Genomic DNA, 55,354 nt, shown 5'->3' on the forward strand with positions numbered 1-55,354 from the left:
CAATCCACAGCGTCGCCGATCTCGGCCGCCTGCCGAATGCGCTGCCCACCTTCAGCTTCCCGGGCGTACCGCTGACATGGGCAACGCTCAGCATCATCGCGCCCTATGCACTGGCGATGGCAGCGGTCGGGCTGCTGGAGTCCATGATGACCGCCAGCGTCGTCGACGACCTGACGGAGACCACCAGTTCCAAGGCCCGCGAATGCACAGGGCTTGGCCTCGCCAACGTGGCTGCCGGCCTGTTCGGCGGCATCGCCGGCTGCGGCATGATCGGCCAGACCGTCGGCAATGTGCGCTATGGCGGCCGCGGCCGGCTGTCGACGCTGGTGGCCGGTGTCTTCCTGCTAATCGTCATGGTGCCACTGCGGCCATGGGTTGCGCAGGTACCCGTCGCCGCCCTCGTGGCGATCATGATCATGGTGTCGATCAGCACCTTCTCCTGGGGCTCGATCCGTGACCTTGCCCGCCATCCAAAGGTCTCGGGCATCGTCATGCTGGCCACCGTCGCGGTGACGGTGGCGACCCATGATCTGGCCATAGGCGTGGGGGTCGGTGTGCTGCTCAGCGGCGTGTTCTTCGCCTTCAAGGTAACCCGGTTGATGGAGGTGCAGATCAGCCATGACGCTACGACGGACACCCGGATCTACACTGTATCCGGTCAGATCTTCTTCGCCAGCGCCGACATCTTTGCCGATCACTTCGACCTGCGCGACACTGTCCGCACCGTCCGCATCGACCTGACCGCGGCTCACCTTTGGGACATCACCTCCGTTGCCGCGCTCGATGAAGTCGTCGGCAAGATGCGGCGGCACGGTATAGCGGTCGAGATAATCGGCCTGAACCAGGCGAGCGCCGTACTAGTGGATCGCCACGCGCCGCTGGTGCGAGACACCACTGCATCATCTGGATGAGTTCACTTTCTCGATCCTCTAGATGCTCACGGTCCTAACCCAATGCTACAGCGAGCCTGCAGGTTCTCGATGACGGCGGCAACATGATTGCGGAAATTTCGCTGAACCGGCCGATGCATTGAACACAAATGATCGTTGTGGTCTGCCCCGTGACGCCCTCCCCGCCATCGGGTAAATGGGATATGGCCTCTTCCGAACTCAGTGGCTTACTTGGAATCTGTGAGTGGCGATGACGAACCCGCGAATAGCCATAGCGTGTTTAATTCTCGTGGTTCTGATGGCAGCCTTTTTCGTGGCCGACGTGCACACCTCTTGCAAACAAGAGCATGGGCCCGACTATAAGTGCTTTCCGGGCGGGCGCCGCCTGGTTCGCTAGGTTCGGGCTCAACCACCCAACGAGATACCGACCATGTCGTTATGCATTGCATGCCATCTTACCAGCCCTCGGTAAGGTCTCCCGAGTGCTATCAATAGCGTACGAGACCGCGTGGGCCACCTCAGCGTAGATGGAATAGGAACGCGCCACTGTGCTCTTACTTCTCGCAATCTATTGCGTCCCTTCGGTAGCCGTCTTGTCAGCGGTCGCTGTGGTCATCGGGGTGTTCGGCAATGCTCGCTGGGTGAATGTCTATTACGTGCTCGTAGGACCAGGGCTCTTGGCAATCTGGGTCTACGATCGAGTAACTCGCGGGCCCGACAACAGCCCGCTAGGAGCGCTTGGGTATTTGATGTTTTATTCCTGGTGCCTCGGCTACGTGATTTCCTTCGGAATCTTCCGAATGACGCTTTCTTGGTATCGTGCGCGTGTGGCCGCCAGATCGGGCCACTCCCTAGTTTCCGAGCCCCGCACTTCCGAATAACGATCAGTTAGGAGCGCGCTCGACAACTTCGACGATCGCGTGAGGAAGGACCTGAGGCGTGGCCTTTGTCCAACGGATGGCCTCGGCGGGATTTGCTGTCATCAGATCGAAGTGCCAAACCAGTGGCTCCTTGCCCGATGGCATTGGTGTGGTGACGCGAACCGTGGTCGTCTGCATTCCAGTCTCCGAATCTGTTGATACGCAGACTTTAGCGTTGCATTTGCGAATCAGGAATACATCCATGGCCCATGACGCCACGTTGGACACGCGCATTGGTGCATGAAGTTACAGTACGAGCGCCCATAGTGGCGCGATCCTGACCAATCCCCGTGACGCCCTCACCGTCGCCGGGTAAAATGGCGAGCATGAAAGCAGACGGTCGGTTGGCAGTCTTTTGTCTCGTGTGTCTCGCTATTTTGATAGCGGGCATCATGGTGGAGAAATATTGGGATTGTCGCCTCAGGACCAAGCTTTCCGAAAATGAGTGCTTGTTCACGCCGGCTCCGTATACCGTGCCCTAATCAAGGTCGTTGCTGTAGAGAAAGCTGCTATACTTTATCCAGGAAATGTACTTGTGAACTATGTAGAGCCTCAAATAGATCCTGCAGCCAGTCCGCTATCCGTGAACGCTCTTCTGGCGACATCGCTCTTGAAAAGGTGAGATCACTATGAGCGCTGTCATCTACCAGAGGCGTAAAATGTACATTCGTGTCTAAAGTGTCTTCAAACGTGCTCCGTGCTCTGTCAACACGTGCGTACATTACGCCGCCGAAGGTTTTCGTGCCTCCCGGCCCGGAATGTTTTGCGCAATAAGCTAACGCGTCGGCTTCAATTTTCGCCGTATCGCCTGCGAGCGAGCGCAATCTGCCGGACATCTCGAGGGCCCATGGCCTATTCAAATCAGGTTCCGGCGCGGATATTGCCGTACCCTTGAAAGCGCTGTGATGGACTCGGCCACGGACCAAATGGGCTTCCTGAGTTGCAACTCTAAACCACACGTCTCCGCCGTCGGCGGCATCCCCGTCCGACAGAGGCATTTGCTAACCGCCCACCATCTCAAATAAGTCTTCCATTCTTTGGGCTAAGTTCTCGTCAGACGTTCTGCCCTCAGTATGGTCATAGTTGCCATCGCTATACTTTCGGTAGGCACGCCATATGGTCTGCGGCCCGACATCAATAAACAGTTTACGGAGGTGGCCTGTTTCGTGGATCCACTCGAATCCGATTGTGCCGTCGGCAGCGGGGGCAACGTCGGGCTTCTCTGCAGCGCGAGGGAGGGCGGCCAAAAGAGTCCGGGCGGCCAATAAAGTATCGGAGCAAATTGCACTTGCTCCTTGGCCATCCCAATTAGAAACGGAAAACCGAGCGTACTCTGAAAACGGATCTATACGAACATTATGATCCCCCAACAAAGAGGACGCCCATACGACCTCAAATTGTTGAGCAATGCTCTGCTGAGAGGTTGCACTAGCCAGATGCAAGGTCGTATTCACGCGGTGAAAGTTGGTTTCAGCCCAAGTCATCGCGAAATCGTCAGACGCTGAGCTGCAATCAGTAAAGAGGATGCGTGGAGCCATCGCGAGATTAGGTCTGAATCCTAGCGCCAGTGCTAAATTCACGGAAGGAAACTGGCCGTGACCGGTGAAGTGGGTAACCGGCACAACGTGCTTACAGACGAGATGGCTCTCAAGTTTTGAGCTGAACCATTTTAATCCACCGGTCGAGACTTCGGGTTCGAGGAGCACAGTACAGAGCTCACGCGCCAAAGAGCCTCTCGCGTTATTGAGCGAGACAGGCAACGCAAAATCTTCTGGAACCGTCTCGACTTCGTCGAATGCGTGAAGGTGCATGGCGTTCATGGGCGCTCGCCGCTGCTGGCATTCTGGTTCGCCAGCGCTAAAAGTTCTTCAAATATAGGCAATATCTGCGGTTTTTCAATCGGCTCCTTTCTATCTGCAGATGTATTGTTGTCAATCTCCAGACTCGCGACATTTACTGTCGAAACAGGCCCCCCAGCCAGCCCTTGGTTAGAGGTCTGAAGAAGGCCAGATGTGATGCTCAAGGAGCTCCATGCGGTGATGCGATTGATCTCTAAACCTGGATCAACCTTGCTTTGTTCGGGCCAGTTTATCCGAAACTGCAGCTCACGCATTTTACCAGGATCAACGGTGACCGACTTCAGCATAGTGGCAAGAATGCCGTAGCTAGCCTCCTTGCTGTCTGCTTCAGCGACTATGTGCGCTCCGAAGGCAATTCGGGTAAATCGCTCAGGCATCTGTTCAGTGAAAGCCGCCACCATCTTTGCAAAAAGCTGCGATGACTCGGGCCATTTCCCAATCGTGGGAAAGCGCATGGCCGAGGCCACCTCCGGCGTTATATTCGGATTGCCGGTCAATATTACGTCGATTCTGTTCAAATTAAACGTCAGGGCGAGCAGACCGCCCATTAGTTCACCAGAATACTGTCGCCCCCCCGGCACGCCCGGCAACGCTATGCGATTTTCTGCTTCACTTTGCCCAGTCAGGCGGGTCCAGGCCGCTTCTGTGGGGGCAAGAATGGCGTCTGAAAATAAGGACAGACGCAGCTGGAGCGCTGACCAGTCGTCGAGAACCATTCTAATCGCCTCGCTTCACCCTAACTGCCAACCATGCCATTTCCTGACAGCAAATGGCAAATATCGGATGAATTGGATTTCGAGCAGCTGAGTTGATCATACGCGGCGTATGGCATATGCGTTCAATCTTCCACCGTCCGCTGCCAGTCCTGATAAGCGACCGGCTGAGACCGCCAAATAGTCAACCGCCGCTCAGCTTCATCGGCTTGTGCAGTCGTCTGAGCGTCTCGAAGCAGATGAGATATTTTCCATCCCTCGATGTTTCCATGCCTACTGGTCGATGATCGCCGCAGATCACCGGCAACGCGGCTGAGCCTAATCTTTCGGTTTATGTCGATTTGATTTGAGGCATTCATTGTTCGCCGCTCCGATGTCGGCACACAACAACGGCGTAAACGCCCGAGGGTTGCATATTATAATTTAACTCTACTAAAAATAGTGACTTCGCGCTAGCGACTGTTTCCTAGGCCGGAAGTTCAACCTCAGCGGACTCGACTTTTGTTCTTCTTATGTTCTAATTGAGGGCATGAGTGACAGACCCGCAAGCTGGCGCATGCCGACGCCCAAACAGATGGAAAAGCTGGCTTCCAGGCCGAGCCGCGTACCCGAGCCGCCTATTCCGGTGCCCGGGCCTGCGGACGATCTGCCGGAGGCGTATTGGGATTCCATCGTCCGGGATCCGCGCGGTCAGATCCGCACCGGCGTTCCCATCCAGCAACGTCGCCTCTCGGAAATTCCCCGGCACGTCTTGCGCGTGACCTGCCGGCGCTGCGACCGGATCGTGGAGATCCAGACAGTAGATGCCGTGCGCCTCTACGGAGTCCATGCAGTCTGGAAAGATGTCGGCATGAAGCTGCTCGACAACGGCTGCCAAGAACGCTCAGGACGCCTTGAGGAAGACGGCTGCTGGCCGTCATTTGAGACGACATAACATTTTTGATTTTCCTTTTTGACCGTCGCGCCTGGATGCCCATATGGCTCCGAAATATCATCCCACGCCTCTCTCAGGCGGCGACCGGAAAGCTCTGAATAAGGAGCTCCGAAAAGCGCGCGGCATGACCGCCATCCTGGCCACCCAGTCCGACGAGATGCGATCCAAAGGTGACGCCCTGATCAGGCAGGCCGACCGACTTCTCTGCGAAAGCTGGAACGAACGGATGTGGGCGGATGGCGAACCGATTGACCCCTCTCCTACAGTCGATCAGGCCATCAACGGCGGCTTCCCCTGGCTGGAGATTGAATGCTCCAGGTGCAAGACGCCAAACAACATCGACCTCTCTGCGCTACGCTGTCCGCCAACCACCTTCGTGCACGATCTCGCCAGCAAGCTAAGATGCGAGAAATGCAGAAAGGCTGGGAGGCGGCCGTCCGCGACGCTGCAACAGCTAGGCGAGCGACCGCGGCAATTGCGAACGGACACCTGATAATGTGCAATCTCTACTCGATGACGAAGAACCAGGACGCCATCCGCCGGCTTCAATTTCGACGTCGACAGCACCGGCAACCTCCAGTCGATGCCAGGTATTTTCCCAGATTATCCGGCTCCGATCGTGCGTAACGGCTCCCGGGCCACGGAACTGACGCTAGCCCGATGGGGGATGCCGTCCTCACAGTTCGCTCATATGCAGGCCACGAAGAAGCGGGCAGCGAAGCTTGAAGAAAAGGGCAAGCAGTTCGACTTCAAGGAGCTCCTGCGGATGGAGCCCGACAGCGGCACGACCAACATTCGCAACCTCGACAGCAAGCATTGGAAGCGCTGGTTAGGCGTCGAGTCGCGTTGCTTGGTGCCGTTCACGTCCTTCAGCGAGTTCAACAAAACTGAGGGCGGTGACATCTGGTTTGCGTTCGACGAGATTAGACCTCTGGCATTTTTTGCGGGAATCTGGACGAACTGGACGTCGGTTCGGAAGGTCAAAGAAGGCGAGACAACGAACGACATCTTTGCCTTCCTGACCACCGAGCCGAATGCCGAAGTCGGCACAATCCACCCGAAAACGATGCCCGTTATCCTGACAACCCCTGAAGAGCTGCAAGCCTGGATGACGGCCCCCGCCGACGAGGCGATGAAGCTTCAGCGCCCCCTACCGGATGGCGCGCTGAAAATCGTCGGTCGCGGCAAGAAGAAAGACGAAGCGCCTACCCTATGAGCAAGCCGTTCGAGAAGCACGTCAAAGACCGCCCCTACTCCACCGCAGAAGCCGCCGCAGCAAGACTGCTCGAGATCGCCAAGACGCTCCGTATTGATGACGGCCTCATGCCGATCGGGGAATGGAACTCGACCTTTATATGGAACGACAGGGCGAGCGTCGCGGAATACACGCTTGGCCGCGACAAGCTCATAGCCGATGGCATTATCAAAATGCACGAGTGCGGCGGGTTCTTTATGTGGAAGAGTACCGATCACGGGATACTCTCTGAACCATGAAAAAGCCTCTCAGCCCTCGCAGTGCAAAGAAAGTCGACGTCGTCATTGGCCGACGTATCCGTGAAGCTCGCGTCGCAAAGAAGCTGAGCCAAGCTGACCTTGGGCAGGCGGCTGGCGTCTCATTCCAGCAGATCCAAAAATACGAGAAGGCCGCGAACCGGATCAGCGCCAGTACGCTGTTCGCAATCTGTCAGGCACTCGAAACCCCAATTGAAGGCATGTTCTCGGAGCCAGCTACCGCTCGCAAGAGGTAGGAACAAATCAGACTCTCGACGCTTGAATCCGCCATTCAGTTGCGGAGTCGCGTTGTGTCCTGGTCGACCCGATTTTCCGAGCCCATTGCCCTGCCCGCTGGCGGTACCTTGGCCACGCTGCAGGACGCCGGCGAATACATCACCCGGCTGCCAAAGCAGACGCACGACGCACCACCATGGCAGAACGCGATGCACGTCTTGATTCAAGCCGCCGAGTACGACGGGCCGATCGAGTTCGCACGAATCGGCATGCTGCAAGCGCTCTTTCCCAAAGGCACTCCGGTCTACGATAGCAGCCGGAAAGATCCACATTGGGGACGCCGCAAGCCGGCGCACGAGCGATGAAACCCAAAGATCACGACAATCGCAAAAATCCTCGCCGAGGACAGCGCTTGTCGGATGGATTCGTGCGCGAGACGCACACCCTTCCGCTGGAGGCAGCCAGAGCCAAGGCCCGTGAAATCCTGCGCCGCTACCCTGTCGGCGGCTATTCCACGGAAGTCGAACACTTTCGCGAGCTCGATGACGGCCGGATCGAATTTACGATGCGCAGGCTGCCGTCAGCAGATTGATTTCCCACAAATAGAAAAGCTCCGGCCACCATCGTCGGCGCCGGGTAAGCGGATCCGCCGCGGCTGATCGCCCCTGCCTACCAGACTTAATCATCTGGCGTGGTTTTGTCGTTGCGCCAATCGGTGTTTGCCGTGTCGTCGTAGCCGCTTCGACTGCTATAAAACATCAGGGCCATCAGGCCGCATCCAATGACGAGCGAGAAAACGGTCCCGAGCGCCAAGGCAATCCACCCATGGATCGACATCTCAGCGTCCTCGGCCGACGTCCACGCCATCATGGACCACACGATTGCGAAAACCAGCATGGCAAACAGAACCATTAGGACGATGGCCTGACCAAAGTTGACTCTCCGGGAGGATTTTTGCTTGTGCATTGCACCCTGCCTGTTCGCACCGAACCAGTCCTACAACTAATAATGAATGGGAAAGCAAAAAGCCCGGCCACCTTTCGGCAGCCGTGCTGACTTCTAATACGACTGTTTCGCCAGCTACTGCCAACGCTCGTCGGGCAAGTCGAGATCGAGGACGTCGACATTGCTGATCACAATGCCGGCGTCGTCATAATCTCCAGCGTCGAACTTGCGCTGCGCCGCGACATAGAATGCGTCGGCATGATCCGAGAAATACTTCGTGACTTTCGCGAAAGGATTCGTTTTCACGCGATCGTCGAGCACCTCCCGACGGATGTAACAGCGGATTGCACGACCTGCGCCAGTCTTCATGGCGAATGCCAGACCGTGGGAATCCGGCAACAGCGAACCGTTGGGCACGGGCTGAAGCGGATCTAGTATTTCATTGCTGAGAAGCTTGGCGAGTTCATCATCGAAATACTTGATCGGCGTCCACCGCGCCTCAGCATGCCGATGGATATCGACCAAAACTCCGCGGGGGATTGGGTCTTCGCCACTGACCCAGCGGCGCATCGACCTAGGCGAGACGCCAATTGCAGCACATAAAGGTGCCTGCCAATCGAGACCGTGAATTTCTTCACCAAGCTGGCGGATAAGCACAGCTTGGTGCGAAATGGGGGTGTTGGGTGGTTTTGTCATTGAAGAGAGCCTCCTTGCCCTAGTTCTAATCGGGCGGGGCCATCCCCGGACCGATCCATATCATATAGAGGCGCTCCGGCGCGGCACAAGGCCGTCGGCGAATTTGTGTTTGGAACAAGTGCCTGTCTCGCCACCAGCTATCCGGGCTCAATCCCGGATGCGGTCATTCCACGGTGACACGCGCCAGCCCTCCCATGCCGATCGTGCTCGCCGCGGCGTGGCTGAGATCGATGCAGCGCCCCTTGATGAACGGCCCACGGTCATTGATGCGAACCTGCACCGACCGGCCATTAGCCTTGTTCGTGACCGTGACGTGGCTGCCGAAGCGCCTGGTCTTGTGCGCGGCCGTCAGGGCGTAGGTGTTGAACCGTTCGCCGGAAGCCGTCCGGCGGCCGTGGTAGCCGTCCCCCACGTCATACTGGCTGGCGATGCAGCTTATCCGACAGCCACGAACACACCGCCGCTGGAACTGCGCCCAAAAGAATGGCCATCACACTTGACCAAAACGCCGAAAGTCCACCTAGGAAGACGAGAACCAGTAAGGAAGCCAGACCTCCCACTGCTGTTGTTTTCAAAGGGTGGAGAGGTTGCTTCGACAGTACCTGGTCTACCCACGCCATCAACAACGCCGGGACGATTGCGATGGGGTACGATGAAATCACCCACGCCAACCACTCCTCGCTCGCAGGAATGCCTTTCGAGACCAAGTCGGGGCTTTGGAAGACGAGCATCCCAATCGGCGGGAACAGCAGCGCAAAGATGATAAACCGGTTCATGGGTGTTGGTCTGCCTTGGAGCGGCTTATGTTCAAAGCGTCGAACTTCTCTTGAGCCAGGCGCGCGGCTTCCGCTTCCGGTTTTCCCTCCTTCAGGAAACCCAGATAGAGCGCATCGAGCTTGGCGGCTTTCCTCCCTGGTCAGGGTGACGTTGATCGAGACCACCCCATCGAGAAAGTCCTGGGCAGAGGCTGGTGAGATGAGAAATGCGCACAGCAAAACGCACGCCGAGAACAGGCGGATCATTGAATTTCCTTTGATTGTGATGCTAGAGGTCGATGGTCGGCGTGCCCCCAGAAGCCACGTTTAGGCTAAGCCCGGCGCTCATGGATTCGGTTGAGCGTCGGGCCATTTCCCTTCAGGCATGGGTGGCTGGTAGCCGGCTTTCGAGCAGCCGGTCGAGGCGCGTGGTGATGCCCTTCAGATCCTCGCGCAGATTGTCGAACTGGGCCTCGTGACGGCCGACCAGTTCCTTGAGATCGTCGTGGTTCACGAATTCCTTCTCGGCGTAGACTTTGAAGTCCGAGAGGCTCGTCTGCATGGTGTCAATCTTCAGATTGGCCTGAACGCCGCGGAGCCCCGCAGCGCTGGCTTCTGTTTTTGCTTCAGTGATCTGGCGTTGAATGCTCATCCAGAATGTAGCGAATCCGATTGAGCACATCACCACACCTGCGGCGGCGCCGACGGCGGCCCATGCGAGGCCATTTTCCATTCCCGTGCCCACTACGTTGCCGACCGCGTCCGACAGACTGTGACCTGGTCCCGAAGGCGCTTGTAGTCTCCGATGAACTGCTTGAGGGCCGACCCTGCAGGCAACGCCTGATACTCAGCCAGCGCCCGCTCTTGGGTTTTTGCATCGTACTGCATGATGGTCGGGCAAACGATCTTGACGACAACGTCAGAACTTCCCGGATCGCAGGCTGTCAGCAACACTGTCGTCGGAAGGACGAGGAACAGCTTCCATCGCATCTTTGGTCTCAGCCGTTTCCACGTTGATTCTGTTGGTGGCCTGCGCAGCGCCGGCCTCCCGGAGTGCCTGATTGGCTTGGTACGAGTTCCAGCCGTCCAGCAGCATCTTGGCGAGAGCGCCGAACAGAAGCCCGACGCCCTCCTTTGCGGTCCATGCCGCGACGATCGAGAGCATGGCTTAGGTGCCGGAAGGGGCTGCGGTGCTCGGCGTCACCGGTTTGGCCACGTCGATTGCCACGGCCTGAGCCTGCGCGACCGCCGGCTCCTTCGGCAGCATGTCGATGATGCGCTGCTGGATAGATGCCGGCGTGATGCCAAAGAACTTCAAGGCATCGGGGATCGCGGCCAGAGCCTTGTTCGCTGCGTCGGCGAGAGCAGCGTTCTGGACTTCGACCTTGATGCCATCCAGCTTGACGGCGCCCATTGCGATCAAGCTGGAGGCCTGCCGCTGAACGAATGCCGTGATCGCCTCACGATGTTTGGCCTCGATATCGATGTTGAACTTGTTTTTGACGACGATTGCGACCCAGCCGAACAAGCCGGCGATCAGGGCCGTCACGACGCCGTTGACGATTTCCTGCAGGCTACCGTTGATTGCTGACCGATGTCGATCGAGGCAGCGAAAGCGGCCGGCGCGGCCACGACAAAGAGGGCAGCCGCCAGGGCCGCCAGAACGAAGCGTTTCATAGTTCCACCTTTGAGGGTTTCAATTTGCTCGGAGGCCGCCGAGCGCGGTACGGACTGCGCCAGAGTTCAGAAGAAAAAGTCGATGCGCAGAAAACTTGAACTGGCGATTATCGCCATTTACGGAGCCGTGTTGGTCACCGGGATATCGGTCGAGGCCATCGCATCGATCGCCAAATAAACCCAGACCCAAACAGATCATGCGCCACGCGTCGCGCGGCAGAATTCTCTGGCTTCGGACCCCGCCTTGACGGCCTGCCCGGTTGCACCCATCTTGCGGCCAGCCGTCGGCAGCGGGACGCCGGCGGGCCAGCGGAGCGCCTTGATGGGCCGGGATTTCGGGATCTTAGTAACGTTGACGCTGTCGGACTGATTGCCGCCGCGGCAGTAGTAAAAATTCACGTCTTCGGATTCATACAGAGTGACGTGGCCGCCACCGGTGCGGCTGTAAACCATCACGGCGCCGGGCGTCGAGACTTTGAGGCGCTGGCCCCAAGTCGCCCACGCGAGCGCTGAGAGCGGCGTGCTGGCCGGCTTGATGCCATTCACCGCCATGACGTAGCCGATGCCAAGGCCGCACCAGGCGATGCTGTCATGGTTGTACCAACCGACGTTCCCCTTTAGGTTCGGATAGCGCCGCACGATCTCGTGGGCCATCTCGATGATGAAGGGGTTGTCCTTCGAAGACGGGGCTTCCTTCGTGCCGGTGATGGCGCGCATAGTCGAAAGCCAAGGCGCCACCTTCAGGACCGACGGCGGCGGGGCAATCTTGTCGAGAGCCTGAGCCGTTGGAGCATCGACGACGCCATCCGGCCGCAGCCGGTGGCTGGCCTCGAAGGCTTTGAGAGCTGTCTGGGTGATGGTTCCAAAGCCGCCATCGGCCTCAAGGTCGTATCCCGCATTGTGCAAAGCGAGCTGAACGGCAGTCACGGCCGGTCCCGTTGCGCCCATGCGCAAGGGTCCGCCCGCCACAAGGGCAGCGATGGTCATGATTGATCTCCAAATTATGGGAAATATTTAGAAATTGTGTCGCACAAGCGTCTCGATCACTGGTTGTTACATCGACAGCGCGAATGCTATGTTGCCGCTCTACCGAAGCGGGAGAACGGAAATGACCCACGAGAAGCAAGCCGCATCGGCTTTTGGCGTGACGGCGCTCGTGGCTTTCGTTGCGGCGGCCAACTTCTTGCTGCACTCACCGACCGCATCAGCAGATGATGCCCACATCGAATGGCGGAAGCGGACAATCACGTCGCAATCGGCCCAGCTCGGCACTAAGGACTACTACATGGTCACCGGCGGCAGCCTTCCGGCCGAAGCATACTTTCCCCGGGAGATTTGCGGCATTCGAGGGCTAAACGCTGCGGTCTACAAGGCGTCGGAACAGGACCTCCGCAGCCTACTTCGGTCTCTGGAGTCAAAACCGTTGCTGCTGGTGGTCGTTGGCGATATGAAAATCGACATCGACCAGGTTCCCGTCGTTCGAATCGAAGATTCCACCGATCTCCAGCAACTGGCTAGTGAGATCAACGTCGCAGCATCACGACGCTTCAACCGCGCGGGTTGCAACACAAGTTAGAGTGCAGCCCACGCAATGAAGAAGTTCGCATTTGCCTCTAGCCTGCTGGCAGGCATGGTAACCATCGCTGCACTCGTCTGGCACTTTGATCAGACCCGCCAATTTTCGAAACGATTAGACGAGCAGACGGAAGCAATCCGCGACCTCAGGGTCCAGTGGCAGTTGTCCGACCCGTCCAACAGCGACAATCGCCATAGCGACATCCGAATATTCGGTATCAAAAGCAATCTGCTGCAGACCGAGAACCAAGTTCTCTTTATCGGCGACAGCATAACCGAAGCTGCCAGGCTTCCTTTGGAGATATGCGGTCATCCGATCGTCAATGGCGGCATTGGAGGCGCATCTTCGTTTGCCTACGATCGCCTGGTTGCCTCAATGTTCGAAGGTCGCCGTTTTCCACTTGTTGTGGTCGCGATCGGGACTAACGACTCCCTCGTCAACTCTCTGCCACCACCAGCGCTCTCCAAGTCCTACGTGTCACTGCTCGACAACATCTCCAAGCTGACATCCCGCGTTGTCGTCGTCGGCTTGCCGCCCATCGATACCAACCGATCTCTCGCGCGTTTCTTCAGCGCTGACCTAGCCACCAGCAATAACGAAATCATTCGGAACATCGCTTCGCAGCGCAACTTGCCATTCGTCGACCTGCGCGGAGCCATGGACGGTGTCAAACAGAGTGTCACCATCGACGGCGTCCATTTGAATGCGGCCGGTTTCAAACTGTGGGAACAAGCTGTATTTCCCGCAGTTCGACAGGTAGCCTGCGAAGCTGGCTCTAAGCCGCCCGGCTAGGCCGCATCGGCGTATTGTCGTTCGCAGCAGGATAGAGATCGCGCTTCAACACGAAGGCGAACGGTGACCCACTCAAGCGTGCGCGAATTAGTTACCATCGAGAGGGCAACCGTGCCTTACGCAGAGTACGGCACGAGTGCAGGCTTTGCCTTATCGTCCGTGCTACGCGCTTTGAGATTTGCATGCCGCCATCTCTCGATCGGACGCTCCACGAGAACAACGAGGATTGCGGCAAGAGCGATGGAAGCGACCACCCCCAACATCCCTGGCCACGATTTGAAAGGCGCGGGTATTAAGGCTGCGACGAACATGGTCGGCCAGTGAACTAAGTATAGTGGGAAAGACATATCCGCTAAAAACTGATCAAACTTCCAATCTTTTGTCAGATCAAAAATGGCTGGAAGCACGGCAGCAAACATAGCGAGAAATGCGAAGCGATGGTCGCTGAGATATGCGGGGAAGTAGAGCCCCAGACCGCCGATCAATAATACGTAAAGGGCAAGACCAATACGACGATCAAAGCGACGGGCAGCAGATATCCTGTAGGCGACAGCGCCCAGCAGAAATGTTCCAAGTTCGAATGGGAAAAACCGATAGCTCCAAGGATCTGCGGATGTCCCCAATTGATACCAAGCGAAGCGCGCTGAAAAAGTTGCAAGTGCGATTCCCACTATCCATTGAAGCCTCAACCTTAGAACAAATGGCGCGATTACGTAGAACCAAAGCTCCAATTCCAAGGACCATGCTGGAGCGATAAGCAGGAGGCGCCAAACAGCCAACGGCGACGAGCCGAAACTGTCCGTCAAATAAAGGACGCCATCCGGAGATGCGCCCAGCCACAGCAGTACACTCGATCCGATCAAGGAGACGTTTGCGACGAGATGCAGAGTGATCATCTGCCACGACACATAGAGATCACGAGGAACAAAGCCCGGCCAATGCCCGCTGACGGCGAGAACGAGCAGCGCCGAAATCACAATCAGCGCCAGAATGGCCCAATACGTCAGGAAGATCCTCGCGACCCGGTTCTCATAAAACAAGCGGATGCTACCGGCCTGCTTCGAGTATTTCTGATCCCAGACTCGGGCGATCAGAAACCCTGAAATGACGAAGAAACCTTGAACAGCGATTACCGGGCCGACACCCGAATAGAACGGATTTGTACCGGTGTGCGACACGACGACCGCCAGCGCCAGAAGAAACCTTAACGCCCCCACCCTGCTTCCTCCGGTTGTGTTTCCGGATACTATCGCGCTATCTTGCCGACACAATTGACTTTCACGCAACCTAAGGGGGATTTTCGAACGGGTGAATTCGGTGGCGATTTCGACACTCGAACAGTCGGGAAACACCGCCGTCAAGCATGTATTGCAGGTGCAATGCCCCCGCATCGTCGGGATGCTTGTCGGGGACCATCGTGAGGTGGATCAGTGGGATACGGCACAGCCGCTACCATTCACGGCTAAATCAGACTCCTAAGCCCGACGGAGATTGACCCCGAAGGGCGGCAAACCAAAGTCCGAAGAACGAGGGCTCACCAGGGGGATCCAATTGTCCGCGACCGAAAGCCTAATAGGCACAAGACGAGACATCTTTCGATGTCCAGAATGCGGGTCCCCGACCTTGTTAGACGGAGGCTCCAATCCGGACGACACGGGCATAACTTGCGAGAGGTTTAGCTGCGAGAACTGTCACGCAGTTTGCGTAGAACTAACGGTCGATGGATTTCCTGTCTTTGCGCTAAACTCGTGAGTTGGATGCAAGGGCCTTATAACTCTTAGACCACTTTCTCACTTACTTTTCCCCGGGACCGCCAGATCTAAGTCCTCTTTCAACCTCTTAAGGAGCAAAGCATAGGCCTCCTTGTCGCGAACAAGATCGAGCGGCAATTTCTCAAACCTCGCAATCATTTCACCTCGTAACGAAATCATTGCAGCCTCGTTTTGCTTCGATATCTGCAGCGTCAAATCTTTGAGCTGCGCCTGCATGGCCGACAACTGGTCATTAACGAGGCTATTTGTTTGTTGCTGCATCCGAAGGGCGTCGAGACGGAATGCGATGAGCTCAGCCGCGGATCTGGCGTCTGCTTCAGTAGGAGCTGAGTCGGTTCGGTAAATTACGCAGTTGACGCCCGGAGGAATACCCGGCCCGAGGACGCACCACTGATACTTGTACTCTCCCGCGGGCGACGTACTTAAGCTATAGGGCGAACCCTGCGTCCAACCATCAACAGCCCCGATGACAGTCAAGAGCGCTGCGAGAACCATCGTCTTCATTTATGCCTCATTATTGATATCTTCATTTTCCGAGGTTTTTCGCGCTTCGGGCAATGAGCAGCGCGAGCGTTTCCCGCTGGTTGAGCGGCAGCTTCGTGAATATAGTGTAGTCAATAACTCGATCCACTAACTGCGCACGCCTGCGCAGCAGGCTAATCATTCTTGGCGGGAACACGAGCTGACCTTCGATGAAGGCTTCCACCCCACGAAGAGGAACTTGGACTTTCTTATCACCGGTTCCCACAAGCGTTACGAGAACCTTCTGGGTGTCATGCTCCGCGACGAACTCCATCGAACCAGAGAACAGTCCTTCGAGAAGCCACGTCGGATTGACTTTCGATGACAGCGCGTAATCCAAGGCGGCGCGGTATGCGTGTCGCGAAGGCGCACTCTTTTTTCCGTCTTGATCCAGCACATTCCATCTATCATGCAAAAGTAGCGTGGCAACGTTCGCGGCCAGGTAGCCATTTGATGCCAAAAGCGATCGAGTTCTTTCAATACGTTGCACTCGAAGGCTTTCCTCTGCGTCGTTCTTGCCCGGGCCTTCGTTCAAAATATCTACAACTGCTCGAGCGGTCACGTCTCCGTATAACACCGAGTAGGTCGTCATGGCAGCATCAACGATCGTGAGCGCATCGCGCGTCATTTGAGCGCCGGCTCCCGACAACCTCCCTGAAGACTTCAAGACCTCGCTCGGTGGTATAAATTGATTATTCGTCTGATCGAGTATATCGGCGCCCCGCGCGTTCACTAATATCCAATCAGATATAATCAATGCTGTGTCCGCGAGCATTGCAGTCGATAGGATTCTGTTTGCCGCGTTTTCCGGCCCGTCGGCGCTGAAACATACCGATCTCTGCAACCTCTCAAGAACGTACCCGTTCGATCCGCACGGCTCCTTCTTATCCGGAATTTTTTCGACCCGATCATTGGTCTCTCTAACAGTTGGAGCCGGTAACGTCATCAACTGCAACGCATACGACCAAGGCACCTTTCTGCGCTCGAGAAATTCGCTCAGGATGTCAACCGTCGGGCCGTGCACTCCTGTCAAGAATGCTTCCAGGGCACTTTTCGGGTGATATTTACCTGACGCGGATTCAGCGGGGATAAGGTCCGGCTTATAGTAGTCGACCGCATTTCGAACATCGAAAAAGTTGCCGAATATCTGTTGGGCAGCCATGCTGCTACCGGCGTTTCGCGTTTGATCCCGACACGATCTAATGGAGTTTCCCTCGGCCTGTGCAAGCGCATATATCCCATTCATGCTTTGAAAATCGCCCGAGCTAAAGTCAAAACGAGCAGCCTCGGTCGCGACACGAAGATGGACCGCGTGACAAGGCGCCCATGCAGACCACGCCGTCATTCGCGCGGTATCACTGACTCGTTTTAGTTCGAACTCAATTTTCGCGAGACGCTCCTCTAGCGCATCGTATTGGCGCTGCATCTGTTCCGACAGCTGAACAATAGCATCCATCAGCTTCTGCTGATTGGAGATGATCACCTCCAGCTGCGCGTTGATGCGTGCGAACTGCCGATCTAAATATCCTCTCAGAGCATCGAACCGCGCCTGCTCGGGGTCCGCCCGTGTAGCGAAAAGCCCCGTGACGGCGGCGGCCGCTCCAAGATAGTTACCCGCCGCAAAGTTGGAAAATGCATCGAAGGCAACACTTCCTACCTTCGCCGCATCGTCTAAACCGGGAACATCGATCCCCAAGTTTGAGGCAATCGTCGCAGCGTTGGCTAAGCCAGCGACCGTAGTCTGGAATCCAGCCTTAAATTTATCGACTTTTGCTTCGGCCTTGAACCGTGCAAGCAGATCAGTTTTAAGCTTTGCAGCTTCACATTCAACGGTGGCTTCAGCACACGAAAAACGCTCACGTAGAAAGCCAGCTTCTAGCGATTGAACTTTCATTTCTGCCGGCATTCGATCAAAAACGAAATCGGCGATGATACCTTGGTCGCGCTCCTGTGCTTTCATCCGCGTGTCAAGATTTACGACCGACGTCTTTAGCTCGTTGACTGCACCACCTAGTGAAGTCAACGTTTCTTCGTGGGCCTTCAAAGTCTTTGTCGTCTCGACAGCAAATTTTGCGTAGCTTCTAGTAAGTTTCTCCAACCTAACCTGCACCTTGTCGATTCGCTTAGAGTCTTTGGCCACCAAGTCTAAGGTGGCCAAACTTGTATTCCTGATGCCTTCGATGACCAAATCCTTAGCCATCTGCTTTCCCGCCGGATCGTCGGGAAACATCCCCTCCAGCTCGTTAAAGATCTTGGTGGAATTATTGAGCGCTTTCGCGATCTCAGCCGGCGACTTAACACGAAGTTGTTCATACTTCACGCCGCCGATTTTGATCAACTCTGGCTTCTTCGAGGCGAGATAGCCCTCCAACTCTTTGTTCATCTGCTTTGCGGCACTGTCGAAGTACATATCTGTGCCGACTTGCACCGCGCCTCGCACAATCAAGGCGGGCACAGCACCGACACCGGAGTAGACCGCAATCGCTGCAGAGCCATCCAAGAGAAACTCCGCTGTGGCTCGGTCTTGATCGAGCATACCTTCTTGAAGCGCTCTTTCGCGCTTATAGCCAATCAAGGCAGCAGCGAGAGCCTCATGCTGCTCCGTCGCTGAACCTTCAGGCTTGGGAAATTCGATATCCGAGGACTTTCCGATCGCCTTGATGGACGATCCGCTGAGTTTAACTGCGGCCTCCGCCATTGCTTTAGTAAAATCCTTGTCTGCCTCTTTATCCCTGGCCGACGACGCAGAGACGCCTAGTATAGCAACTGCACCAAACCCAATTGAGAGAACGGCTCTGTGCATGCTCATCTTTTTGCTTTGCCTTTAAAAGCTTCGTCTACGTCAGCGGTTAGCCTGCTCTTCAGCAATTTGTATGCCTGCTCGTCCTTCACGAGCTCCACAGGCAAAGCCGCGATGCGCCCGAGCAACTGTCGATGGAGCTCCTTAACCGTTGCCTCAGATTTGTTCTGCTGCTCTAGAAGCTGATCCAATCGCTTGTTAGTCGCACTAACCATCTCCTCTAGGTTCTTGCGGTCATCGTTTGTCAGTATTCTTGCACTTGCTTGATATGGCGGCGGCCCGAATCTGAATGAAATGTTCGGAGGACTGTGTTCCCGGAAAGACCCGTCGGGATTACTTGCGTACTCTGTTCTGGCGTGAATGGTAACGAATGACACGCTAGCTCCGGTAGACGAGCCCCTCACAGTCGAGCCGGAACCGTTCCAGGTCGTGGTTAGATCGATCTCTGCCGAGGCGTCTTGGCAGAGAGCATCGTTGGTGAGCAAAAGCGAAACAAGGGCGGTGCACAATGCGCGTTGAAACATCTTCCCCCCAAAAAAAGCAAAGTATGCTCTCAGCTTGCATACAACCTGAGAATGTTTCAACGAGAATCTCGCGATGGCCCTTGGTCTATCCCGCATCTCGTAAGATCTGACGTCTAAAGTGTAGTGGCCGCGAGCGGAACAACCACCTCAACCATCACCTCCAACACCTTCGTGACAATTGTTTTCATAGTCATCCCGCTCCATGTTGAAGCGGGGCAGTGCAGATCCCGGCTACGCTCATTTCCGGTCGACTACCATCGCGCAGTCCCGAGAAACACGGATCGGTCGAGGCGACTGTGGATCGTCCGCAGGCTGCAGCGCTCCCGTTCAGCCATCCGCCAGATCGGCCCGTCTTGAGCCCACGACACCATCCAGCGCACACCGCCATGGTTGTTGCCGAGCCAGAGCAGCCAGTCCGCCACGATCTCGGCCTGGACGATCTCTCGCGCCGTCGGGATGAACCGGATTGTCGCTTCCGTGTAGCCATAGGTCAGCGCTGCGTCGTTGACCGCCCGGTTCCAGACTTGCCCCTGGTTTTGACACCTCATCTCGGAATCACCTAGTGCATCCAGGAATGATCGCCCGCTTGATCACGGTCTTGAGAGCTGCGTGGAAGGCTGCCGCGGTTGAATCGATCATGACAAAGCTCCCCAGCGGAACGATCCCTCGCTGCCGCTGTTCTCTGGGAAAACGCAGTGGAGCAATCGATGAAAGTCACGCTTTCGAAAGAAGAGCTTGAGCGCGAAGCGCTCGCTGAAATACGCGGTCGCGCCGGATGCGAGACCGTGAAGGCGGTAGACGTTGAGTACTGCGACTTGCGAGCCGATACGAACTGGACGATGTTTGCCTTCTCCGAAGGCGACCCGGACGCGCTTCATCGCGCGTTGGAAGCAACGCTGGAGAAACTTCGGCACCGATATGAATTGCGTGCCCCGGAGTGATCCCCTACAGGAAATCAGACTCCCAACCGGTCCTGACGTCTGATCTCCATGCCCAAAAAGAAAATGACCGCCGACGAGCTAATCTGGCTCTTTCACGAGAAGCTTGCACGCTCCAACTTTCCCAATGCTGGGATTGCGATTATCCCGATCGGCGGCGGCAACTGGTCCGCGCTGACGAACGCTACCGAACGCCGACGCCATCCGGATCTCTCGAAAACCGTGGAACGCATCGAAAAGCAGCTCCGCGGGCGCTACCTCCTTAAAGAGGTTTGATCGGCCCTTACCGGGAACTAAGCCCGCAATCGCCTGTTTTATGGTCTCATCGACCAAGGCTACATCTTGAACCAAACTAACCACTTTGACTTTCCTACGCTGCCAAATGCCCAAGTCCCCGAGCGCGCTCGAATGAGCGACGACCAAAGCCTCATCAAAGCCCGTTACTGCAGATCGATCCTGAAGGTCGCTGCAATAAGCACCGATCAGGAAGCCCGAGGACTGCTGGAAAGTCTCGCGACCGAGCAACCAACACCGAACGCCTCTGCGGCTATGGCTGAGGCCGAACGCGCTGCTTTGTCCGCGATCCGCGAGCTTGCGGGATCTCAACACGGCAGAAGCAAGTCCCAGAGCTCCAGCGAGTGGATGCGAGCGGCGCGCGCCATCCAGTTATGGCTCAACGCTCATGACGAGTAGATTTCAGTGGCTGAGAGGCGTCCCTCTCCACAGGCATTCGAACGTTAGCGTCACCCGGATCGACTGGACACCGGCGAGGAAGCTAACGGACTTCCGCTAATTTCCAAGAGTCAGGGCTCGTCGACCTCGCGGCGTCACCCCGTTTGGATCGCCCAGCATTTCATTGGCCACCATGAGTAGGATTTCTGCTTTCTTTTGGGTTAGTGGGTAGAAGTCCCTTCCCATACCATCCCACGCTGCCTGAAGTGCGCTAACAGCTTCCGCGATCAGGAATAAGTTCATGTGTTCTTTTCCTAGAGCCAACAAGGCGCGTCCGAGGTTGTATTGAGCGAGAGTCCAATCCGCCGGATATTTGAACCGAGACAATTCCTCCAAACTCGCCGAGCAACATTTGAGCGCCACAGCTAGAGCGGACTCATCTTTCTCGATCTCTCCAAGCGATCTAGTCGCATTACCGCCGACACTCTGACAGTGCGACCAGTTCCGTGGCCCCTCCGCTCGAATAAACTCGCTCTCAGTCTCGCGACAGATCTCCGCCGCGTCTCGAAGCAAAGCTGCATCTCTCGTCAGTTCACCGAGCGCCCTCTTCACGTCAGCCAAGCCAACTCGGCATTCGGCTCTATGTAGGGGAGCTCTATCTCCTTGAAGTTCTGCGAGAGCATTTTCGCTTGCGACTAGAGCCTTACTCAAAATCTGCGGGTCCCCTTCGAGCTCGCCCCATACACGCAAAGCTTCACTGCGATTCCCCTCGATGATTGCCCAACGAACTGGATCGCTATCACGCGACAGCTTTGCTAAGGCCGCTTCGAATTTTTGGACCGCTTCTTTCAATTCTTGCGAACTCTCACGACGCTCGCCTAAAACCATAAGAGCTTTTCCGAGATTGTTCTGTGTGATGGCCCAACCTACGGGAAACTCTTCCGGCCCGCGCACCTCTTGGGAATGCGCATACGCGTCGATAGCTTCCTCAAACTGAGCAATACCTATCGAAAAACTGCCCAGTTCGAATAGCGCGCTTCCCAGATTACTGTGAATTTTCCCCCACACCTCTGGGGATTCTGTTCTCCTCCACTCCTGCAGCGATTGACGATACGCGTGCACAGCAAGCTCAAGGAGAGGCACGCTCCCTCGACGCACTCCTAACTCGCAAAGAGTGTTTCCCTTGTTCATCTGAGTGGTGCCCCATCCCTTCGGGTATGACGCTTGCGGGCATATTGAAAGGGCTTCGTCGTAAATTCGAATCGATTCTTTCAATCTTTCGGAATTGACCTCTCGATGTCCGAGCGCAAGAAGAGCCATACCCAGGTCGTTCATAGCATCGACCTTTTCGTTCGTGCTGGAAGCGGCGTCGATAGCAAACCGAGCCAACTCGACCGATACCAGAAGATCAAAATTCAAGCCTTTGTCGACCCCACGCTCGTACCACTCGTCCTGTCGTGCGCGTAGCTCGGAGAAACGTTCCAACCGGCTTTCCCCATGTTCGAGCTCCATACGCTTTAGAATGCGGTGCGCAGCTGACATTTCGTCACGCCGAAGAATGTCTTGTCGCAAACCTGCTTCAATAAGTTGCAACGCGTTCGGAAGTACGCTCTTGCGCTTTTCTTCTTGAGCGCAAAGCCACTCATCAAGCGCAGTCGTCGCTACTTGCGCAGCAGCGTCAAAGTCACCAACTGCAGATTTCTCCGCAATCGCAACTAGTGCCGCATCGACTTGCTGATCATTACTTTTCGATTGTTGGGCTTCATTGGCGACAGCTGCTACGACTGTGTCGACGGCTCTCTCTAACTCACGCAGCGCCTGGTCAAAGCTTGTTACGCTCGAATTGATCTTTTGAGCGAGTTTCAGCACCACGTTTCGCTCAATTCCAGCGCTTTCCGCTGCCGCCAGCTCTCCACGTTGATCCAGAGCTGCCATTAATTTCTCAACGACTGCGTTGGAGAGTTTTTCAGAGTCGAAAGGCTGAACCGAGCCGGTATTAGACCGGCGTTGGATAAAGTCCTTCACAAGCACATATGTGTCGTGTTCGCGATCAGGGGGGCGGCAAATAGTCCAATGATCTCCATTTACTTCCGACGGGCGACCTTCAACTCCCGGATCCGCGTTATCAGGCTTGACGACCATTCCGAATATTGAGGTTGGCATCGACTCATACAGCACTAGATGCTGAATACCCCTTTCCCGGGACCAATTCCTGTACCAATGATTGAGGTCTCTTAGGTTTGGATCGTTCCTCGCAAGGCAAGAAGTTGCCGCTGATGGTCGGACGAAGATGCGTAGCTTGTCTGCCCAAGATGCAAGGTCCGCACCAGAATGGGGCGTAGCTATAAAGGCGACTTTCTCGATACGCTCAAGAAAATCCCGAACTTCCGGGCGCGAGGATGCTTCTTCAGATGCAATCCGCAGAAATTGCTTGATAACAAGGCCACCCAGACTGTGTCCTATGAATATGATCCTTCCTCTTTTCAGGCGTTGGTCGGCAATAAAGCGATTTAAGATACCATTCGCTCGGCCCGGCAGATCCATTGCTCTGCCGCGCCACCGTGAAACGCCTGCTTCGTACCCGACCGAAAAGATCGAATGATCGGAAAGTTCCTTATGAAGCCAAAACGGCCAGAACGTGTTGTCTTTTCCTTTAATGCTCCAAGTCTCGCGCTGGTGTCCACCAAGTCCATGCAGGAATAATACGTTTGCGTGCAGCGGTGCCTCAGCCGATCCAACTACTTCAATCGTAGTCATCTTTACCACCTAACAATTCGAATTTTTGACAGCGGCGGAGGCTGACCGTCGCTAGACTAAAGACATCCAAACGCCGTGCCACGCTGGAGTAAACAATGATAGAGACAGTCTTAAATCCATGGCTGGCGTTAAAACTACCGACAAACTTCCAAGGCTGTCCACAAGGACTGCGTCGCGCTCACGAATAGCATCTCGGCAAAACCAAAGCTTGACGTAACTACATTAGACTATCCTCGACATCATTTTGATGTTACGCTATTGGATCGGTCGACCCCTCTGCCGCTTCGCCACCGGCGCCCGCGCTAAGATTTGCGCCAGCCCCGTGGTCGACCAATGCCCAGAGCTACCCCATACGATCGTCAAAATAGTTTCGCTCTACAAAGCGCCCAGAACCCCAGAGATCCAGTTCCTGGAACGTTGTTCGACGCCGAGTTTAACGCGGTCAAGCTGTCGCTCGACGAGACGCAGCAGAACATCCGCCTGATCCAGGATGACGACGGCGTGCTCAAGCGCGGGTCGGTTGGCCGGGCGCAGCTCGACAGCTCCATCTCGATCGGCTTCGCCGCACCGTCCAGCTGGCAGGTATCGACGCCCTACGACGCCAACGTGTCGACGGTGTTCTACGCGTCCAAATTCTATATCTGCACGGACACCCACGTTTCCGGCCCGACGTTCGACGCCACGAAGTGGGAAGAGATCGCCGACTTCACCGTCGCCGCGATCATCGACGACGGTTCTATCACATCCGCCAAGCTGGCCGATGGCGCAGTCGCCGCTTCCAAGATCGCCGATGGTTCGATCTCCAATTCGAAACTCGCTTCCGGCGCCGTCAGCACAGCGAAGATGGCTGATCAGGCGGTCACGCTGGCGAAGCTGTCGACCGATCTGCCGCTTCAACTCGCCGATCTCATTTTGCCGGCCGGGCTTGGGCCGCTACCGTGGTCACGGTCAGCTCTGCCGGCGGGTTGGGATTGGGCGGATGGCGGTGTGCTCCTCGCTGACACGCCGTTTCCGGTCCTGCGTGCCGGCTATATCAGCGACGGTTTCCCCTACGGCCAGGACGGCTCCGGCAACCCGAAGAAGCCGGACACGCGCGGCAGCGTCGTGGCCGGGCCGGATGGCGGATCCGCGCGCCTGCCGACGCTCACCACGCTTGGGGCAAGAGGCGGAAGCGAGACCGGTGTGTTGGTCACCGCGAACCTTCCGTCATACACGCCGAGCGGGACGATCGTGGTCAATGACCCAGGCCATCTGCATTCATTCGTTGGCCCGCAAATTGGCAATGGCCCCAACACATACAATAGCGGCGGTGCATTTCTGACGACTGTGAGCGGCGCAACCGGTACTGCGACAACTGGCATTACAGCGGGCTTTATTGGAAACGCGCAGGGCGGCACTAGCACCCCCGTTTCGCGGCTGCAGCCGACCTTGGCCCTCCCCATGATCATCAAGGCGCACTGATGCCAAAGCAATACCGATATGAAGGCCAGCTCCATACATTCCCGGATCACTTCACAGAGCCGCAGATACTGCGGGCTTTGAGCGAGTACGTGCCGACGGCGCCATTGCCCGATCTCACTCCGGCCGATCGCAAATTCCCATTCGCGGGACAAGCCTTGCCGCCGGTGGTTGCCCCTCGCGTCGGCATGTTTGACGACCGCGTTCCGTCAAAGCCCGGCATGTTCGACGATTTGATCCCGCCACCACCGCCGGGTTTGGTAGTGGACAGGCCGGCGACACCTCCTCTGCCTCCCGGCTTCAAACTAGATAAACCCGTCACTGATCCGGCGCTGATCGCCCAGCTCGAGGGCCGGCCGCAAGCTGCCAACGCTGGTCCGGCCGGATTGCCGCCAGGCTTCGAGATCCAAGATACGCCAGCGGCGCCTGGTCCCAGACTCATTCCGGTCGACCACGATCCATTTGCGCAATTTGCTGATGCGCCACCGGCGCCCAAAGGACCGACGTACACTCCCGTCGACCATGATCCGTTCGCGCAATTTGCTGACGCGCCGCCGGCGAGCGGTCGTCCGCGCGTTTACATCGACGGTAAGCCGCCTGCCGCTCCCCCGTCCACTGGTCCGACCGCTTTGCACAGCCTTGCGGTTGGCGCCCAGGGCGTTGCTTCGGGCATCAAAGATACGGTGCTTGCGCCTGTCGACCTCATGGCCGGCCTGCAGAACATGATCACCGCTGGCTTCAACAAGGTCGCGGGCACCCAGATTCCGATGGCCACGCCGGCCTCGAAAATGGTTGAGCAAATCGCTGAGCCGTTCACCATCCCCGAAAAGAACATGTCTCGTGGGGAGAAGCTTGGCTATGACATCAACCGCTTCGGTACGCAGGGACTCGGCATGGGCGCGATGTTGGCCGCACGTGCGCCACAGGTCGCAGCTTCAGTGACTAGCTCGCCCACGCTCGGCGGGCGAGTAATGGATACCCTCGCCCGCCCCTACAAGAATGCGCCGGCCCGGACGGTCGTTGGCGACACGATCGGTGGCGCTGGCGCCGGCGTGGCGGTCAATGCCGCGGACGCCATCCCGGAGCATCCGGCAGGCGGGGACTGGATCAAGCACACCGCCAACGTCGCGGCGCCTCTGGCTGGCGGCATCGGCGCCAATGCGGCCCAAGGTATTGTCGAGGGCCTCGGTGGCATGTTGAAGAATGCCGCTAAGCGCGCTTTCACCTCGGCGCCGACCGAGATCCCGCTCAGCCCGAACAAAACACCTTATAGCCACGCGGAACTCGATCGCGCTGCCACCAATATGCAGGCCGGCGCCACGGGCTCGCCGAAGGCCATCGCGCAGGACATCCGAGAGAACGCTGGCGAGTTGACCAATCCAAAGCTTGCTGGTGAGAGCCCAGTCGATGCATCGGCTCTGCCGACTAGCGCACTGCTGTCGCGAGATCCCGGCCTCGTGACAATGGAAGCCGGGTCGCGCTCGAAGTCCGCCCCGGAGTTCATCCAGCGCGACCAGAACGTCAAGGAGGCCGCCGCAACGCGTGTCGATAGCATGCGTGATCCCGAGGCAGACCTTGGCGCCGTATTTCGACGAGCGGAGCAGAACCGCAACGAGCGAATGAACGCGGCAGATGCGACCGTGAAGCAGCGGTCCGACGAGGTGACCAACCTCAATCTCGGAGCGCAAGATCAAGGCGCTGAGTTCGGCGCCATTGCCAACACGGACTACAAGGCAAATGCCTCGCGTCGCATCGATAAGACGATCGTAAACGACGGATACGTCCCCGCCCGGGCCGAGAAGAACCGTCAATTTGACACGGCTCCAGGCCGTAGCGAGCAATTGCCCGCGGATGACGTCTTTGCTGCCATCGATCGCCTGCGAGCCGGCACCAACCCCCTCGCCCCGATGGAGCAGCAATTGCCCGGCGAACTTGTCAACCGTTTGGAGCGGCTTCGGCCGCGCATGGTTGATGGTGAGAACGTCGGCGGCACTGGCACCGCGAGCGGTGCGGACCTCGCAGATGTCCGCAAATATCTGAGCTTTGCGCAGAACAAAGCGCAGAAGGACGGTAACTTCGACCTAGCATCGAACGTAGGTCAGCTTCGAGCGGCGATCAACCGGACGCTCAACGATGCTCCAGGTTACGCCGAGGCGAATGCCAACTATCGCAGCTTCGCCGATCGCTACCGGCCGGCCCCCGGCGACGAGGCCGCAAAGTTCACCAAGGAGCTGGATCGCAGCGGCAATATCGACGGATATCCGAACCGCGGGAGCACACCACCGAGCGAGACGGCTAAGCGATTCTTGTCCGGCCCGGAGACTTCCGCCGTACTGCAGCGCCTGCTCGACGGCGCGCCTAACGCCGCTATTGGGCATACAGCCGTGCGCGACTATCTGCGGTCCGACTTTGCAATGAAGGTCCTCAATCCAGACGGAACACTGAACCCGGCCAAATCGGCGAGCTGGGCCAACCATAACGCGTCCGTGCTGGCCGCATTCCCCAACGTGCAGCGAGAGTTCAACAGCATCACGCTTGCGGCCAAGCGTGGCCAGCAGCTGTCAGCCGACGCACGAGCGAGCCTTGAGCAGGCTCGGACGAACCTCAAGGCGACCGAGGCTGACATTGACCGTTCAGCCGTTGGCACCCTTATTCGCGAAGATCCCCGCGACGTCGCCAGTAAGCTGCTCACCGGTGGCTATGGCTCCGAGAAGCGGCTCGACGAGATCGTCGCGCTGGTGAAGCACGACGCGCCGGCGCGTCGCGGCTGGAAAGCGGCCGTCGCCGAGGTGCTCACCGACAAGGTCCAAGGCTCGCGCGTGGTCGGCGAAGCACCCGAGGTACAGCTCTCGCGGCTCTCAAAGGAGTTTAAAGACAACGAAGCGCTCCTGGCCAAAACGTTCTCACCTGAGGAAATGAACGGCCTGCGCCAAGCGCATAAACTCCTCGGCTACTTCAAAGAGGCCGAGAAGCGCGGGACCTCCGGCTCGAACACAGCTGACAAGTGGAATGTCCCAGGGTGGGCACAGCTCGCCGTACGACACTTCAAGGGCGACCTCGCCGGCGGCGGCCTGATCAAGCGCTTCAAGCTCCTGCTCGAGCAATTGCCCACAAACCGGCAGAGCGCTGACGAGATCGTGCAGATGGCTTGGTTCAATCCAGACGTGGCCGCCTACCTGCTGGAGCGGCCGATCAAGAACGCCAACGTTCCGGCTTACAACATCAACCTGCGGCGGCTGATTGCAGCGGACAACGGAGCGAGGGAAAATGCGGAGTGAGTGCTTCTCTATGCGGCAAGGACTCGAAAGATCACGCCCCGGCGCTCATGACAACTTGGCTAATCTCATCGCCGGGCTGGCGAATTACGCGAACATCCGGCACACGGTGACCATTATTGGATTCGGGCTTAATGACGGAGGTATTAGCCTGTCGGGCTGGAACCGTCCTCCCCCCGACGCCGCCACCTCCACGGCGCTGCCGACCAGCAGGTGGTGATGGTTATACAAACGGACCGGGGATAAAGCTCGCGGGCAACATGGCAGAATCGCGCAATTAATAAGAGTGTCTCCCTTCGACACATCTTTGGGGCGTGATGATGGTAGATTTGGTGGCGGACTCATTGCGGCTATCGGACTGGGTAATCGCTGGCTGTACTTTACTGGGTCCAGTGCTTGCCGTTCAGGCTCAGAAATGGGTTGAAGGCTTTCGCGAGAAGCGATCACGACGCTTGACCATCTTCCGCACATTGATGGCAACGCGCGCCCAGAATCTGAGTGCTGCCCACGTCGAAGCGCTGAATGCTGTGCCGATTGATTTTTACAAAGACAAAAAAGTGATGGACGCGTGGGAAGAATATTTTATGCATCTAACCAGTGCACCACCCGCTATTGATCCGACATGGGGTTCGAGGCGCATCGATCTTTTTGTAAAACTTCTGGCCGCGATTGGTTCGAGAGTTGGCTATCAGTTTAATGTCGCTGAAATGAACCGCATTTATTTTCCCAATGCTCATAGTGATCTTGATGAACAACAGAATTTCGTGCGCAAGGCCGTCGTGGGACTGCTCAAGGGCGAAATATCCTTGCCTGTTGAAATAAAGTCCGCACCTTCATCGCCGGAAGCCGTTGCGCTGCAAACTGAGCTGGCCGCTAGGATGTCTAAGGCGTACAACGAAGACGGCTCGCTCAAGGTGATGTTAGTTGAAGGTGGCTTCGGTTCCGCTCTCAAGTAACTGAGGCTGACAGGATCATCACGAATGCGATCTGCTGGCGCAGCGGCAGACTATGCCGGATGTCCAATATTGGGCTGCGATGCACCGGGCGAAACCGTAGTGGAAAGCCCCCCGACGAACCGTCGAACCTGTGAATAGTGGTACGGCTCTCCCAAATCTTCGGAATACCCGCCAACGTTGTGGCATCGTGAATTCTCACCGATTCGCCAAGTGAGACCCCGATGTTCGCTTTCGTTCTAATGCCATTCGATTCCGCCTTCGATGGCATCTACAAACTCGGCATTAAAGAGACCGCCGAAAAGTTGGGCATTCGAGCTGAGCGGGTCGATGAGCAGATATTTCATAAAGAGAATATTTTGGAGCGCATCTACGGCCAGATTGACGCTGCCGACCTGATCATTGCAGACCTCACAGGCCGCAACCCGAATGTCTTCTACGAAACAGGGTACGCCCACGCCAAGGGAAAGGTCTGTCTGTTGCTGACATCGAAGGCGGACGACATCCCCTTCGATCTCAAGCACCACCGTCATTTGATCTATGGCGACTCGATCCAGAATTTGAGGCAGGCACTTGAAAAAGACCTCGACTGGCTGAAGTCAGAAATCGCCAATAGAAAGTCGATCCTTTCTGTGAAGCTAAACAAAACTTGGGGTCTCTTAGAGAAATCTGAGTATGTGGCCAGCGCAAACGTTGATCTGGTATTTGATCTAAGCAACGAAACAACGGTCAACTCCCCCGAGATTGAGGCCATCTATTTCGACACAGGAAGAGGATGGACTTTTAAGCAGGACGGCCAAGACTGCGCTTCTCGCCAATCGGAAGACAACAAAAACTTGATCAGTCATTTTATTCGATCTCCGGTCCGACGCCTGCAGGCAAAGTCATGGGCTGAGATCAAAATCACTGGCGAAAAAAATCTAGAACATCGCTACGGAGCGAAGAACAAAGACATTGTCTTTAAAGACAAATACAAATTAGCAGGTCGTGTGACAATTCGATTGCTAACTACAGAAGGGTCGTTCAGTTTTCCTATCGACCTAGACATCGAAGTTGATGAATTTCCATTCTGAGCAACGAAGGCACGAAAGATGAAGGCCGCGGCGATTATCGTTCTACTGTTGTTGGTTGTTTTTCTCGCAGACCGTGTTGTTCGCATCGAAAACCAGCGATATGCGCTTTACAATAATCTTTGCAAGTCCGATCCATTGAACCTTACAGTTCAATGGGATTGCCTTGAAAAAGTTCAGACAAGATCGTCTTGGTTCTGGCACCTGTACTATGCAATGACCGATCACGTTCCACCGGTTCAGCAAACTAACAATTGAGATTTGAATTCATTCGGGCCGGGATGACGATGGTCTCAAAAGAGCCGATTGGAAAGCTGTGCGCAGGTCCCGTAGTGGACCAGCCCCTCTTTTCCGATCAAGAACCAACTCTCTATCGCTCCTGTAAAGCGGTTGATCTTGATCCGCTCACGATAGTGCATGCCGCCAATGTCGTATTCTGTCTTTCCGTTGATCTTTTCGTCGGTGATCACGGCGGTGAATTCTGCACCGAGTCCCTCTTTTCGAAGACGGCCCACGTTGTTCGTCTCGACCTTCACAGTGACCATCGTTGATCCTGAGGTGCCGCTCATTTTCATCGTTTTTGTATCCAGCGACCGAGACCAAGTGCATTGAAGGCGCAGAACCGAATTATTTTCATCGGACCTGGCTGGGAAAGTCATACCAATCATCATGAGCAACGCGACAATTGCGTGCGTCCAATTCATGGTACCCCATTCGCCGCTTCGTCGTGCCACGATATACCCCTTAAGCCCTACTCCGGTTGCATATTGCGTTGACTTCAATCCAAGTGACAAGAGGTAATGAAATCACCCCCGACCGTCGTCCCTTGTGCATTGGCGGCGGCCGCCTCCAAACGCTGCGCGAATGCCCGTGACACATTTTCGAGAAAGATCTTCAGGAGCTTGTGCGGGTGCAACGGTCGCGTACGAGAGCCATCCCTGCGGCAATATATTCCCTTCGGCGTACAATGCGGCTTTGTCGTACTTGGATTAATATGCAGGCGCAGGATTGGTCGATCATTTAAATTCTAGATGAAAATATCCACTGACACAGGCGGGATGCAGCTGACGGCCTTGCTCAAAATCTGGAGGATCGTTTGGTCGCTCACATCGCACCCTCGAACCGCTCCTATTTGGGCGCCGTGGGACACAATCTCGTCGATGCTGAAAAGCAAATGCCCGCCACCTTCAGAATTGGCTAACGCCACGAGATCGTCTGCCCTAACACCACCGGGCGCGCGCTTAAAATCGACCCGCTCGCTCTCACCTTCGGACATGAGTTTGATCGACAACGCACTTAACGGCTTTGACCGTTTCTGAAACCCCACTGTCAGACGCTCGCGCGAGGCGGTGCAACTATCTTCGTTATGCCAGCCTGCAATTGCTCAAGCAGCCTCTGCGCGCCGACATCGTCCACGCTTGGGATCTGTAGCGACTTCTCGACGGACTGCGATCAGCGCAGCATCTCGGGAGTCTTTGACGCCCCCTGACCTTTTCAGAAATTAGAAATTTAGTCGGAGCGCTCTGCGACGTCTCAACGCCCAGAGTGCGCTCCCCGCCCAGGGGTGGGGTCGGTGTCGGTGTCCGGCGTCGATGGGGGAGCCGCGGTGGTAGAAAGCTTGTCGCCCTCAGCCACCGCAGCCCATCGCAGCCCATCGCCCTAGCCCGCCTTGCGAACCAAGTGCGCGAGGCCGGCCGAAATGTTACGGGCCAACGTCCTCATCATCTCCGGATCAACTTCGTCGCCGTCGAGCACGCCATCCAGCCGAGACTGGAGAAGATCGAACAACGCTTGCACACCTGCCGCCGTGGTCGCGGGCGCAGTCTCGAGCGCAGCAATTGCCGACTCGTAAGCTGCGTCGTCTTCGCCGGCTAGCTGCACGCGGCGCAAAGCTGCGACGGCAATATCCTGATCGTTTGAGGTGTGAGCGTTCTGGGTGATACCGTTCTGCCTAGCCATCGGGAGAAGTCCTTCTCTTTGAGGGTTAGAGCTGGGTCGAAGTTGCCGCTTCGACTCGGCTCGCGTCGCTATTGACACCCAGAGTATTAATTTATAATACCTCAGGTGTCAACTGGAGATTTGAGAACATGATGCTCACTAGCGAAATGATCCGAGCGGCGCGTGCCCTGCTCCGATGGGAGCAAACGGATCTTGCTGAAGCAGCAGGTCTTTCGCTCGCAACGGTCAAGCGCCTTGAGAAGGAAAGCGGGCCGATTCCGGGTACGCGCGCCACCGCCGCAGCACTCGAAGCGACGTTCTCGAAAGCCCGAATTGAGTTTTCCTACGATCGCGGAGAAGGTGTCACGAGGCTAAAAGCGCCCGCGAAATAAGCCCCGTGCTTCCCCGGTGCTTCCCTGAAGGCATTTCCGAGGTTATCGACCCCACAGAGATCGGATAAAAGAAAATGAAATCAGTACTTTATATGGTCGGAGCGAGAGGATTCGAACCTCCGACCCCTAGTCTCCCAGACTAGTGCGCTAACCGGGCTGCGCTACGCTCCGATGGGGCATCGTGTAGCTTCGATCCGTCCGAGGCGCAAGAAGGCTGAGCGGATTGAACCGGATTGGCTGTGGGGCGGCGGCTAGCCGTCCTTCATCGCCGTATCGAGCGCCCGGCGCGCCGCCAGCAGCTCCTCGAGCACGGCTTCGAGCCGTTCGCGCTCGAGCCGGCGCTGCGGGTTCGGCCTTGGGCTCGGGACCGCAGCCGGTCTTGCGCTCTGCGTCGGAGCCGACATTGCCGGTTCGGGCCGCGCCACGCCAGGATTTGCCAATACGGGGTTTGCCCGCGACGGCGGCCGCTGCAGCTGTGGATCCACGCGCGGCGACGTCGATGTCATCGGAGGTTCGCGGCGGGCGGCGACGGGAGCTGCAGCAGCTTCCTCCTCGTCTTCTTCCTCAGCCTCTTCGTCTTCACCCTCTTCGCCGTCGTCTTCGTCGCCCTCTTCTTCCTCGTCCTCGGCGCCTTCGGCGTCAGCCTCGTCTTCGGCTTCTTCCTCGATCTCCTCGTCGCGTTCAGCCTCGTCCTCGGCCTCTTCTTCCTCGTGATCCTCTTCGATCACGGGACGCTTCGCCTGGACGCGCGGCGCAATGGCGGCAGACGTCGGCGCGAAGCTCGGCGCAGCGTGGCCGTCGACCAGCCCCTGCACCGACTTGATGCCGTTCTCTTTCAGGATTCGTTGCACGCCGCGGATGGTATAACCCTCGCCGTAGAGCAACCGGCGGATGCCGCGCAACAGATCGACATCGTCCGGACGATAATATCGCCGGCCGCCGGATCGCTTCATCGGTTTGATTTGAGTGAACCGCGTTTCCCAGAACCGCAGAACATGCTGCGGTATATCGAGATCGTCAGCGACCTCGCTTATGGTTCGAAACGCATCCGGCGCTTTGTCCAAGTGCAGGATCCCTGTGGTTCGCCAAGTCTTTATTTAAGCGTGGTTCTCTAGCTACTCGTCGTGATCTTTACCGTTACCAACTGCGGTACTGTCGCCATTGATCCGCTGTTTCAGGATCGCCGACGGCTTGAATACCATCACTCGCCGCGGCGAGATCGGTACTTCTGTGCCCGTCTTCGGATTGCGGCCGATGCGCTCGCCTTTTTTGCGCACCATGAAGGAGCCGAACGACGACAGCTTCACTGTCTCGCCCTTCTCCAGACAATCCGTAATTTCTTTCAAAACCAGTTCAACAAACGCGGACGACTCCGTGCGCGAGAGACCTACCTTTTGGTAGACCGCTTCGCACAGATCAACGCGTGTGACTGTTTTTCCCGTGCCCGTCATCGCCTGCCCCAACTACTCTCGGCGAACCAAATTCGCGTCAGAAATTAGGAGGTTAACGCGCTCCGGTCAACAGTCACCATCGATGCAAAGGCATGGAAAATCATGACAATTTGAGATGTTGTCGATCTGCATCATCACCAGCGCATCACCAGCGAATGAGTGCAGAGCCCCAGGTGAAGCCGCCGCCCATCGCTTCGAGCAGCACAAGGTCGCCCTTCTTGATGCGGCCGTCATTGACCGCCACCGACAATGCGAGCGGAATCGACGCCGCCGATGTGTTGCCGTGAAGGTCCACGGTCAGCACCACCTTTTGCGGTGCAATATGCAGTTTATGCGCCGACGCATCGATAATGCGCTTGTTGGCCTGATGCGGCACAAACCAGTCGATGGTCTCGGCGCTGGCGCCGGTGGCTTTGAACGCATCGACGATCACGTCGGTGATCATGCCCACCGCATGTTTGAAGACCTCGCGGCCTTCCATGCGCAGGTAACCCACTGTCTGCGTCGAGGACGGGCCGCCATCGACGAACAGCTTTTCCTTGTGCCGGCCGTCCGAGCGCAGATGCGTGGTCAGCACGCCGCGATCGCTGGCTTCACCGGGCTGGGTCTGTGCTTCCAGCACCACTGCACCGGCACCATCGCCGAACAGCACGCAGGTTCCGCGATCGGTCCAGTCGAGAATGCGCGAGAAAGTCTCTGCGCCGATCACCAGCGCGCGCTTGCCGGCGCCGGTGCGCAACAGGCTGTCGGCGGTGGTCAATCCAAAGATGAAGCCGGAACACACCGCCTGCAGGTCGAACGCCGCGCCATGGGTAATACCGAGCGCGTTCTGCACCGCAACGGCCGTCGCCGGGAATGTATTGTCCGGGGTCGAGGTCGCCAGCACAATGAGATCGATGGACTGCGCATCGACGCCGGCATTGGCCAGCGCCGCCTGCGCGGCCTTGATCGCCAGATGCGAGGTGAACTCGCCGTCCGCAGCGATGTGGCGCTGCTTGATACCGGTGCGCTGGACGATCCACTCGTCCGATGTGTCGACCTTGGATGCCAGTTCGGCATTGGTCAGGATCCGCTCCGGCAGGTAAGAGCCGCAGCCGAGCACGACCGAACGTATCGCAGTCACGAGACAGCCTCCTGCGCAGCCGGGCTCGCAGGGAGCGCTTGGCCGTCGCGGTTGAGCATTTGATTGATCTTGGTGAGAAGGTCGTAGCGGACCATGTCGTAACCGACATCCACCGCATAGGCGAAACCGTCGGCATTGGTGCCACCGTGGCTCTTCACCACGATGCCGCGCAGGCCGAGAAACACCGCGCCGTTGGACTTGTTCGGATCGACCTTGTCGCGCACCGCCTTGAAGGCGTTCTTGGCGAACAGATAGCCGATACGCGAGCGCCAGGTGCGGGCCATGGCATTGCGCAGATATTCGGCAAACTGCCGCGCGGTGCCCTCAGCCGCCTTGAGCGCGATATTGCCGCTGAAACCTTCGGTGACGATCACGTCGGCATCGCCGCGGCCGATGCCGTCGCCCTCGACGAAACCGATGAATTCGAGCTGCGGCAGATTGGCGGTGCGCAGCAGTTCGGCGGCATCGCGGATTTCGTCGCCGCCCTTGATTTCCTCGACGCCGATATTGAGCAGGCCGACCGTCGGCCGGGCCAGATCGAACAGCGCGCTGGCCATGGCGCTGCCCATGACAGCGAGAGTCTTCAGGTGGTTGGCGTCGCCGCCGATGGTGGCGCCGAGATCGAGCACGACGGAATCGCCGCGCGTGGTCGGCCAGATCGCGGCCAGGCCGGGACGCTCGATACCGTCGAGCATGCGCAGGCAAAAGCGCGCCATCGCCATCAGCGCGCCGGTATTGCCGGCGGAGATCGCGACATCGGCCTCGTCCTTCTTCACCGCCTCGATCGCCAGCCACATCGACGAGACCTTGCGGCCACGGCGCAGCGCCTGGCTCGGCTTGTCATGCATGCTGACGGCAACGTCGGTATGGATCACCTTCGATACGGCCTTCAGTGCCGGATGATTGGCGAGTTCTTTCTCGATCAGCGCGCTGTCACCGAACAGCAGGAACTCGCTGTCGGGATGCCGGGTCAACGAAATCGCGGCGCCGGGAATGACCACCGATGCGCCGATGTCGCCACCCATGGCGTCTAGCGCGATGCGAACCTTTTTCGGCATGGACGTTCCGGAAACCTGTCTCTTGCGGCCTGTGACGCTCGTGGCCGCGGACGAAGTCTGCCGCATTTGGCAGCAGACGGCGAAGTTATGGCATTAACCCGATTTCGGCCGGGGACAATAGCGTTTCCGTGACCCGATACAACATCTTGACCGGTCGCTTTTGTCCCGCCAGCCGCACGGGGCGTGGAATCGGACCCCGGTCTCAGCCCTTCCCGGGCTTTTTGGATTTGGGCGTCTCAGGGGCGGTTTTCAGCGCTTTCAAGGCCGCAAACGGGTGCTCTTCCGGGTCCGGAACCTCGACCACCGGCTCGAACACGGCATCCGGCTTACGGGGATACGGGTCCAGCCCCAGAAACAGCGCGTCGGTCGCCAGTTTGCCGAGGTCGATGAAGCCATTTTCGATCGGCTCCGGCGGATCCGGGGTCTCCTCGTCGCTCTCAACGTCCTCGTCCACCGATTCGGCGAGTTCGCGAATCTGCGATGGCGGCGCGAAAATCACGTCGATCTCTTCCTCGAAATCGGCAGCCAGTGGGTCCAGCGTCACCACGCAGGTCTGCTCGACCTTGCCCCAGATGCGACCGGTCACATGCACCGTACCGCCCTTCACGGGGCTCAGCAGGAGTTCGCCTTTCACGGCGCCCACGCTGACGAGGCCGCCGAGTTCAGCGATCCGCTTGCGCTCCTCGGGCGTGGCCTCGATGTCGCGCGCCAGCCCCGTTTCCGGGATCTGGATCACGGCGATGGGCACGCTCCAGGGCGGCGTGAGATCCACGGTGCGGTCGGGTTTGTTCATGTCGTTACCAAGGTCTCCGCAGGCGACGGGAAATGCCACGCGCCTGATGTCAGTGTCGTTGTATCCAGCGTGCCCAGGCGGGCATTCGCCGCTTCGACGTAGACAGCGAGACGCCGGGCGTTCTCGATGTCCATGCCATAATAGATATTCTTCGACAGCGCCGCCGCCAGAGGCTCCCTGCCTGCGCCAAGCGCTGCGTCATAGGCGCCTGTCCGGCCGTAAAACGCATCGCCGAACTCCCGCATTTTCTTCGGCACCTTCATATCGCTGGTGCCGAGTTCGCGCAGGTTATCGTCCATATCGCCGCAGAACCTGTCGAAAAGTCCCTGCGACAACTCATCCTTGGGACTCATCCGGCGCAGCACCAGCCACAGGTGCAGCAGCAACATATCGAAACGCCCGTTTACCGTATCCGGTGCTCCCAAGTCCCGATAAAACAAGGGTTCTCGCGCCTGCGCCACGATCCTGCCATAGATGGCTTCAATGGTGCCGCGCAACGGCGCCGGGGGCTTTCTGAAGTGACTGAACGGCCAGACCATCTTGGGTTCCTCAGGCGGGCCCCTCGGGCACGCGCATGTTGCATTCAGAGGTTCTGCCCGGTACGTCAACGCCTTCCGGGATGCAAGTCTTTCGGAAGCAAGGCCTTCCCGAGAATCAAGAGGATGGGACCCCCTCCGCTATGACAATTTCGACCTCCATCAGCGCGAAGGCGCGGCTGACACGTGGCTGGCGCGGCATGCGCGCCGTACTCGCGGTCGCGGCCCTCTGCGTCACGCTGGGCGCCTGCGCCGAGCAATTCCAGAAGGGCTACATCCTGCCCCCCGGCGCGCTGGAGCAAATCCCGATCGGCGCCAGCCAGGATCAGGTCCTGATCGTGATGGGCACGCCCTCCACCGTCGCCACGCTATCAGGCGAAGTGTTCTATTACATCTCGCAGCGCGCCGAACGCGCCGTCGCGTTCATGCCGCAGAAGGTCACCGACCAGCGTGTCATCGCGATCTATTTCGACAAGAACCGCAAGGTGATCCGGCTCGCCAATTACGGCCTGCAGGACGGCAAGATCTTCGACTTCATCAGCCGCACCACGCCGACCTCCGGTCAGGAAATGAGCTACCTCACGCCACTGTTCAAGCTGATCAGCTTCCGCTAGGCGGAACTATCAAATCGCCGAATTGCAAAAGCCCCGCAGCACACGCTGCGGGGCTTTTCTTTACGCTGTGGCCAAGGTCGGCTTGCCCGCCACCATCTGCCTCACTACGATTTCAGCAAGATCAAAAACCAAAACGACACCATCGAGGGAAGAAGCTATGACCAATCTGGTTACCCGTCGCCGTGTACTCACCGGTGCGGCCGCGATCACCAGCGCCGCGATCCTGCCGCGCGCCAGCCTCGGCGCCGGCGAATGGAAGCCCACCGAAACCGTCCGCGTCATCGTGCCCGCCGCAGCCGGCGGCTCCACCGACGTGATGGGCCGCATGCTGGCTGCGCATCTGCAGCCGGTCTGGGGCCAGTCGGTCGTCGTCGAAAACCGCTCGGGCGGCGGTGGCACCATCGGCACCGCCGAAGTCGCGCGCCTCAAGGGCGATGGCCACACCATCCTGGTTGGCAATCCCGGCCCCAACGCCATCGCCTACAGCATCTTCAAGAACCTGACCTACAAGAGCGATCAGTTGCAGGCGGTCTCCAACATGATCAAGATTCCGAACATCGTCTGCGCGCATCCGAGCGTGCCTATCAAGACGATCCCGGAACTGATCGCCTATATCAAAGCCAATCCGGACAAGCTGAACTATGGCTCGTCGGGCGTCGGCCAGAGCCCGCATCTCACCGGCGCGTGGTGGCTGCAGCTCACCGGATTGAAGATGCAGCACGTGCCGTTCCGCGGTGCGGGCCCTGCGCTGCAGGCCGCGCTCGCCGGCGACATCCAGATCCTGTTCGACAATCTCTATCCGTCACTGCCCCAGGTGCTCGACGGCAAGCTCACCGGCCTCGCCGTCACCACGCAGCAGCGCAATGCCCAGTGCCCGAACGTTCCGGCGATGCGCGAGACCGCGCCCGAGCTGGAGAAGTTCGACGTCGCGTCGTGGTTCGGCGTGTTCTATCCGAAGAGCACACCGACCGAAGCCGTGACCTCGCTCAATGAGCAGATCAAGGTTCTGCTCGGCACGGATGCGACCAAGAAGACCATCGCAGCCATGGGCGCCGTGTCGGACTACGGCACCCCTCAGCAATTCCAGACCTTCGTCGAGGCCGAGACGGCCAAGTTCAAGACCATCATCGACAAGGAAGGCCTGCAGATGGAGGTGAAGTGAGGCGCGCCTCACCTCGCTCCATCTAAGTGATCTGAACGAAAACCCCGCGGCTCACACCGCGGGTTTTTCCGTCTTACTTCTCTTCTTCCATGGCAAAGGCGACGTCGCCATTGGCCGAGAGCCGCACCTTGTCACCCTCAACCTCGGCGACCAGACCGCCATCGATAAAGTGATGGTGACCCTTGTGGCTGCCCTCGCCGCTATCCTTCTTGGTCAGCTTGATGCGGTTGCCCTCGACCTTGTCGACCGTTCCGACATGGACGCCGTCGGCGCCGATGACTTCCATATGTTCTTTGATCTTGCTGAGCGCGCTCATGTCGTATCCTCTGATGTGGGAAATACTGAACGTGCGGCTGGGCAATAGGTTCAATTCGGGCCGCGGCCGGCCGATAGATAAGCAACAGACACGTCATCGACCGTCGTTTCGTTCCGAAAAACCCGATCGGTCTTCGGAAGATCGACTTCGAGCGCTCTTTCTCCGACCCACCGGATCGCCAGCGCGTGCTGTCCGCCGATAGACAGAAACGACGGATAACGCCTCGGCGAGAAACTCTGCCCCTTAGGCACCAGACTGACCTGCGTGTTGAACGGCGTTGTTGCACCGCATTCGCGCTCGAAAATCACGGCAGTCCTAGTCGCATCCGGGGACGGCACCGCGCGCTTGATCGTCGTGGCGCAAGCAATTCCGGAATATTCAAGAATGTCATCACGAAAGAAAGCTCCGCCGACAACCAGCGCTGCAATGACGGCGACGGGAGCGATCCACTTTCTCACTGTTGTGCGGCTCGCCCGATCCTACCCACCCTTGTTCATCTTCTTGATCTTGGCGTCCTGCGCCTCGATCGCCAGTGTCAATTCCATGATGGCCTTGGACAAAAGCTCGGTGGCCTCCTTCTGGTCCTGCGACTTGGCGGCGCGCAGCGCGTAGTTCTTGGCGGATGACAGCGACATTTGACGGTCCTCGTGATGATCCCGAGGGCGAATTAGCCGAAGGCGTCATTCGCTGCAATCGGGTCCAAATGGAGAGATTACGCAGCAGTCAACGGCGCCCTGCGTTTGCGATGATGACCGCGAAAATCTCGTCGGCGGATGCCGGCGGCGTGACGCCGAAGGTCTCGTCGAGAACCTGCTGCAACTCCGCAGCGCTGCCGAGCACGCGTTCAGACACCGGTTCGCCGTCACGTCCCTCGGTCGTCAGGTGGCGATTGACCAGTTTATGACGCCGGCCGTTGCTGACGCGCTCCATCACCAGCGTCGAGGTGAAGGGCACGAAGGGACTGGTCGATGTGTACCAGTTGCCGAGCTCGTAATCCGACGGCAATTGCGGCGCGAGGTCAAACACATACATCGTCCGCCAGCCGTCCGCCCGCTTCGCGCTCAGCGACAACAGGCCATCTGCTTCGATCAGCCGATAGGTCCCCATCGCCGTTTGCTGCTCGGTCCCCGCGAGGAGCCGCAGGGGTGCATCGAGTACGCAGGCGCCAAAGCCGGTATCGGCGAGATAGGGTCCGTCCGGAAGATCGACCTTCAGGAGCATGTGCGTCCTGGGGCCAAGCGGACTGTCCGGCGGCGCATTCCAACGCACCCGGGCGCCGAGGCCAGTGACCTTGAAGCCGATCGTCTCGAGCGCGGCCCGCAGCATCGCGTTCAGCTCATAGCAATAGCCACCACGTCGGCCATCGATGAGTTTCTGCTGCAATGACGCCATGTCCAACTTGACCGGCAGATGGAGAAACGGATTGAGACCCTCGAAAGGCAGCGCATTGATGTGAGCGACATGAATGGCCGTCAGTGTCGCCAGATCCGGCGCAACCGATCCGTCAAAGCCGATCCGCGCGAGATAGCGATCCAGCCGAAAAACATCCGTCATCATTTCTGCCTCTTCATCATCTCGCCACTGACATAGCCCATCCGACGGCAGCGGGCGACAACGTACCGCCCAAGCTCGTCATTCCCCGGCAAACCAATTGGTTTGCCTGAGGGCGTGCGTCGCCGGCGAAGCCGGCATAGCGCGAGCCTCGATCCACACTCGTCATTCCGGGGCGCACGAAAGCGGCGGAGCCGCTGTAGTGCGAACCCGGAATCTCGATGTGTTTGGCACGATCGAAGACTCCCATGTCGGGATTCCGGGCTCGGTCCCGTCGCCTCCGGCGCCGCTCCCGCCCCGGAATGACAGTGTGGGGCGCTAAGACGGGCCCTAAACATTTTTTCCTATCTCTCGTTGACAGCATCCCTATCAGGTTTATATTCTCCTCCGTCCTGCCCCACCGAGAGGGGCGATCGCGATCGTCACGTTCGCGGGGCAGGATGCGGTGGACGCCGGAGATGCGGCGTCACGCGGTTCATGGGTGACGTCTGTCTTCGGGCAGGACGGATCTGCGCCAGCACTGCCACTGGCAAGGAGACGGCCGACCTTCGGATGGACAGATCCCTGGACAGTGTGACGGACGACCAAATCGAAACGCGTTCGGCCAAGTGCTTTGCGGCTACCCTGTCCCTCCGCCCTGGGACATTAATTTTGGTGATGGGACCGTTCGCCATGGCAGATGTGCAGGCAACCGAAAAAACACCGCAGGCGGAACGCTGGGCACTTGCTCGGCGCCTCCGAAAGTCCTGATGCACTCTACCCTGCGGAAGACCGCATCGCATCAGGCCCAAGGGTGCAACGGGCACCCGGCGTTCCGCACGCCCTCTCACAGGGGGCGGGAATGCAAGCAACGACGGCGCCCCCGCGCCATAAACAACAGGGGTGATGACGCATGTCTGACGAGCAGTGGCTGTTTGACATTCACATCCGCAACGACGCACAGGCGTCAGAGGCATCCCTCCCTCAAGCAGCGAAGCGCAGTGGGGAGGGTCGGCCGATAGGCCGGGGTGGGGTCTCTCCCCACGTGAGAGCGGCGCCTGTTGCGCGACCCCACCCGTCACGTCGCTCGCAAGTGCTCGCAACGCGCCACCCTCCCCACTGCGCGGCTTCGCCGCTCGGGGGCGGGAAAAGGAAGAGCGCCGCTACTCTAAAACATCAAGCCGCCACGACCTCGCGCGGCTGGGTGATCGCGATATGCTGGCAGTACGCCACGGGTGTCGTGCCATTGGCCACGATGATCGCATCGAGCTCGACGAACCGATGCCCCTTCTTCTCGTAATTGGCGGTCACCTTCGCCCGCGCGATCAGTTCATCATCGGTATTCGCGGTCGCCAACAACTGCATCCTGCTGCCAACGTGAATCCACGGCCCGAGCAGCGCATTGTCCACCAGCACCTTGTTCATGATCCGCTGCAGCACGCCGGGATGCACGATGCCCTCGCGCAAATACCGATCGTCGGCCTCGCGCACCTCACCCAGATATTCGGCAAGTCCATCCTCCGGCCAGACCCGCGGCGCGGTGCCGAGCCACTTGTCCAGCGCGTAGGATTCGGCATTGACCGGCAGCCGCTTCGACACAGCCGCCGTATCCGGGAATTCATCCAGCGATGGCACCACCGGGAAGGCCGTCAGCGATGCGGTCCCGGCCGCACGAATCTCGCCGCCGCCCTCAACGCTCAGCGCGAGCTCCTCGCCGGCTTCCTCGGCGATCACCTCGACCGTCTCGCCGTCATAGACCGGCTTGGTGAAACGGGCCTCGATCAGGCCACGCTCCAAAAAGTCCCGTCCCCAGTGCTGCACCGGCGGATGGATCATATAGGCAAGCACGTCGACGCCAGGCACCAATCCACCGCTGAAACCGAATTTCCGGGCGACAGAATCGTCATGCATCTTGTTTTCGGACTGTTTGGCGGTGTTAAACGCCTCAACACGGTACGGTTCGAGCCGTTTGGTCATGATTCCTCCCGAAAACTGCGCGAAATTGAGTGTTCGCCTTGGCAGGAGATGATACCCGTCACCATGTTCGAGGCAAGGCAACGGGCGGGGAACTGTCCCGCGTCAGCGCCACATCGCCCACCCGCAAATGACTGCCTTTTCGTGGAACTTGTGCTCCCTTGACCACACGCATCTATATCGACGCCGACGCATGCCCGGTCAAAGACGAGATTTACCGCGTCGCCGCCCGCTTCAGCCTGCCCGTCAGCGTGGTCGCCGGAAACTTCATCCGGGTGCCTGACGATCCCCTGATCGAGCGGATTGCCGCAGGTTCGGGCATGGATGCGGCCGACGACTGGATTGCGGAACGCGCCCAGAAGGGCGATATCGTGATCACGGCAGACGTTCCGCTGGCCAGCCGCTGCGTCAAGGCGGGCGCCGCGGTAATTGCCCCCAACGGCAAGCCGTTCACAGAACAATCCATCGGGATGACGCTCGCGGTACGCAACCTGATGACCGATTTGCGGTCGTCAGGCGAAGTCACCGGTGGTCCCAAATCATTCGCGCCGCGCGACCGCTCGGCGTTCCTGTCGGCCTTGGATCAAACCATCCGCCGCATCCAGCGCGACCCGGCCTTTGCGCCCGCGCCGAAACAAAGTTGAACTGACCTTATGGCTCCTCCGCTTATCCAGCTGAAAGACATCTTCCTGACCTTCGGCGGCACGCCGCTGCTCAACGGCGTCGAACTCTCGGTGTCGCAGGGCGAGCGCGTCTGCCTGATCGGCCGCAACGGCTCCGGCAAGTCGACGCTCCTCAAGATCGTGGCGGGGATCGTTGAAAACGACAAAGGCAGCCGCTTCGTGCAGCCCGGTGCCACCGTCCAGTATCTGCCGCAGGAGCCGGACTTCTCCGGCTACGCGACGACGCTCGCTTATGTCGAGGCCGGCATGGGCGACGGCCACAACATCTATCAGGCGCAGTATCTGCTCGAACAGCTCGGCCTCACCGGCCACGAGGATCCGAACAACCTCTCTGGCGGTGAAGCGCGCCGCACGGCGCTCGCCCGCGTGCTGGCGCCCGAGCCGGATATCCTGTTGCTCGACGAGCCCACCAACCATCTCGATCTCACGACGATCGAATGGCTGGAGGGCGAACTGGCCAGCCGGCGCTGCGCGCTGGTGCTGATCAGCCATGACCGTCGCTTCCTCAGCAACCTCTCACGTGCCACCGCCTGGCTCGATCGCGGCCAGATCCGCCAGATCGATCGCGGCTTCTCGGCCTTCGAACAGTGGCGTGATGACGTGCTCGCGGAAGAAGAGCGCGACCAGCACAAGCTCGACCGCAAGATCGTCAATGAAGAACATTGGCTGCGTCACGGCGTCTCCGGCCGCCGCAAGCGCAACGTCAAGCGCCTCGCCGGCCTGCATGAACTGCGCGCACAGCGCCAGGACTATCGCGGCGCCGCGGGCAACGCGACGCTCGCCGCCGCCGAGGCCGAGAAGTCGGGCAAGCTGATTTTCGAGGCCAAGAACATCTGCCGCACCTATGGCGACCGCAAGATCGTCGACGACTTCTCGATCCGCGTGCAGCGTGGCGATCGCATCGGTGTGGTCGGTCCGAACGGTGCGGGCAAGACCACGATGATCAACATGCTCACCGGCACCGAGCCGCCGGATTCAGGCACCATCCGTTTCGGTGCCAATATCGAAATGGCGACGCTGGACCAGCATCGCGAAAGCCTCAACCCGAAGACCACGCTGGCGGAGGCCCTCACCGGCGGCCGCGGCGACCACGTGATGGTCAACGGCCAGCCCAAGCATGTGGTCAGCTACATGAAGGACTTCCTGTTCTCGCAGGAGCAGATGCGCACGCCCCTCGAAGTGCTCTCCGGCGGTGAACGCGGCCGCTTGATGCTGGCGCGGGCGCTGGCCAAGCCATCGAATGTGCTGGTGCTGGACGAACCGACCAACGACCTCGATCTCGAAACCCTCGACGTGCTCGAGGAAATGCTCGGTGATTACGAAGGCACCGTGATCCTGATCAGCCATGACCGCGACTTCCTCGATCGCGTCGTCACCTCGGTGATCGTGCCGGAAGGCAACGGCAAGTGGATGGAATATGCCGGCGGCTATACCGACATGCTGGCGCAGCGCGGCGCCGACCTGAAGCGCGAGGCGAAGACCGAAGCCGTGGCTGCCAAGAGCAACGGCAGCAAGTCGGACTCGTCGAAGCCCGCCGGCAAGCGCAAGCTGAACTTCAAGGACAAGCACGCGCTGGAAACCCTGCCGAAGGCGATGGACGATCTGCGCTCCGAAATCGCCAAGCAGCAGCGCCATCTCGACGATCCCAACCTCTACAAGAAGGATCGCAAGAAGTTCGATACCGCAACCGCGGCGCTCTCAAAGGCGCAGAAGGAATTGCAGGACTCGGAAGAGCAATGGCTGGAGCTGGAGATGCTCCGCGAAGAAATCGAGAACGCTTAACTGTCAGTCGTCATTGCGAGCGAAGCGAAGCAATCCAGAGGCAACAAGCGAAGACTGGATTGCTTCGTCGCTTCGCTCCTCGCAATGACGGTGGAAATGCCGGAGACGACACAATGACCACCACACTCGCCGCCAAAATCTCCCGCGACTACGGCACACCTGCCCTCGTCATCGACATGGACCGCGTCGAGCGCAATATCGCGCGCATCCAGAAGGTCTGCGACGATGCCGGCATTGCCAACCGGCCGCATATCAAGACGCATAAGAGCCCGGTGATCGCGAAGATGCAGATCGAGGCTGGCGCCAAGGGCATCACCTGCCAGAAGCTTGGTGAGGCCGAGATCATGGCCGATGCCGGGATCGACGACATCCTGATCAGCTACAACCTGCTCGGCGACGAGAAGATGGCGCGGCTCGGCGCGCTGCAGGCCAAGGCGAACGTCACCGTGGCCGCTGACAATTCGGTCGTCATCGGCGACCTGCCGAAAGCCGCTGCGCTCTCCGGCCGCAACCTCAACGTCGTGGTCGAATGCGACACCGGCCGCAAGCGCGCCGGCGTCGAGACGCCCGCCGAGGCGATTGCACTAGCCCAGGAGATAGCCGCCTCGAAGGGCCTGACCTTCGCCGGCTTCATGCTGTACCCAACCGAGACCGGCTGGCCCGACGCACAGAAATTCTACGACGAAGCGCTGGCCGGCGTTCGCGCACTCGGTCTGGAGCCCACGATCGTCTCGACCGGCGGCACGCCAAACCTCAGGAATGTCGGTTCGCTGAAGGGCGCCACCGAACATCGCTTCGGCACCTATATCTACAACGACCGCATGCAGGTCGCCGCCGGCTCCGCGACCTGGGACGACTGCGCGCTTAACGTCTACTCGACAGTTGTGAGCCGCGCCGGCCCGGAACGCGGCATCCTCGATGCCGGCTCGAAGACGCTGACGCCGGACACCGGCGGCCTCGACGGCTACGGCCTGATCCTCGAACATCCCGAAGCCAAGATCGCGCGCTTCGCCGAGGAACACGGCTTCCTCGATCTCGGCCGCAGCAACACCCGTCCCAATGTCGGCGATGTCGTCCGCATCGTGCCGAACCACGTCTGCGTTGTCGTCAACATGTTCGACGAAGTGGTGATGGTGCGCGGTGACGAGATCATCGGCACGCTCCCGGTGGCCGCACGTGGGAAGCTGCGCTGACGGCGCAATCGTAGGATGGGTAGAGCGCAGGCGCGTAGCGCCGTAGCGAAACCCATCAATGCTGCGTATGTGGAAGTGATGGGTTTCGCGAAGACGCTCTACCCATCCTACGGCCTGAGATATTTCAAAACGCCCTCGCCCGCTGCAGCTCCTGTCGCAAAGGACGCCTGCAGTAGGTAACCGCCGGTCGGCGCTTCCCAATCGAGCATCTCGCCGGCGACGAATGTGCCCGGCATACGCTTCAGCATGAAGGCGTCATCGATCTCATCGAACGAGACGCCACCCGCCGTCGAAATAGCACGCGCGATCGGCGCGACGCCATTGAGCGTCACCGGCACGGCGTTGATCAAGGCAGCCAACTTCTCCGGCGGCAATGACGCCAGTTGAATGCCCTCCGGGACAGCGACTTCCTGCAGCAGCCCAATGGCCACCGGCGACAGATGGATCGCCTTGCGCAGGAAATTGGAGAACGACTGCTTGCCACGCGATGCTGCCAGCTTCGTGGTCAGCTCCTTCGCATCGAGGTCCGGTCTAAGAGCAACGCGCAGCGTCGCCTTGCCATCCGCGATGACCGCTTCGCGCAACAGAGACGACAGCGCATAGATGCCACCGCCTTCGATACCGCCACGCGTGACCATCGCCTCGCCGCGCACGCTGTGTGCACCGAACGACAGCGCAACAGCCTTCAGCGGCTGACCTTCGAAACGGTCCTTGAATATCTCCGACCACGCGACCGTAAAACCGGAATTCGCCGGACGCAGCGGCGCGATGCTCACGCCCTTCGCAGCCAACACACCGGCCCATGCGCCGTCCGAGCCGAGCCGAGGCCAGCTTGCACCGCCGAGCGCAAGAACCGCGCTCTTGCAGGCGATCGCCCGCGAGCCGTCCGGCGTTTGGAATATCAAACGCCCATCGCCGTCCCATCCTGTCCAGCGGTGACGAAAGGCAAACCGCACGCCACTCTCGTCCAGCCGCCGCAGCCACGCGCGCAGTAATGGCGATGCCTTGAAGGCCTGCGGAAACACCCGGCCGCTGGAGCCGACAAAGGTCGGCTGCCCCAGCGCCTCGCTCCAGTCGCGTAAAGCGGCCGGCGTGAAAGCCGAGACGGACGGAGCAAGCCGCGCTTCCGCTGCGCCGTAGCGCTTGAGGAATTCCGGCAGCGGCTCACTATGAGTGAGATTGAGTCCGCCGCGTCCGGCCATCAGAAACTTGCGACCAGCCGATGGCATCGCGTCATAGACCGTGACGGCAGCACCGCCACGGCTCAGCACTTCGGCCGCCATCAGCCCCGCAGGACCCGCGCCGATCACCGCAACTTGGTTCTTCACAGGCTCAGTCACGGTCTCACGCAGTGGCGAAGCCGCCGATCAGGCCTTCACGCCCAAGCGAATGGCAGCCTGCTCGACATACTTCTGGGTCTGATGGAAAGCGCCTTCCAGCGCCTTGGCCTTCGACATATCACTAATGTCAGCGAAATGCGCGGCAATCGTATCCGGGCTCCAGTCAGCTTCGGCGAAATTGACACCTTCGCTTTCGAGAATCTTGATGACCGCGAAGGAGCCTGCGCCGGCGCCCATGATGGTCTTGGTCGGTGCATTCTCGCTCAGGAGATACTCGACCGCCGGCGTGATCGCTTCCGGCTTCATCAACTGCAGCGCCTGCGCTGGCAACAGTTCCTCGGTCATCCGCGTGGCGGCCGTCGGTGACACGATGTTGACGCGGATGTCCGTCTTGCGGCCTTCCTCGGCGAGCACATTCATCAGGCCGACCATGCCGGTTTTGGCTGCACCGTAATTGGCCTGACCGAAATTGCCGTACAGACCGGACGACGAGGTGGTGAGCACGATACGCCCATAGTTGCGCGCGCGCATACCTTCCCAAACGGCCTTGCAGCAATAGAAAGTGCCGGTGAGATGCACGTCGAGCACCTTAGCGAAGTCGGCGAGCTCCATCTTTGCGAACGACTTGTCGCGGAGAATGCCGGCATTGGCGCACATCAGGTCGACGCTGCCCCACTCCTTGGTGGCCTTCTCGACCATCGCCTTGACCTGCTCGAAATTGGAGACATCAGCGCCATCGGCCATCGCCGTGCCGCCGGCTGCGCGGATTTCCTCGACCACGGTTTCCGCCGCCGTCAGCGAACCGCCGGTGCCGTCGCGCGCGCCGCCGAAATCGTTGACGACGACCTTGGCGCCGAGCTTCGCAAGGCCCAGCGCATGGGCGCGGCCCAGTCCATTGCCGGCGCCGGTAACGACGGCGACGCGGCCGTCAAATCGAATGGTCATGTGGCATACTCCTCAATTGAAATAGACAAGGCCGAGCCAGTCGGCGACCAATGCCGGCTTGTCCTCGCCTTCGATCTCGACACTCACAGCGGTGCGTGTGAACAATTCTTTCGGCTTCCGCAACGTCGCCTCGGTCAGCGTGAAGCGGCCGCGGATGCGCGATCCTGCTTTGACCGGCGACACGAAGCGCACTTTGTCGGTACCGTAATTGACTCCCATGGCGACATCGGCGAGTTGCGGCAGCGCCTCATAGGAAAACACCGACAGCATCGACATGGTCAGGAAGCCATGAGCGATCGTCGTGCCGAATGGCGTTTCGCGCGCACGCGCGGGATCGACATGGATGAACTGAAAATCCTCCGTCGCCGCGGCGAACGCATCGATGCGCTTCTGGTCCATGACATGCCAGGGCGACACGCCGACTTCCTTGCCTACCATGGCGATATAGGCATCACGTTCAATCATCGCGCTCATTCAGTCTCAGTCCTCAAAATCCAGTTGCGTTGCGGGCGCAGATTCCACAGCGCACGCCTTGACGCCAAGCGAAATTGTGCGCTGCAGCCATGCAAAGCACGACAAATTACCGCTCACCCTCTTGCGATCCTGCCGCGCGGAGTGCCTGCAATTCGGAGAAATCCTCTTCGCGAAACTCGACGCCGCGCAAGGGATCGCTGCGATCGTCGGCCTGTTCGAGCCGACGCAGATGGACCCTGCGAATCTTGCCCGAAATCGTCTTCGGCAGCTCGGTCACGAACTCGATCCGGCGAATGCGTTTGAACGGCGCCAGACGCACATGCAGATGCTGATAGATCGACAGCGCAGTTGCCTTGGACGGCGCAATATCGCCAATCAGCAACACATAGGCCTTGGGGATGGCGAGCCGGATCGGATCGGGACTCGGCACGATGGCGGCCTCAGCCACGGCATCGTGTTCGAGCAGGATACTCTCCAGCTCGAACGGGCTGATGCGATAGTCCGAGGATTTGAACACATCGTCGGAGCGACCGACGAAAGTGAGATAGCCATCGTCATCGGCAAATACGACGTCGCCGCTGCGATAGATCTCACCGCTTGCACCGCTGACACTACCGTCTTCGGCCTGATAACCCTGCATCAATCCTGCCGGGCGATCGGCGCCGAGCACGAGACTGACCTCGCCCTCCTTCGCCGGATTGCCATCGGCATCGACAACGCGAACCTTCCAGCCCGGCAGCGGACGGCCCATCGAGCCGACCTTGACGGTCTGGCCCGGCGAATTGCCGGCGAGCGCGGTGGTCTCGGTCTGGCCGTAGCCGTCGCGAATGGTGAGGCCCCAGGCCGCCTTGACCTGATCGATCACTTCCGGATTGAGCGGCTCACCGGCGCCACAGACTTCGCGCAGCGCGACCTTGAAGGTGGCAAGCTTCTCCTGAATGAAGAGCCGCCACACTGTCGGCGGTGCGCACAGTGTCGTCACGCCGCAGCGGCCAATGGTGGCAAGCAGGCCCTTGGCGTCGAAACGCGGCTGATTGACCACGAACACCGTTGCGCCGGCATTCCATGGCGCAAAGAAGCAGCTCCAGGCATGCTTGGCCCAGCCCGGCGAGGAAATGTTCAAATGCACGTCGCCGGGCTGTAGCCCGATCCAGAACATGGTGGACAGCCCACCGACTGGATAGCTGCGCTGGCTGTGCCGCACGAGCTTCGGCTTCGCCGTGGTGCCCGAGGTGAAATAGAGCAGCATCGGATCGTCAGCCCTGGTCGGGCCATCCGGCGTGAATGTGTCAGGGAATTCGGCTGAGGTCTCGAAAGCCAGCCAGCCGTCGTGAGACGATCCGGCGTTGACGACGATCTGCCCGATGCCTTCGGTCTTCAGGCTGCCGAACTTGGCGACCTGATCCTCTGCCGCCACAACAAGCTTGGCGCGCCCACGGTCGAGCCGGTCCTGCAATTCATCCGAGGTCAGCAGCGTCGTTGCAGGAATGATGACGACGCCCAGCTTGATCGCCGCCAGCATGGTCTCCCACAGCGGCACCACATTGCCGAGCAGCAGCAACAGATGATCGCCGCGCCGCAGCCCCTGCGCGCGCAGGAAATTGGCAACCTGATTGGAGCGGCGTGACAGCACCTCGAATGACAGCTTCGTCTCGCGGCTGGCGGCCGCATCGACGATCCAGAGCGCGGTCCGGTCCTTGCTGACGGGATCATGGGCGAGTTCGGCATCGAACCAGTCGAGCGCCCAGTTGAAGTCGACCGGATCGGGCCAGCGAAAGCCGGCAACGGCGGTGGCGTAGTCGGTGCGGTGTTCGAGGAGGAAGGCGCGGGCCTGCTTGAACGTGGTCATGCCGACGCGCTCCGCTATTTCGGCATCAAATGCCTAAGGTGATGAATGATCCCCGAGAAGTCATCACCGCCGTGACCTTCCTTCTCATAGGTCTCATAGATGCTCTCGGCATGAGCGCCGAGCGGCGTCCTGGCGCCGGCGGCCTTGGCGGCCTCCTGCGACAGCCTGAGATCCTTGAGCATCAGTGCTGCGGCAAAACCCGGCTTGTATTCATTGTTGGCCGGCGATGTCGGCACCGGTCCCGGCACCGGGCAATAGGTGGTCAGCGACCAGCACTGGCCCGACGAGGTCGAGGCCACATCGAACAGCGCCTGATGCGACAGGCCGAGTTTCTCGGCGAGCACGAAGGCTTCGCTGACGCCGATCATGGAAATGCCAAGGATCATGTTGTTGCAGATCTTGGCCGCCTGCCCCGCACCGGCATCGCCGCAATGGACAATCTTCTTGCCCATGGCTTCCAGGACCGGCTTGGCCGACGCGAACGCCTTGGCATCGCCGCCAGCCATGAAGGTCAGCGTCGCGCCCTTGGCGCCGCCAGTGCCACCGGAGACCGGCGCATCGACCGACGGCAGCTTCTGCGCAGCCGCCAGTTCATGCGCCTTGCGTGCGCTTTCCACGTCGATGGTCGAGCAATCGATCATCAACGCACCCTTGGCGGCCACGGGAATGACCTCGCTCCACACCGACACCACGTGTTTGCCGGCCGGCAGCATGGTAATGATGACCTCGGCGCCCTTCACGGCATCGACCGCCTTGTCAGCAATGGTCACGCCATCCACCCTCGCCTGCGCGCGGGACGCCTCGACGAGATCGAAGCCCGTCACCTTGTGGCCTGCCTTGACCAGGTTGGCGGCCATCGGGCCACCCATATTGCCGAGACCGATGAATGCAATGCTGGTCATGTCCTGCCCTCGTGATCGTTTGTCTGTTTTTAAAGCCCGATGAAAACGGCGAAATCCAACTTTCGTTCAGAACGCTCGACCTTCAGAAGGTCAGCTCAACATCCCGTTTGGCCAGATAGCGCGCGACAATCTCCGGTGTCACGCCCTCGAGATCCGGTGGCTGCCATTTCGGATTGCGATCCTTGTCGATGATGGCCGCACGCACGCCCTCGACGAAATCGGCGCTATCAAACACCTCCAGCGCCGCGAGATATTCGCGCGACAGACATTCCTCGAGCGACTTCGACGCGCGCGCGAGCCGCAACAGCTTCAGGGTAACCTTGAGCCCCCGCGGTGATTTGTCGGACATGGCCTTGATCGTCGCCAGCGCGAAATCTGAACCGTCCTGCTCAAGCGCAGCCACGATCTCCTCGACGCTGTCATGGGCGAAAGCGCGATCGATCAGCGCACGCTGCGCCGTAACTGGACCGGTTTGTTCCGGAGCTCCGAACTTCTTGAGTGTCGTCATCACCGACGCGGCATCGGCGCCCGCCGACAGCTGTGTCAGCGCCTCGCGCAATGCCGGCCATTTGACGGTGTCGATCAGGACGTCCGCCATACGTGCAGCAAGCGCATCGGCACCATTTGCCGTCAGCCCGGTCAGACCGAAATACGTCCCAAGTTCGCCCGGCGCGCGCGACAACAGCCATGTACCGCCGACATCCGGAAAGAAGCCAAGGCCCACTTCCGGCATCGCCATCCTGGTCTTCTCCGTAACGATGCGGTGGCTGGCATGGCCGGCCAGACCGACGCCGCCACCCATCACGAAGCCATCCATATAGGCCACATAGGGCTTCGGAAATTTTGCGATCCGCGCGTTGACGATATATTCCTCGCGCCAGAAGATCTTGCCGAGATCGCCTTTGACCTTGGCACTCTCATAAAGACCGCGGATATCGCCGCCGGCGCACAATCCGCGTTCACCCGCACCTTCGAGGATAATCAGCGCGACTTGCGGATCTTTCTCGAACACGTCGAGCGCCGTCGCGATCTCGCGGGTCATCTCCAGCGTCAGCGCGTTCAATGCCTTCGGGCGGTTCAGCCGGATCACACCGGCCGCACCTTCCCGCGCGACGATGAGGTCGCCTGTCTCCGTTGCCACGTCCGAACTCATCGAGCGCCCTCGATCAATTTGCGCGACACGATCAGCCGCATGATCTCGTTGGTGCCTTCGAGGATCTGGTGCACCCGCAAATCGCGCACGATCTTCTCGATGCCGTATTCGGCGAGATAGCCATAGCCGCCATGCAGCTGCAGCGCCTCGTTGGCGACCTCGAAACCGATATCGGTGCCGAAGCGCTTGGCCATCGCGCAGAGCACGCCGGCATCGGAATCCTTGCGGTCCAGCGCCGCGGCCGCCCGCCACAGAAAGGTGCGTGCGGCTTCCAGTTCGGTCGCCATATCGGCGACACGAAATTGCAGCGCCTGGAATTCGTCGAGCCGCTTGCCGAACGCCTTGCGCTCTTTCATGTAGCTCAGCGACTTGTCGAGCGCAGACTGCGCACCACCGAGCGAACATGCTGCGATGTTGAGACGGCCACCATCAAGACCGGACATGGCGATCTTGAAGCCGATGCCTTCGTCACCGAGTCGGTTGGCGATCGGCACGCGGCAATTTTCGAAGATCACAGCGCGTGTCGATTGCGCGTTCCAGCCCATCTTGCGTTCGTTGTTGCCGAACGACAGACCGGGCGTGCCGGCCTCCACCACGATGGTCGAGACGCCGCCGGCCCCCTCGCCGCCCGTACGGACCATCACGACGTAGACGTCGGTATCGCCGGCCCCGGAGATGAATTGCTTCTGGCCGTTGAGCACATAGTGGTCGCCGTCGACGACAGCGCGGGTGCGTAGTGCCGCCGCGTCCGATCCGGAGCCGGGCTCGGTCAGGCAGTAGCTCGCCAGTAGCTCCATAGTGCAGAGACGCGGCAGCCACTTCCGGCGCTGTGTCTCATTGCCATAGGAATCGATCATCCACGACGCCATGTTGTGGATCGAAATGAAGGCCGAGGTGGTCGGGCAACCAGTCGCCAGCGCCTCGAAAATCAGCGCGGCGTCGAAACGCGTCAGTGCGGAGCCGCCGACATCGTCACGGATGTAGATGCCGCCCATGCCGAGCAGCGCGGCCTCGCGCATCACCTCTTTCGGGAAATGCTTGTCCTCGTCCCATTTGAGCGCAAAGGGAGCGATCTTTTCCGCAGCAAATTCGCGCGCCATGTCGCGAATAGCGGTCTGTTCCTCATCGAGAGCGAATTGCATCACGCCCTTCTTGTTGATTGCTGATCAGCCGGGAAATGAAACGGCCCGGTGCACCACCTTTGGGAGCGCCGGGCCGCTTGCGTGGTCTTACTTCATCAACGGGATCGAGAATTCGGCGCCTTCCTTGACGCCCGATGGCCAGCGCGCGGTGACCGTCTTGGTCTTGGTATAAAAGCGGATCGAATCCGGACCATGCTGGTTGAGATCGCCGAAGCCGGACTTCTTCCAACCACCGAAGGTGTAATAGGCGATCGGCACCGGGATCGGCACGTTGATGCCGACCATGCCGACATTGACCTTGGCGGCGAAGTCGCGCGCAGCGTCACCGTCACGGGTGAAGATCGCAACGCCATTGCCGTAGTCATGATCCGACGGCAGCGCGAGAGCTTCTTCATAATCGTGGGCACGCACCACCGACAGCACGGGCCCGAAGATCTCTTCCTTGTAGATGCGCATGTCCTTGGTGACGTTGTCGAACAGACAGCCACCCATATAGAAGCCGTTCTCGTAGCCCTGCATCTTGAAGCCACGGCCATCGACGGCCAGCGTGGCGCCTTCCTTGATACCGATATCGACGTAGTTCTTGACGCGGTCGACGGCTTCCTTGGTCACCAGCGGACCGAAGTCAGCCGACGGATCGACGGAGGTGCCGATTTTCAGGCTTTCGACGCGCGGGATGAGTTTTTCCATCAGGCGGTCGGCGGTGGTCTTGCCGACAGGCACGGCCACCGAGATCGCCATACAGCGTTCGCCGGCCGAGCCGTAACCGGCGCCGATC

General features: G+C 59.0%; 62 protein-coding genes, 1 tRNA gene and 1 pseudogene (2 of these 64 running past the window's edge). 24 read left to right on the forward strand and 40 right to left on the reverse strand.

Features of this window, described 5'->3' with window-relative positions; translation table 11 throughout:
* A protein-coding gene (locus AB7951_RS15455) for a SulP family inorganic anion transporter (protein WP_441255885.1) crosses the window boundary here: on the forward strand, positions 1-911 show its 3' portion. The gene continues 580 nt to the left of window position 1, outside the view; the window shows 911 of its 1,491 coding nt (coding positions 581-1,491); its start codon lies off the left edge, out of view; its stop codon occupies positions 909-911.
* Between the two features lie 863 nt (positions 912-1,774).
* On the opposite strand, the gene AB7951_RS15460 is transcribed toward AB7951_RS15455, so the two are convergent.
* From AB7951_RS15460 to AB7951_RS15470, 3 genes are all read right to left on the reverse strand, one after another.
* On the reverse strand, positions 1,775-1,948 hold the full coding sequence (locus tag AB7951_RS15460) for a hypothetical protein (protein WP_158596809.1): 174 nt from the start codon (positions 1,946-1,948) through the stop codon (positions 1,775-1,777).
* An 863-nt stretch (positions 1,949-2,811) separates the two neighbouring features.
* Positions 2,812-3,630 (reverse strand): hypothetical protein, encoded by an 819-nt coding sequence (locus AB7951_RS15465; RefSeq protein WP_441255886.1) that lies wholly within the window; start codon positions 3,628-3,630, stop codon positions 2,812-2,814.
* Positions 3,627-4,385, reverse strand: coding sequence for a hypothetical protein (locus AB7951_RS15470; protein ID WP_441255887.1), 759 nt, complete (start codon positions 4,383-4,385; stop codon positions 3,627-3,629). Before AB7951_RS15470 ends, AB7951_RS15465 begins: the two co-directional genes overlap by 4 nt.
* Positions 4,386-4,938: 553 nt before the next feature.
* On the opposite strand from AB7951_RS15470, the gene AB7951_RS15475 reads away from it, so the two are divergent.
* The 7 genes and pseudogenes from AB7951_RS15475 to AB7951_RS15505 all read left to right on the forward strand — a co-directional run bounded on the left by AB7951_RS15475 (position 4,939) and on the right by AB7951_RS15505 (position 7,636).
* A complete protein-coding gene (locus AB7951_RS15475) occupies positions 4,939-5,316 on the forward strand; it encodes a hypothetical protein (protein WP_441255888.1) in 378 nt (125 codons plus the stop codon).
* Positions 5,317-5,359: 43 nt separating this feature from the next.
* The gene (locus tag AB7951_RS15480) at positions 5,360-5,809 is read left to right on the forward strand and encodes a hypothetical protein (protein ID WP_441255889.1); all 450 of its coding nucleotides are present in this window, start codon (positions 5,360-5,362) and stop codon (positions 5,807-5,809) included.
* A gap of 2 nt (positions 5,810-5,811) precedes the next feature.
* A pseudogene (locus AB7951_RS15485) lies at positions 5,812-6,532 on the forward strand (SOS response-associated peptidase).
* Positions 6,529-6,810 carry a hypothetical protein gene (locus AB7951_RS15490; protein ID WP_441255890.1) on the forward strand — a complete coding sequence of 94 codons (282 nt, stop codon included), beginning with the start codon at positions 6,529-6,531 and terminating at the stop codon, positions 6,808-6,810. Before AB7951_RS15485 ends, AB7951_RS15490 begins: the two are co-directional and overlap by 4 nt.
* Positions 6,807-7,064, forward strand: a complete 258-nt coding sequence (locus tag AB7951_RS15495) for a helix-turn-helix domain-containing protein (RefSeq protein WP_441255891.1) — start codon at positions 6,807-6,809, stop codon at positions 7,062-7,064. Before AB7951_RS15490 ends, AB7951_RS15495 begins: the two co-directional genes overlap by 4 nt.
* 54 nt (positions 7,065-7,118) lie before the next feature.
* Positions 7,119-7,409 (forward strand): hypothetical protein, encoded by a 291-nt coding sequence (locus AB7951_RS15500; protein ID WP_441255892.1) that lies wholly within the window; start codon positions 7,119-7,121, stop codon positions 7,407-7,409.
* Entirely contained in the window at positions 7,406-7,636 is a 231-nt protein-coding gene (locus tag AB7951_RS15505; protein WP_441255893.1) for a hypothetical protein, read from the forward strand. Before AB7951_RS15500 ends, AB7951_RS15505 begins: the two co-directional genes overlap by 4 nt.
* 86 nt (positions 7,637-7,722) lie before the next feature.
* On the opposite strand, the gene AB7951_RS15510 is transcribed toward AB7951_RS15505, so the two are convergent.
* From AB7951_RS15510 to AB7951_RS15540, 7 genes are all read right to left on the reverse strand, one after another.
* Complete coding sequence (locus AB7951_RS15510) at positions 7,723-7,941, reverse strand: hypothetical protein (RefSeq protein WP_441256117.1); 219 nt, start codon at positions 7,939-7,941, stop codon at positions 7,723-7,725.
* Between the two features lie 183 nt (positions 7,942-8,124).
* A complete protein-coding gene (locus tag AB7951_RS15515) occupies positions 8,125-8,685 on the reverse strand; it encodes a hypothetical protein (protein WP_441255894.1) in 561 nt (186 codons plus the stop codon).
* Positions 8,686-8,848: 163 nt separating this feature from the next.
* Entirely contained in the window at positions 8,849-9,124 is a 276-nt protein-coding gene (locus AB7951_RS15520) for a septal ring lytic transglycosylase RlpA family protein (RefSeq protein WP_441256118.1), read from the reverse strand.
* Positions 9,099-9,707 carry a hypothetical protein gene (locus AB7951_RS15525; protein ID WP_441255895.1) on the reverse strand — a complete coding sequence of 203 codons (609 nt, stop codon included), beginning with the start codon at positions 9,705-9,707 and terminating at the stop codon, positions 9,099-9,101. The genes AB7951_RS15520 and AB7951_RS15525 overlap by 26 nt, the downstream gene beginning before the upstream one ends.
* Positions 9,708-9,819: 112 nt before the next feature.
* Entirely contained in the window at positions 9,820-10,173 is a 354-nt protein-coding gene (locus AB7951_RS15530; RefSeq protein ID WP_441255896.1) for a hypothetical protein, read from the reverse strand.
* Between the two features lie 186 nt (positions 10,174-10,359).
* Positions 10,360-10,605 (reverse strand): hypothetical protein, encoded by a 246-nt coding sequence (locus AB7951_RS15535; RefSeq protein WP_441255897.1) that lies wholly within the window; start codon positions 10,603-10,605, stop codon positions 10,360-10,362.
* Between the two features lie 3 nt (positions 10,606-10,608).
* Positions 10,609-10,989: a hypothetical protein gene (locus AB7951_RS15540; RefSeq protein WP_441255898.1), complete on the reverse strand. Its 381-nt coding sequence runs from the start codon at positions 10,987-10,989 to the stop codon at positions 10,609-10,611.
* A gap of 45 nt (positions 10,990-11,034) precedes the next feature.
* On the opposite strand from AB7951_RS15540, the gene AB7951_RS15545 reads away from it, so the two are divergent.
* Entirely contained in the window at positions 11,035-11,295 is a 261-nt protein-coding gene (locus AB7951_RS15545; RefSeq protein WP_441255899.1) for a hypothetical protein, read from the forward strand.
* 17 nt (positions 11,296-11,312) lie between these two features.
* Here AB7951_RS15545 and AB7951_RS15550 read toward each other — a convergent pair whose 3' ends face one another.
* Positions 11,313-12,104 carry a TIGR02594 family protein gene (locus AB7951_RS15550; RefSeq protein ID WP_441255900.1) on the reverse strand — a complete coding sequence of 264 codons (792 nt, stop codon included), beginning with the start codon at positions 12,102-12,104 and terminating at the stop codon, positions 11,313-11,315.
* A gap of 121 nt (positions 12,105-12,225) precedes the next feature.
* Here AB7951_RS15550 and AB7951_RS15555 point away from each other — a divergent pair, with 121 nt between their 5' ends.
* The gene (locus AB7951_RS15555; protein WP_441255901.1) at positions 12,226-12,693 is read left to right on the forward strand and encodes a hypothetical protein; all 468 of its coding nucleotides are present in this window, start codon (positions 12,226-12,228) and stop codon (positions 12,691-12,693) included.
* 15 nt (positions 12,694-12,708) lie between these two features.
* A complete protein-coding gene (locus AB7951_RS15560) occupies positions 12,709-13,485 on the forward strand; it encodes a GDSL-type esterase/lipase family protein (RefSeq protein ID WP_441255902.1) in 777 nt (258 codons plus the stop codon).
* A 116-nt stretch (positions 13,486-13,601) separates the two neighbouring features.
* Here the strand turns inward: AB7951_RS15560 and AB7951_RS15565 are convergent, their stop codons facing one another.
* The 5 genes from AB7951_RS15565 to AB7951_RS15585 all read right to left on the reverse strand — a co-directional run bounded on the left by AB7951_RS15565 (position 13,602) and on the right by AB7951_RS15585 (position 19,651).
* Positions 13,602-14,837: an acyltransferase family protein gene (locus AB7951_RS15565; RefSeq protein ID WP_441256119.1), complete on the reverse strand. Its 1,236-nt coding sequence runs from the start codon at positions 14,835-14,837 to the stop codon at positions 13,602-13,604.
* Positions 14,838-15,275: 438 nt separating this feature from the next.
* Complete coding sequence (locus AB7951_RS15570; RefSeq protein ID WP_441255903.1) at positions 15,276-15,761, reverse strand: hypothetical protein; 486 nt, start codon at positions 15,759-15,761, stop codon at positions 15,276-15,278.
* A 22-nt stretch (positions 15,762-15,783) separates the two neighbouring features.
* The gene (locus tag AB7951_RS15575; RefSeq protein ID WP_441255904.1) at positions 15,784-18,582 is read right to left on the reverse strand and encodes a hypothetical protein; all 2,799 of its coding nucleotides are present in this window, start codon (positions 18,580-18,582) and stop codon (positions 15,784-15,786) included.
* Positions 18,583-18,584: 2 nt separating this feature from the next.
* Entirely contained in the window at positions 18,585-18,956 is a 372-nt protein-coding gene (locus AB7951_RS15580; RefSeq protein ID WP_441255905.1) for a hypothetical protein, read from the reverse strand.
* 398 nt (positions 18,957-19,354) lie between these two features.
* The gene (locus tag AB7951_RS15585) at positions 19,355-19,651 is read right to left on the reverse strand and encodes a DUF6362 family protein (protein WP_441255906.1); all 297 of its coding nucleotides are present in this window, start codon (positions 19,649-19,651) and stop codon (positions 19,355-19,357) included.
* Between the two features lie 159 nt (positions 19,652-19,810).
* On the opposite strand from AB7951_RS15585, the gene AB7951_RS15590 reads away from it, so the two are divergent.
* The 3 genes from AB7951_RS15590 to AB7951_RS15600 all read left to right on the forward strand — a co-directional run bounded on the left by AB7951_RS15590 (position 19,811) and on the right by AB7951_RS15600 (position 20,734).
* Positions 19,811-20,044 carry a hypothetical protein gene (locus AB7951_RS15590; protein WP_441255907.1) on the forward strand — a complete coding sequence of 78 codons (234 nt, stop codon included), beginning with the start codon at positions 19,811-19,813 and terminating at the stop codon, positions 20,042-20,044.
* Positions 20,045-20,107: 63 nt separating this feature from the next.
* On the forward strand, positions 20,108-20,317 hold the full coding sequence (locus AB7951_RS15595) for a hypothetical protein (protein WP_441255908.1): 210 nt from the start codon (positions 20,108-20,110) through the stop codon (positions 20,315-20,317).
* Between the two features lie 132 nt (positions 20,318-20,449).
* Positions 20,450-20,734, forward strand: a complete 285-nt coding sequence (locus AB7951_RS15600) for a hypothetical protein (RefSeq protein WP_441255909.1) — start codon at positions 20,450-20,452, stop codon at positions 20,732-20,734.
* Positions 20,735-20,830: 96 nt separating this feature from the next.
* On the opposite strand, the gene AB7951_RS15605 is transcribed toward AB7951_RS15600, so the two are convergent.
* The gene (locus AB7951_RS15605) at positions 20,831-23,470 is read right to left on the reverse strand and encodes an alpha/beta hydrolase (protein ID WP_441255910.1); all 2,640 of its coding nucleotides are present in this window, start codon (positions 23,468-23,470) and stop codon (positions 20,831-20,833) included.
* A gap of 417 nt (positions 23,471-23,887) precedes the next feature.
* Between AB7951_RS15605 and AB7951_RS15610 the strand changes: the two genes are divergently transcribed.
* The 4 genes from AB7951_RS15610 to AB7951_RS15625 all read left to right on the forward strand — a co-directional run bounded on the left by AB7951_RS15610 (position 23,888) and on the right by AB7951_RS15625 (position 30,229).
* The gene (locus tag AB7951_RS15610; protein ID WP_441255911.1) at positions 23,888-24,931 is read left to right on the forward strand and encodes a hypothetical protein; all 1,044 of its coding nucleotides are present in this window, start codon (positions 23,888-23,890) and stop codon (positions 24,929-24,931) included.
* On the forward strand, positions 24,931-28,206 hold the full coding sequence (locus tag AB7951_RS15615) for a hypothetical protein (protein ID WP_441255912.1): 3,276 nt from the start codon (positions 24,931-24,933) through the stop codon (positions 28,204-28,206). Before AB7951_RS15610 ends, AB7951_RS15615 begins: the two co-directional genes overlap by 1 nt.
* Before the next feature lie 317 nt (positions 28,207-28,523).
* Positions 28,524-29,159 carry a DUF6680 family protein gene (locus AB7951_RS15620; RefSeq protein ID WP_441255913.1) on the forward strand — a complete coding sequence of 212 codons (636 nt, stop codon included), beginning with the start codon at positions 28,524-28,526 and terminating at the stop codon, positions 29,157-29,159.
* A 221-nt stretch (positions 29,160-29,380) separates the two neighbouring features.
* On the forward strand, positions 29,381-30,229 hold the full coding sequence (locus tag AB7951_RS15625) for a hypothetical protein (RefSeq protein ID WP_441255914.1): 849 nt from the start codon (positions 29,381-29,383) through the stop codon (positions 30,227-30,229).
* 290 nt (positions 30,230-30,519) lie between these two features.
* Here AB7951_RS15625 and AB7951_RS15630 read toward each other — a convergent pair whose 3' ends face one another.
* The 3 genes from AB7951_RS15630 to AB7951_RS15640 all read right to left on the reverse strand — a co-directional run bounded on the left by AB7951_RS15630 (position 30,520) and on the right by AB7951_RS15640 (position 32,185).
* Positions 30,520-30,930 carry a hypothetical protein gene (locus AB7951_RS15630; protein WP_441255915.1) on the reverse strand — a complete coding sequence of 137 codons (411 nt, stop codon included), beginning with the start codon at positions 30,928-30,930 and terminating at the stop codon, positions 30,520-30,522.
* Positions 30,931-31,253: 323 nt separating this feature from the next.
* The gene (locus AB7951_RS15635; RefSeq protein ID WP_441255916.1) at positions 31,254-31,502 is read right to left on the reverse strand and encodes an AlbA family DNA-binding domain-containing protein; all 249 of its coding nucleotides are present in this window, start codon (positions 31,500-31,502) and stop codon (positions 31,254-31,256) included.
* A 383-nt stretch (positions 31,503-31,885) separates the two neighbouring features.
* Positions 31,886-32,185, reverse strand: coding sequence for a hypothetical protein (locus tag AB7951_RS15640; protein ID WP_441255917.1), 300 nt, complete (start codon positions 32,183-32,185; stop codon positions 31,886-31,888).
* Positions 32,186-32,313: 128 nt separating this feature from the next.
* Between AB7951_RS15640 and AB7951_RS15645 the strand changes: the two genes are divergently transcribed.
* The gene (locus AB7951_RS15645; RefSeq protein ID WP_441255918.1) at positions 32,314-32,556 is read left to right on the forward strand and encodes a helix-turn-helix domain-containing protein; all 243 of its coding nucleotides are present in this window, start codon (positions 32,314-32,316) and stop codon (positions 32,554-32,556) included.
* Between the two features lie 93 nt (positions 32,557-32,649).
* Here AB7951_RS15645 and AB7951_RS15650 read toward each other — a convergent pair.
* From AB7951_RS15650 to AB7951_RS15680, 7 genes are all read right to left on the reverse strand, one after another.
* Positions 32,650-32,727, reverse strand: a tRNA-Pro gene (locus AB7951_RS15650).
* Between the two features lie 80 nt (positions 32,728-32,807).
* Complete coding sequence (locus tag AB7951_RS15655; RefSeq protein WP_120290176.1) at positions 32,808-33,620, reverse strand: MerR family transcriptional regulator; 813 nt, start codon at positions 33,618-33,620, stop codon at positions 32,808-32,810.
* A gap of 51 nt (positions 33,621-33,671) precedes the next feature.
* Positions 33,672-34,007: an integration host factor subunit alpha gene (locus AB7951_RS15660; RefSeq protein ID WP_120290178.1), complete on the reverse strand. Its 336-nt coding sequence runs from the start codon at positions 34,005-34,007 to the stop codon at positions 33,672-33,674.
* A 145-nt stretch (positions 34,008-34,152) separates the two neighbouring features.
* A complete protein-coding gene (locus AB7951_RS15665) occupies positions 34,153-35,130 on the reverse strand; it encodes a beta-ketoacyl-ACP synthase III (RefSeq protein ID WP_068730934.1) in 978 nt (325 codons plus the stop codon).
* Complete coding sequence (plsX, locus tag AB7951_RS15670; RefSeq protein ID WP_120290180.1) at positions 35,127-36,188, reverse strand: phosphate acyltransferase PlsX; 1,062 nt, start codon at positions 36,186-36,188, stop codon at positions 35,127-35,129. The genes AB7951_RS15665 and plsX overlap by 4 nt, the downstream gene beginning before the upstream one ends.
* A gap of 202 nt (positions 36,189-36,390) precedes the next feature.
* The gene (locus AB7951_RS15675) at positions 36,391-36,981 is read right to left on the reverse strand and encodes a YceD family protein (protein WP_093758804.1); all 591 of its coding nucleotides are present in this window, start codon (positions 36,979-36,981) and stop codon (positions 36,391-36,393) included.
* On the reverse strand, positions 36,978-37,520 hold the full coding sequence (locus AB7951_RS15680) for a ubiquinol-cytochrome C chaperone family protein (protein WP_441255919.1): 543 nt from the start codon (positions 37,518-37,520) through the stop codon (positions 36,978-36,980). The genes AB7951_RS15675 and AB7951_RS15680 overlap by 4 nt, the downstream gene beginning before the upstream one ends.
* Positions 37,521-37,660: 140 nt before the next feature.
* Here AB7951_RS15680 and AB7951_RS15685 point away from each other — a divergent pair, with 140 nt between their 5' ends.
* Both AB7951_RS15685 and AB7951_RS15690 read left to right on the forward strand, forming a co-directional pair.
* A complete protein-coding gene (locus AB7951_RS15685; RefSeq protein WP_170849688.1) occupies positions 37,661-38,131 on the forward strand; it encodes an outer membrane protein assembly factor BamE in 471 nt (156 codons plus the stop codon).
* Between the two features lie 157 nt (positions 38,132-38,288).
* On the forward strand, positions 38,289-39,293 hold the full coding sequence (locus AB7951_RS15690; protein WP_120290184.1) for a Bug family tripartite tricarboxylate transporter substrate binding protein: 1,005 nt from the start codon (positions 38,289-38,291) through the stop codon (positions 39,291-39,293).
* A 73-nt stretch (positions 39,294-39,366) separates the two neighbouring features.
* On the opposite strand, the gene AB7951_RS15695 is transcribed toward AB7951_RS15690, so the two are convergent.
* From AB7951_RS15695 to AB7951_RS15715, 5 genes are all read right to left on the reverse strand, one after another.
* Entirely contained in the window at positions 39,367-39,609 is a 243-nt protein-coding gene (locus AB7951_RS15695; RefSeq protein WP_089264607.1) for a DUF2171 domain-containing protein, read from the reverse strand.
* 50 nt (positions 39,610-39,659) lie between these two features.
* Positions 39,660-40,067, reverse strand: a complete 408-nt coding sequence (locus tag AB7951_RS15700; protein WP_120290186.1) for a hypothetical protein — start codon at positions 40,065-40,067, stop codon at positions 39,660-39,662.
* Between the two features lie 21 nt (positions 40,068-40,088).
* A complete protein-coding gene (locus AB7951_RS15705; RefSeq protein ID WP_184516099.1) occupies positions 40,089-40,244 on the reverse strand; it encodes a hypothetical protein in 156 nt (51 codons plus the stop codon).
* An 88-nt stretch (positions 40,245-40,332) separates the two neighbouring features.
* Positions 40,333-41,163 (reverse strand): arylamine N-acetyltransferase family protein, encoded by an 831-nt coding sequence (locus tag AB7951_RS15710; RefSeq protein ID WP_120290381.1) that lies wholly within the window; start codon positions 41,161-41,163, stop codon positions 40,333-40,335.
* Between the two features lie 1,152 nt (positions 41,164-42,315).
* A complete protein-coding gene (locus AB7951_RS15715) occupies positions 42,316-43,116 on the reverse strand; it encodes a MaoC/PaaZ C-terminal domain-containing protein (RefSeq protein ID WP_120290190.1) in 801 nt (266 codons plus the stop codon).
* Between the two features lie 158 nt (positions 43,117-43,274).
* Here AB7951_RS15715 and AB7951_RS15720 point away from each other — a divergent pair, with 158 nt between their 5' ends.
* The 3 genes from AB7951_RS15720 (at position 43,275) to AB7951_RS15730 (ending at position 46,771) form a co-directional block, all read left to right on the forward strand.
* The gene (locus AB7951_RS15720) at positions 43,275-43,757 is read left to right on the forward strand and encodes a YaiI/YqxD family protein (protein ID WP_089267282.1); all 483 of its coding nucleotides are present in this window, start codon (positions 43,275-43,277) and stop codon (positions 43,755-43,757) included.
* A gap of 9 nt (positions 43,758-43,766) precedes the next feature.
* Positions 43,767-45,578 (forward strand): ATP-binding cassette domain-containing protein, encoded by a 1,812-nt coding sequence (locus tag AB7951_RS15725; RefSeq protein WP_120290193.1) that lies wholly within the window; start codon positions 43,767-43,769, stop codon positions 45,576-45,578.
* 113 nt (positions 45,579-45,691) lie between these two features.
* A complete protein-coding gene (locus AB7951_RS15730) occupies positions 45,692-46,771 on the forward strand; it encodes a D-TA family PLP-dependent enzyme (RefSeq protein ID WP_120290195.1) in 1,080 nt (359 codons plus the stop codon).
* A gap of 107 nt (positions 46,772-46,878) precedes the next feature.
* On the opposite strand, the gene AB7951_RS15735 is transcribed toward AB7951_RS15730, so the two are convergent.
* From AB7951_RS15735 to AB7951_RS15770, 8 genes are all read right to left on the reverse strand, one after another.
* Positions 46,879-48,111, reverse strand: coding sequence for a TIGR03862 family flavoprotein (locus AB7951_RS15735; protein WP_120290197.1), 1,233 nt, complete (start codon positions 48,109-48,111; stop codon positions 46,879-46,881).
* 27 nt (positions 48,112-48,138) lie between these two features.
* Positions 48,139-49,056 (reverse strand): SDR family NAD(P)-dependent oxidoreductase, encoded by a 918-nt coding sequence (locus AB7951_RS15740; protein WP_120290200.1) that lies wholly within the window; start codon positions 49,054-49,056, stop codon positions 48,139-48,141.
* Positions 49,057-49,068: 12 nt separating this feature from the next.
* On the reverse strand, positions 49,069-49,530 hold the full coding sequence (locus tag AB7951_RS15745; RefSeq protein ID WP_089267278.1) for a MaoC family dehydratase: 462 nt from the start codon (positions 49,528-49,530) through the stop codon (positions 49,069-49,071).
* 106 nt (positions 49,531-49,636) lie between these two features.
* A complete protein-coding gene (locus tag AB7951_RS15750; protein ID WP_120290202.1) occupies positions 49,637-51,379 on the reverse strand; it encodes an AMP-binding protein in 1,743 nt (580 codons plus the stop codon).
* A 14-nt stretch (positions 51,380-51,393) separates the two neighbouring features.
* Entirely contained in the window at positions 51,394-52,281 is an 888-nt protein-coding gene (gene mmsB, locus AB7951_RS15755; protein ID WP_120290204.1) for a 3-hydroxyisobutyrate dehydrogenase, read from the reverse strand.
* Between the two features lie 82 nt (positions 52,282-52,363).
* Positions 52,364-53,434, reverse strand: coding sequence for an enoyl-CoA hydratase/isomerase family protein (locus AB7951_RS15760; RefSeq protein WP_120290206.1), 1,071 nt, complete (start codon positions 53,432-53,434; stop codon positions 52,364-52,366).
* Positions 53,431-54,576, reverse strand: coding sequence for an isobutyryl-CoA dehydrogenase (locus AB7951_RS15765; protein WP_120290208.1), 1,146 nt, complete (start codon positions 54,574-54,576; stop codon positions 53,431-53,433). The genes AB7951_RS15760 and AB7951_RS15765 overlap by 4 nt, the downstream gene beginning before the upstream one ends.
* An 87-nt stretch (positions 54,577-54,663) precedes the next feature.
* A protein-coding gene (locus AB7951_RS15770) for a CoA-acylating methylmalonate-semialdehyde dehydrogenase (protein WP_120290210.1) crosses the window boundary here: on the reverse strand, positions 54,664-55,354 show its 3' portion. It continues 806 nt past the right edge of the window; the window shows 691 of its 1,497 coding nt (coding positions 807-1,497); the start codon falls outside the window, past its right edge — the gene reads right to left on this strand; the stop codon is at positions 54,664-54,666.

This window comes from Tardiphaga sp. 285_C5_N1_2, from assembly GCF_052076065.1.
In the GTDB taxonomy this organism is placed as follows: Bacteria; Pseudomonadota; Alphaproteobacteria; order Rhizobiales; family Xanthobacteraceae; genus Tardiphaga; species Tardiphaga robiniae.

Bases quoted from the DNA above. Each gene is read 5' to 3' on its own strand.
- AB7951_RS15750 (WP_120290202.1), bottom strand. From the start codon at position 51,379: ATGACCACGTTCAAGCAGGCCCGCGCCTTCCTCCTCGAACACCGCACC.
- AB7951_RS15690 (WP_120290184.1), top strand. From the start codon at position 38,289: ATGACCAATCTGGTTACCCGTCGCCGTGTACTCACCGGTGCGGCCGCG.
- AB7951_RS15560 (WP_441255902.1), top strand. From the start codon at position 12,709: ATGAAGAAGTTCGCATTTGCCTCTAGCCTGCTGGCAGGCATGGTAACC.
- AB7951_RS15640 (WP_441255917.1), bottom strand. From the start codon at position 32,185: ATGGCTAGGCAGAACGGTATCACCCAGAACGCTCACACCTCAAACGAT.
- AB7951_RS15710 (WP_120290381.1), bottom strand. From the start codon at position 41,163: ATGACGGATGTTTTTCGGCTGGATCGCTATCTCGCGCGGATCGGCTTT.
- AB7951_RS15625 (WP_441255914.1), top strand. From the start codon at position 29,381: ATGTTCGCTTTCGTTCTAATGCCATTCGATTCCGCCTTCGATGGCATC.
- AB7951_RS15730 (WP_120290195.1), top strand. From the start codon at position 45,692: ATGACCACCACACTCGCCGCCAAAATCTCCCGCGACTACGGCACACCT.
- AB7951_RS15515 (WP_441255894.1), bottom strand. From the start codon at position 8,685: ATGACAAAACCACCCAACACCCCCATTTCGCACCAAGCTGTGCTTATC.
- AB7951_RS15695 (WP_089264607.1), bottom strand. From the start codon at position 39,609: ATGAGCGCGCTCAGCAAGATCAAAGAACATATGGAAGTCATCGGCGCC.
- AB7951_RS15715 (WP_120290190.1), bottom strand. From the start codon at position 43,116: ATGACCAAACGGCTCGAACCGTACCGTGTTGAGGCGTTTAACACCGCC.
- AB7951_RS15605 (WP_441255910.1), bottom strand. From the start codon at position 23,470: ATGACTACGATTGAAGTAGTTGGATCGGCTGAGGCACCGCTGCACGCA.
- AB7951_RS15760 (WP_120290206.1), bottom strand. From the start codon at position 53,434: ATGAGTTCGGACGTGGCAACGGAGACAGGCGACCTCATCGTCGCGCGG.
- mmsB (WP_120290204.1), bottom strand. From the start codon at position 52,281: ATGACCAGCATTGCATTCATCGGTCTCGGCAATATGGGTGGCCCGATG.
- AB7951_RS15480 (WP_441255889.1), top strand. From the start codon at position 5,360: ATGGCTCCGAAATATCATCCCACGCCTCTCTCAGGCGGCGACCGGAAA.
- AB7951_RS15705 (WP_184516099.1), bottom strand. From the start codon at position 40,244: ATGTCGCTGTCATCCGCCAAGAACTACGCGCTGCGCGCCGCCAAGTCG.
- AB7951_RS15510 (WP_441256117.1), bottom strand. From the start codon at position 7,941: ATGCTGGTTTTCGCAATCGTGTGGTCCATGATGGCGTGGACGTCGGCC.
- AB7951_RS15470 (WP_441255887.1), bottom strand. From the start codon at position 4,385: ATGGTTCTCGACGACTGGTCAGCGCTCCAGCTGCGTCTGTCCTTATTT.
- AB7951_RS15685 (WP_170849688.1), top strand. From the start codon at position 37,661: ATGACAATTTCGACCTCCATCAGCGCGAAGGCGCGGCTGACACGTGGC.
- AB7951_RS15585 (WP_441255906.1), bottom strand. From the start codon at position 19,651: ATGAGGTGTCAAAACCAGGGGCAAGTCTGGAACCGGGCGGTCAACGAC.
- AB7951_RS15615 (WP_441255912.1), top strand. From the start codon at position 24,931: ATGCCAAAGCAATACCGATATGAAGGCCAGCTCCATACATTCCCGGAT.
- AB7951_RS15525 (WP_441255895.1), bottom strand. From the start codon at position 9,707: ATGATCCGCCTGTTCTCGGCGTGCGTTTTGCTGTGCGCATTTCTCATC.
- AB7951_RS15570 (WP_441255903.1), bottom strand. From the start codon at position 15,761: ATGAAGACGATGGTTCTCGCAGCGCTCTTGACTGTCATCGGGGCTGTT.
- AB7951_RS15660 (WP_120290178.1), bottom strand. From the start codon at position 34,007: ATGACGGGCACGGGAAAAACAGTCACACGCGTTGATCTGTGCGAAGCG.
- AB7951_RS15460 (WP_158596809.1), bottom strand. From the start codon at position 1,948: ATGCAGACGACCACGGTTCGCGTCACCACACCAATGCCATCGGGCAAG.
- AB7951_RS15530 (WP_441255896.1), bottom strand. From the start codon at position 10,173: ATGGAAAATGGCCTCGCATGGGCCGCCGTCGGCGCCGCCGCAGGTGTG.
- AB7951_RS15740 (WP_120290200.1), bottom strand. From the start codon at position 49,056: ATGACCATTCGATTTGACGGCCGCGTCGCCGTCGTTACCGGCGCCGGC.
- AB7951_RS15635 (WP_441255916.1), bottom strand. From the start codon at position 31,502: ATGTCCGAAGGTGAGAGCGAGCGGGTCGATTTTAAGCGCGCGCCCGGT.
- AB7951_RS15765 (WP_120290208.1), bottom strand. From the start codon at position 54,576: ATGCAATTCGCTCTCGATGAGGAACAGACCGCTATTCGCGACATGGCG.
- AB7951_RS15600 (WP_441255909.1), top strand. From the start codon at position 20,450: ATGAGCGACGACCAAAGCCTCATCAAAGCCCGTTACTGCAGATCGATC.
- AB7951_RS15555 (WP_441255901.1), top strand. From the start codon at position 12,226: ATGACCCACGAGAAGCAAGCCGCATCGGCTTTTGGCGTGACGGCGCTC.
- plsX (WP_120290180.1), bottom strand. From the start codon at position 36,188: ATGCCGAAAAAGGTTCGCATCGCGCTAGACGCCATGGGTGGCGACATC.
- AB7951_RS15680 (WP_441255919.1), bottom strand. From the start codon at position 37,520: ATGGTCTGGCCGTTCAGTCACTTCAGAAAGCCCCCGGCGCCGTTGCGC.
- AB7951_RS15465 (WP_441255886.1), bottom strand. From the start codon at position 3,630: ATGAACGCCATGCACCTTCACGCATTCGACGAAGTCGAGACGGTTCCA.
- AB7951_RS15475 (WP_441255888.1), top strand. From the start codon at position 4,939: ATGCCGACGCCCAAACAGATGGAAAAGCTGGCTTCCAGGCCGAGCCGC.
- AB7951_RS15550 (WP_441255900.1), bottom strand. From the start codon at position 12,104: ATGACCATCGCTGCCCTTGTGGCGGGCGGACCCTTGCGCATGGGCGCA.
- AB7951_RS15675 (WP_093758804.1), bottom strand. From the start codon at position 36,981: ATGAACAAACCCGACCGCACCGTGGATCTCACGCCGCCCTGGAGCGTG.
- AB7951_RS15595 (WP_441255908.1), top strand. From the start codon at position 20,108: ATGACCGCCGACGAGCTAATCTGGCTCTTTCACGAGAAGCTTGCACGC.
- AB7951_RS15505 (WP_441255893.1), top strand. From the start codon at position 7,406: ATGAAACCCAAAGATCACGACAATCGCAAAAATCCTCGCCGAGGACAG.
- AB7951_RS15645 (WP_441255918.1), top strand. From the start codon at position 32,314: ATGATGCTCACTAGCGAAATGATCCGAGCGGCGCGTGCCCTGCTCCGA.
- AB7951_RS15630 (WP_441255915.1), bottom strand. From the start codon at position 30,930: ATGAATTGGACGCACGCAATTGTCGCGTTGCTCATGATGATTGGTATG.
- AB7951_RS15620 (WP_441255913.1), top strand. From the start codon at position 28,524: ATGGTAGATTTGGTGGCGGACTCATTGCGGCTATCGGACTGGGTAATC.
- AB7951_RS15575 (WP_441255904.1), bottom strand. From the start codon at position 18,582: ATGCACAGAGCCGTTCTCTCAATTGGGTTTGGTGCAGTTGCTATACTA.
- AB7951_RS15495 (WP_441255891.1), top strand. From the start codon at position 6,807: ATGAAAAAGCCTCTCAGCCCTCGCAGTGCAAAGAAAGTCGACGTCGTC.
- AB7951_RS15725 (WP_120290193.1), top strand. From the start codon at position 43,767: ATGGCTCCTCCGCTTATCCAGCTGAAAGACATCTTCCTGACCTTCGGC.
- AB7951_RS15490 (WP_441255890.1), top strand. From the start codon at position 6,529: ATGAGCAAGCCGTTCGAGAAGCACGTCAAAGACCGCCCCTACTCCACC.
- AB7951_RS15545 (WP_441255899.1), top strand. From the start codon at position 11,035: ATGTCGATCGAGGCAGCGAAAGCGGCCGGCGCGGCCACGACAAAGAGG.
- AB7951_RS15590 (WP_441255907.1), top strand. From the start codon at position 19,811: ATGAAAGTCACGCTTTCGAAAGAAGAGCTTGAGCGCGAAGCGCTCGCT.
- AB7951_RS15535 (WP_441255897.1), bottom strand. From the start codon at position 10,605: ATGCTCTCGATCGTCGCGGCATGGACCGCAAAGGAGGGCGTCGGGCTT.
- AB7951_RS15745 (WP_089267278.1), bottom strand. From the start codon at position 49,530: ATGAGCGCGATGATTGAACGTGATGCCTATATCGCCATGGTAGGCAAG.